The following is a 57,671-nucleotide window of genomic DNA, read 5'->3' on the forward strand; positions in this document are numbered from 1 at the left end:
AAGAGCAAAAGAGGTTAGCATTTACCAGCTGGCCTGGACCTGTCACTTGGATTTTTCCTAAAAATAAAACAACTCCCTATTTTTTAACAGGCAAATTTGATTCTATTGCAGTGCGAGTCACTAATCATCCTTTAGTTTGTCAGCTTTGTGATTTATTTGGTAAACCACTCATCTCATCAAGCGCTAATCTTTCAGGTCATAATCCCTGCCGAACAATTTTTGATGTAAAACAACAGTTTGGAGAATGTTTTCCTGTTTTAAGAGGTGAAACAGGTCATCGTTTACAACCTTCTGAAATTAGAGATATAAGAACAGGTAATATCATTCGAGAAGGATAACTTTATGCAAAATTTGTATATTGGTGTAATGTCAGGTACCAGTATGGATGGTATTGATATTGCTTTAGTAAATATAACAGATAGAAAAATTACCTCAATCGCTAGTAATTGCTACCCAATGCCAGCCAATTTAAAACAACTTCTACTTACTCTATGCGAAACCAAACAGACCACATTACAAAATTTAGGTGAAATTGATCACAGACTTGGCCAACTTTTTGCAGATAGTATAAATCAATTTTTAAAAGATAATCAGATTGAAAAACATCAAATTACAGCGATTGGATGTCACGGACAAACCATCTATCACGCACCAAATGGTGCTAATCCGTTCACCATGCAAATTGGAGATGCGAATATTATTGCGGCAAAAACAGGAATAACCACTATAGCAGATTTTCGACGTAAAGATATGGCTTATGGGGGACAAGGCGCACCACTCGTGCCAGCTTTTCATAACGCGGTATTGCAAGATCCGAATATCAATCGCGTGATACTTAATATTGGCGGAATAAGTAATATTACTGTATTAATTCCTCAATACCCTATTATAGGTTATGACACTGGTCCAGGTAATGTATTATTAGATGGATGGATTAAAGAGCAGTTAGGAAAAAACTATGATCAAGATGGACTATGGGCGAAAACAGGTAGCATTAATCCAGATTTATTAAATTATCTTTATAAGGAAAATTATTTTCAAATACCTGCTCCTAAAAGTACTGGACGAGAACTATTTAATTTATCTTGGTTACATAATAAATTAGTAGGAATGCATTTATCTGCGCAAGATATCCAAGCAACATTAGTCGAGTTTACTGTTTTATCTATTTCTGAAGAAATAAAAAAATTACCGATAAATAATAGATTATCTTGTGAGCTGTTAGTTTGTGGAGGTGGTGCAAAAAATCCTCTCATAATGGAACGATTATCAAGATTACTACCAAAATGGCAAGTTTTGATTACTGATGTGAAAGGCATAAACAGTGCTGATATGGAAGCGATTGCTTTTGCTTGGCTTGCTTATTGTAGGATGAATAATATTCCATCTAATATTCCAGAAGTAACTGGAGCAAACCAAGCAGTAAGCTTAGGGGTTATTTATCAATAATAACCTTTATTCTGACAATTTTGATTGCTTATTATAACCAATTAATTCAGATATTTTGGCGGCAGATTGGCTAATTTCACCGACAAGTTTAGCTTCATCTTCTGCTGTATTACATCTAAAGATAGAGGTTGATAAACTTAAGGCTGCAATAATATTACCTAAACGATTATAAATTGGCACTGCAAAACAACGTAAACCAAGCTCTGACTCTTCATCATCTTTGCCATAACCTAAACGTTTAACTTCATCGAGTTCAGCAAAAAATGCCTCTTTATTGGTGATTGTTTTAGGTGTGTATTGAACAAAATTAATACTATTAACTAAGCTTTTTTTACTTTCATCATCTAACCAAGCTAATAATACTTTACCTAATCCACTGGCATGCACAGTCGCTTGATTGCCTATTTTAGAAGTTAAACAAAGACTGTATTGTTCTGATGCCACTTTATTAATGTAGATAATTTGGTCACCTTCACGAACAGCTAAATGAATCGTTTCTTTAGTTTTATCCCTTAACTTTCTCATTTCCAAATCAGCAATAGCTAAAAAGTTTTGGTGATAAAGCACTCGGTTGCCTAAATCAAGTAATTTCAAATTAAGAGAATATTTATCTGAATCTTCTTCTTGATTAACATAACCTAATGATTTCATGGTTTGTAAAAAACGATAGGCTGTGCTTTTGGGCATCATTACTTTTTGCGATAATTCTGATATAGCAATGTCTTTAGATTCGGATAAAGCTTCTAAAATTCCGAAAACTTTTAAAACCGAAGCAACCGATTCTGGTGAGCTATCATTCATTATTAGCACATCTCCTTACTAAAAATTAGTCATTATTCTATTATTAAATGATCAACTAGAACAAATCAAAACTATCGAAAGTATATCATAATTAATAATGAGTCGTTACTAGCTATTTTATAAAAAATCTAATCTTTGAGGAGTAAACATATCAAGCAAAACGCCAGCTTGTTTGCAAACACAACCATGTTCAATATTGGGTTTTTTATATAATGTATCACCAGCACGAACAATCTTAGTCTCATCACCGATAGTAAATTCAAATTCACCAGACAAAACATAGGTTAGTTGTTCATGTGGATGATGATGCATCGCACCAATTGCGCCAGTTTCAAAATGAACTTCAACCGCCATCATATTACCATCATGAGCTAAAATTTTACGTTTAACCCCATTTCCTAAATCAATTAATTCAATATCTGAATTAAAACAAAACATGACATTACTCCTAAATTTATAAAAAAAACAGAGATAATAAATAACATCCTTTTATTTTATTATCTCTTAAATTATCTAATTTTTAACCTTATTTTATTAAGGTTGCTTACCAATATAAGCTAAAATACCACCATCAACATAAAGAATATGCCCGTTAACAAAATTTGAAGCTTCCGATGCTAAAAATACGGCTGCTCCAGCCAAATCATCAGGAGTCCCCCATCGCCCTGCCGGTGTTTTAGCGATAATGAACTGATCAAATGGGTGACGAGAACCATCTGCTTGTTTTTCACGTAATGGCGCAGTTTGAGGAGTGGCAATATAACCTGGACCAATACCGTTACATTGAATATTGGCATGCCCAAATTCAGAACAGATATTTTTGGTTAACATTTTTAAGCCACCTTTAGCCGATGCATAACCAACAACTGTTTCACGACCAAGCTCGCTCATCATTGAACAGATGTTGATGATTTTGCCACTTCCTTTTTTGATCATTGAAGGAAGGACAGCTTTTGCCATAATAAATTGACCAGTCAGGTCGATATCAATAATTTTTCGATAATCTGCCGCACTTGTTTCAAGCATCGATTTGCGCTGTATAATACCTGCATTATTAACTAAAATATCAATCACACCATGTTCTTTTTCAATTTGAGCAATCGATTTTTCAACAGCATCTTCATCTGTAATATCAAATAGATAGCCATGGGCATCAATACCAGCAGCGTTATAAGCTTCAAGTCCTTTTTGCAAGTTTTCTGGTACCACATCATTAAATACGATTTTCGCTCCCGCACCAGCCAATGATTTTGCTATTTCAAAACCGATGCCGTAAGAAGCACCCGTTACCAGCGCTATTTTATTATTGAGTGAAAATTTATTTAAAATCGACATAATTTTATTCTCCGTTATAGTTATGATAGACAAAATGGGTCTATCACATTTCTTCTAATATGTTAGCGGGCACTTTAGTTAAATAAAGTGCGGGTTCATCTTGCGCATCACACGAATATAAAACGTATTTATTATCAGGTGAAAACGATGGATGGGGATGAGTAACTTGACGATCACCATCTAAAACACGCCATGTACTGTTATGCTTAACCAATTTATGTGCTGTTTTTGTTCTAGGTGCCAAAATATAAAGCCATGGATCATTTTCAATTTTATAGCCATTTGTATCAATTACGTCAACAGGACTGCCTGTTCCATCACCAATATAAAGTGTACCATCAAAATTACTCATTAAGTGTGAGCAAGCTGGCATTGCCATAATCTCTTTATCTTCATTTGTCATCGGATTATAAAGACGGATATATCGTTCTTGCTGTCCTTTCATATAAGACACATAGGCAAGTCCTGATCCATCTGGTACCCAAAATTCATGAGTGCAACTCTCACCAGGTAAATTATCATGCGCTTTTCGTTCATTTTGACCATCACGATCAACCAACCAAATTCTTGCATCAACTAAATCATGAGGCCCTTCATGGCAAAATGCGATAGTTTTATCATCAAAAGGTCTAAAAATTGGGTGACCTAACCATACATTCTGATCAATAACTGTTTTGGCTACACCTGTTTTAATATCAATCTTGATTAAACGGCAGTGCGGGTTTTTATCATAAAATGCTTTAAATATTGTCCAGTCGGTAAGTGGCGTCCAATCTTTTTTATCAATTTCAATGCCTACAATTTCATTACAATCACTATTAGCAACCCATGTACCGTAACCAACCCATTCATCAGGTACTGTATAAATATTTTTTTCTTCTAACGTTTCAAGATTAACTTGTTGCAAGTTGCGTTCATTTTTCACATAGTACAAAAATTTATCGTCTGGCGATAAAAAACCACCAAAGGTATTATCACCAGGTCCTTCGGTAAGTTGTTTTGCTGTTTGGTTTTCAATATCAAGTAAATAATAGTTACGATGAGTATCAAATTCACCCGCAAAAAGTAGCTTTTGACCATCATTGGTAAAGCACTTTTGATAAAAATAATTACGATGGCATAAAATACCTTCTGGCGTTAACCGGATAATTTCATTTTTCGAATCTTCATCTGTAAATGATGAATATGACAGCCTTACGATATTCCCCTTAGCCATATAAACTCCCTGAATATGAATATACAAATGTTTAAAAGATGCTCATTTATAAAATATAGTAATATAAAAAGTGTGATGATTTTGTGACTTTCATCACATTGCAATAATTTTATTAAAACATCGTTTTATTTTACTTAAATAAATTGATATATTTTTTTGCGAGTTTATAATGAAAGTAAAAAGTACTTAGAACAAATTACGAAACTTTGTTATGTAACTGATTATTATTTCAATCAAAAATAGAGGGAAATCATGAAAATAGCATTAATGAACGAATTTAGCCAAGCAGCTAAAAATCCGATTATTTTAAATGAATTAAAAAACGCAACAGAGAAACATGGACATACAGTTTTTAATGTTGGTATGGATAGCGACAATGATAAAAAATTAACTTATGTTCATTTAGGTATTATTAGCGCTATTTTATTAAACAGCAAAGCCGTTGATTTTGTTATCACAGGATGTGGTACAGGACAAGGCGCATTAATGGCATTAAATGCATTTCCTGGTGTTAATTGTGGTTATTGTATTGAACCTACGGATGCTTATTTGTTTGCACAAGTAAATAATGGTAATGCATTATCACTCGCTTTTGCTAAAGGTTTTGGTTGGGGTGCTGAACTCAATGCTCGTTATATTTTTGAAAAAGCCTTTGATGGCGAAAAAGGATTAGGTTATCCGCCTGAACGTCGTGAATCTCAAAATGCTAATGCTGTAATTTTAAATGATATGAAAAATGCAGCAGGAAAAAGTTTAATTGAAGCATTGAAAGCAATTGATCAATCATTACTTAAAGATGCGATCAAAGGTGAACGATTCCAAAAATGTTTATTTGAAAACAGCAAAGATCCAGACATTACCGATTATATCAGAAGTTTACTAGATTAATTTAGAATTTATTATTTACTACATCCTACAATTTTGTGCCATTTCAACTTAATTGATGAAATGGCACATTTCATTATTTTTAATCGTTTATATTTAGTGAATATCTATAACGATATAATTTAAATATAAATTTTAATTTCCAATATATTTTCTTCAAAAAATAGTTAAACGCATTTAACAACATATTAGATAATAAAAATTAAAGAATGAGATGGATAATTGCAAAGATTAAAAGCGCTAAATCTTACTAGATCTAGCACTTTATTATTTTAATTATTTAGCTTTATTTTTTTCGATTAGCGTTTTTAGCTCTTTTGGTAACACTATATTACCGTTTTTATCTCGAGTGATTTTAAAGTCACTATTTCCTTTCCATAATTGATTGCTGGTTACAGATTTAAAATCTTTACTTTTAATCTGTGGTCCAAATGAATCTTTTATCGCTGATTGCCAGCTATCACGAATAGAATAATTGTGTTCAAAAATGACCACTGGTTTTAAAAATTCATAGGGATTAGCGCGTAAAATATAATTATACCTCGCACTATTGATCGAAAGATTATTCTTCATGATATAAGAACCAGTATTAAAATTATCAGTAAAGCCATCCATATTATTATTTAAGGAAATTGAATTGATAATTTTATGATTTACCGGTTGACCTTCTGCTCCTAATTTAAAGCCATTACCTATACTCCCTGTAGCAATATTGGGTTTTGAAAAAGGAAAACCGTTTGAATAAGTAACTGAACTGTCAATTAATACAGGTTCATTTGGGCCATCTTCAATCTTGTTATAAAGATCGAAACCATCATCAGTATTATTATGAGCAATACACCCTCTAAATACATTCCCTTTACCAACACCCAATTTAGCGGCAAAACCATCAGCATTTTTACCTGATTTATCCATATTATTATAAGAATCGGAGTTAAGAATTAGGTTATAAGATGGCCAATAAATTCGATTTTGATTTTTCTTTTTAGCTGAGATTGCCAAACCGGTATCACTATTATTACGTGTAATAACTTGATCAATCACATTATGACTACCCGAAATTCTTAAATAAGCTGGTTTATTGTCTTTATCATCAATATTTCCATCAAAGATAACCTGCTTAATAGCCCAATAGTTGCTATCTAAATTAAACGTAGTGTTAATAAAAATCGCTTTATGCTTATTAATGGCTTGTATGGTTTTTAATTTACCGGGTAATCCACTTAATTGAGCCGGAAGAGTCATGCCGTCATAATAACCATCCATCAAATGAATAACACCGCCCGGTTCAACGCTATTAACAGCCGTTTCGAAATCAACCGGTGATTGTTTGGTACCTTTATTATCCTTTTTACCTTCTGGCGACACAATAATATTAGATAAATTTTCAATCGATGATTTATTTAGATTAATTGTAAAAATTTGCGTATTATTTTTAGCATTATCAGTAAACTCAACAGTAAAGGTATTAGTTCCATCTTTTAGCTGAGCTGGAAACTGTAATAACTTACCAACTTCCGCATTCAACGTTTTATTAATTTCTTTAACAAATACGGTACCTGAAGTATTTGGAAAAAACTGTAGTGTATAATTTTTACTATATACATTTTGTGGTGATGATAAGATTAACGTTGGTTTAATATCAACAATTACCTCAGGTTTAGTGGGTAATTTATCATAGTCAACCATTTCATCATTAAGGGTTAATTTAGAATTTTTAAACTCAACTTTTGCGTTTCTAGAAGCAAAAAAGCCGACATAAATATTTTTGTTATCTTGTTGATTTAAGAATCCTGAATAATCATTGGTTGCCCACTGTTTCTCTTCACCAGTCGCATTATTTTTCATCGATAAGATAAATTGATCTGCCGTTCTGGTCATTGTTAAATGCATACTTTTAACGTCAACATAATTAACATGTTCAACATAACCAACTTTCTCAATTGATATGCCTTCATTACCCCATGCTTTTTTTACACCATCACGTACTAAGCCGGTTACTTTTACTAAATTATCATTTTTTTGATTTTGAGTAATTAATGCATTCATAATTACATTTGAAGCATTTGGAAACTCCTCATAACCAGCCGGCTGAGGATCACTTCTAGCAACCCCAATAGTATCACGAGCAAATAAACCAACCGCTTCTTGAGCGGCAGGCGTTTTTCCATCCACTTCAGGTCCTATTTGCTCTAAGGTAACATCACTTTCTAAAGTAAAAGTTTGATTAACGGGTAATTGAGTATAAAAAACCACCATTCCATCATGCGAGTTAGCAATTTTACCGCCTCGACTCTCTAAATAGAAATCTGACGGCAATTGATAAGGTTGATTTGGAACTAAATGATCTTTTTGACCAGCAATCCAGGCATTATTGGTTCCCACTTTTTCAGGCTTGATAAGTGAGGCAAAATTTAAGTCAGTCGATTGGCCAAATGCTATCGCTTTCCACTCTTGTGCAGAAGCTGAGCTAACATAAAGCGTAGACAGACAAAGTATTGAAGTTAATATTTTTTTCATTATGGGTCCTAACATTTTTGTTTATTTCAATAATTCTAAAGCTTTCCACTACCGACTAATCGATCAGAGTTTTTACTAAATTGCTTAATATCATCCACACTATATTGATAAGGCACAGACCAATACAAATTATCAACAAAACCGCATGACGCTAATTTCAACTTAGATTGATTAAATAAAGAATTTTTATCCCGAAGGTTATCGCCTTTAAACTGTTTAGCTACTTTGCAGTTATCTTTTAAACCATCAATCATAAAGTGATTATTTTCCGAAAGCACACTGCCTTTATAGCCTAAGCCAATAGAGTATTGATATGGGTATACAGTTTTAGATTTATTAACCGATCCTTTAAACAGGTTGTTATACATGTGGATTTTGCCGAACCTTACTCTTGGTGCGCGTTGAGTAATGTCTAAAAAAACATTATGATGAAGCGTGATATTTAACTTATTCTCATCCTGATCAGCATTTTTATCACTATGGCCAATTAACATAGTTTTATCATGATTTTCAAATAGACAATAAGAGATAGTAATAAAATTACTACCACGCTTAATATCCAATAAACCATCATGTTGTACATATTTCCAGCCATCTTTTTTCTGGTACATATTATCGGTAAATTTACCATCAGTTAGAGTAACATGATCAATCCAAACATAAGTTGAGGAAATAATGTTTATTCCATCCCATTCGGCATTCCATCCATCTCCCTCTTCAAATTTTGGTGCAACATCAATTGGTGCTTCAATTTTTAAATTTCGAATAATGACATTATTTACATTAGATAAAATAATAGAACCATTAATAAAACCCGCTTCTTTACCCACACCAATTAACGTAGTATTACTAGGAATTTTGATCAGCGAACGTGACTTTTGATCATCAAAGTCTTTGTAAGGTTTGTCTTCACTAATGTCTACAATCCCAGAGATTTGTATAATACGAGGTTCATCTTTATTTATTTTAATAGCTTCTAAAAGATCTTTCTTATTGTTAACTAAAAAGATCATTTCTTGTTTAGCTTTAGAACCTCCTGTTGTTCCAACATTTGTTACTGAATTGTATCCGCCAAAACCATTTTCAGGTGCAACATCAAGAGCCTGTTTAACTTTTATTGGCGCAGGTGATAAAGCATAACTGGTAAAACTATATGAGTTAATTGCTAATGGAATTAACACAGCTATTAGTCGTTTTTTCATTTTAATTGATACCCTAATTTTTTTGATTAATTTTATTAAGATCCACAACAGCATCTTGTTTTAATAGAGGATCGTTGTTAATAGCTGTTGCAATAATCTTAGCTATTGCTTGTGCACCTTTTTCTTGAAAATGCGTAGCATCCGGATTGTTAATCACGCCAGAAGTTTGATTTTTATAATAAGGATATTTAGGATCATTAGGATCTACAGCTAACCAGTAAGACTGCCAGTCATCCTTGTGTTGGTTGGCAAAATCAATACTGAATGACTCCAAATCAATTAAAGCTACTTGATTAACTTTAGCCGTATGTTTAATCGTATTCGAATAATCTCCCCAATATGCAAAACCAGGTTTATTGGCGGTATAATGCATATGACTAACAGGATTGGTACTTTGATTTTGATGAGCAATGTTATTATTTTTATCTTTATAACGGGTGACTGGTGTCATCAAAATTGGCGTCATATCCAACGCGTTTGCCACAGCGAGATAACCTTCTAAAGAGGATTGGAATGACATATTTTCTTGCGTTGATGGATACTGTTTTTGATTATTATCATCATTAGGATAAGTGCATAAATTAGCAACATCCACTTTACCTCGTTTCGGATTGTTGCCGTTACATTTTTCATCATTATGTCCAAAAGCGATGATCATATAATCGCCTTTTTTCATTAAAGGGATCAGTAAATCGAACCATCCTTCAGTTTTGAAACTACGGCTTGAACGGCCTGACTGTGCGCCATTGATGACAACCGTATCAGCCTTATCATCAATAAACTGATCAAAAACTTGGCCCCATCCCATTCTTGGATAAACTTTTTTATCATAGTTGGACGCAGTCGAATCACCCAAAATAAAAATACGTTGCTTAGCATTTATATTTCTTTCTTTTTGCTTAACTGCCTGATCATAATCAAAAGGTGAATCTTGGCTAATAGGTCTTAAACGCATATCAAACAATACAGTACCACTTACTTTACCAGTAGAAGAATCGTATCCACGATTAAAGTACATTACATTAAGTAGCTTGTTAATATCTGAATTTGCAGTAGTAAGTGGATCAAATAAATTAGCCATAATGCCTACTTGGCGTAATGCTTTATCAAACAGCAAATGATATTTTTTATAAGCATGGCTTAATGAAGCATCATCTATTGAAAAAGATAATTGATTATCAGTAAATTGTTCTGGGCCTAGAAGATTGATTTGTTTAGCTAGTTCACTAGTTAAAAAATCAGTTAATGGATTAATATTAACAGTATTTTTTTCATCTTTTTGTAAGGTATGAACGTATGAAACCAAACAATTACCGTTACACATTTGCCCTTCATCCGCTTTTCGGGCAAGTGAGTTTTCATTACTAAAAACAATTAGTGGTGGAGTCAGTTCAGAAACATCTTGTTGATAAAACCCATCGCTATTAGTCGCCGTTTTTAAAATTTTATTATTCACATCACGGACTATCACCGATGAAACAACTGGTTTATTAACATAAACATAACCTTGTATTACCGTACTTGCCAATACTTGATTGATTGAAGTGACAACCAATAAAAATCCGAAAAAAATTTTCTTTATCATTTTTTCACCACTAACTGTTTTTAACACTTTTATCGATTAAAATAAATAAGATAATCCTAGTGCTAACTTAGCTTCCCTTGCGTCAGAATGAACACTTTTTGCCACATCTTCTGCAGCAAAGTTAACTTGCCAAACTTTGGTTGCTTGCCAATTTATATCCAGTTCTTGTTGATAATCATGCTTTTTATCATTGTGTAATACATAGTTCCCTTTTAAGTATGAGAAGCGATAGCCAATGTTCCAATCAGGAGTTAGATTAATATCAGCACCTATATCAAAACGATTGCGCGCTCGATTATCGACATAACCTTGAACACTATCTTCGCGTTTACTTCTTGAAACTTTGCGATATTCAAATCGATATTGGCCATAAAAAGATAGATCATCACTTTGTAACCAAGTCAATTTTAAAGCGGGAGAATAACGAACACCTGGGCGTTGTGAATCACTTACATCTCCTAACTGATAATCGGGTAAGTTTTCTTTACTTTTAGCCTTATAACCACCACCTGAATAGAATCTAACTTCCATATTTGGTGTTAGTACCCAATTATCAGCCAAATAAAAATTGTAACCTCCATAAATTTGATAATGGCTAGAAACAATATCGTCAAAGAATAATCTATTTTTTAATTGGTTATAAGTATTTACACTTAGACCAACATAGCCTGTCTTATCAAAATCAGTATAAAGACCAAAACTATCGCCATGATAATGTGAAGTTAAACCATAATGATGCGTATATTTAAAATAGGATTTATAAACAAAATCGGAATTTTTGCTATTTGATTGACCAAATGCGTAATTGAAACCAATTTTAAATTTAGCTTGTCGAGTATCGGTCGTTTTATTTTTTGATACATCAGAAATGGAAAAATAAGGACGGAACAATTTTGAATAATTATAGGTAATTTTAAATTCTTGCTCATAATCAGTTTTTTTATTGTTATAAGCTTTATATTCATTTTTAGAAAAACCGTTCTTTAAGGCTTTATAAGAATTGTTAGTATAATCACCAATATAATAGTTAAAGGTATAGGCAAAGTTAAATGCTTTTATACCCGAATACATTAATGCCCAATCTAAACGATTCCTTCCTGTATTACTACTAGCAACATATTTAACTTGTTTGCCAGCTATTTTTGCTCTTTTATAACGTTCAGCATGAGATATTTTCTTCCATTCATAACGATAGCGCAAACTTGTTGACCAATCACTATTAATTTTATAACTATATTTCAATCCTGGTTGATAAAGAGTTGAATCTTTGTTGAAACCTAATTCAAATGATGGAATAATCGATCCCCAGCCATCATCAAGCGTAAGTATTTTTTGAATAACAACACTACCCGATCCACCTTGCATATCATCATATAAAACATCACGTTTGTTTCCACCACCTTCAGTAACACCAAATTTAAATTCATATTGCCAACTATCGTCGGTTTTATGAATTAATTTAATAGTATCCCCATGAATCCTATCCATAGATTTCCAATTATGTTCATATTGAAAGATTGTTTGACCAGAACCAGCGAAGCTACAGATAGGAAAGGTTGATAGAAAAATTAAAAGCGGTATTTTCTTCAATTTAAAATTATTCATTATTGTTTTCCTATTTTTTAAAATGCTGTTTTATATTTTTTAGTATTTTATTAATGTTTTCTGTTAATAAGATCACAATTTAAAAAAACAGTTCAAAAAAATAATAAAAATATGAGATTTATCCTTTTTATTTTTAATACTATTCATATTTGAACTTTTCAAATTAAATAAAGTGTTACCAATATCACATTTCTAAAAAAAATTTTGAAATAAACTTGTACAAATTAAATATTATTCTAATAATATTTTTAAAACAGTATTTCATAATTATTAAGGAAAATAGATTTATGGCTGATAATCAGAAAAAAATAACCTTACTAACCCGATTTTCTTATGGTAGTGGTAATTTAATAGGAAGTGGTGCGTTAGCAATCAGTGCGGCTTGGTTATTATACTTTTATACAACATTTTGTGGACTTTCAGCATTTCAAGCAACGTTAATTTTTTCAATAGCTACCTATTTAGATGTAATTTTAAATCCACTAATGGGGTTTATTACTGATAACTTTAACCATACAAAACTTGGGCGTCGATTCGGACGTCGTCGATTCTTTATCCTATTTGCTATTCCATGTATGATTATTTACCCATTACTTTGGGTAGATGGGATGAATTTCTGGTACTACTTAACAACCTATATTTTATTTGAATTCATCTATACCATGATTATGATTCCATACAATACTTTACCGGTAGAGATGACTAAAAACTTCGATCAAAGAACTTACCTAGCAGGCTCCAAAGCAATGTTTGGTAAAGTTGCCAACTTCTTAGCCGCTGCTATCCCTGGTGTATTTTTCTATCTATTTGATGGTAAAGACTCTCCACTACCATTCTTATTAACAGGTATTACTTATGCATCTATTATGGCGATAGCACTAATTTTACTTTATTTTAATAGCTGGGAAAAATCAGTTGATGAAATTGAAGATGAAACAACTTCTGGCCTTTGGGAAAGTATTGTTAAATTATTTTCAGATGTTTTTTCAACTTTCCGTTTAAAAACCTTTAGAAACCATTTAGGTATGTATCTATTTGGCTTTGGTGCTGAATGGTTATTTGCGGCAACATTTACTTATTTTGTGGTATTTAACTTAGGTCAACCAAAAACCTTCGTTTCACAAATGAACAGTTTAAGCAGTATTTGTCAACTCATTTCTACCGCCTTCTTCATGGCTTGGTGTGTAAAACGTGGATTCAAAAGACCATTTGTCATTGCAATACTAATTGTAATATCTTCAGTAATCGGTTATATCGGTGTTTACTACTTTAACATGCCTTATGTTACATGGATTGTTATTGGTATTACTATTTGGTTTGGTTTAGGAACAGGGGGGGTTTATTACATTCCATGGAGCGTATACACCTTCTTAGCTGACATTGATGAAGTATTAACAGGCAGACGCCGTGAAGGTATTTATGCAGGTGCCATGACCATGGCGGGTAAACTAATGCGCGCAACAATTGTCTTTATTTTAGGTATAGTATTGAAATATTCCGGTTTTGTATCAGGCGTAGATGCTGTTCAACCAGAGAGTGCGGTTACAGCAATCAACTTAGTATTAGTCTTCGGTGTGTGTGGAATGGCACTATTAGGTATCTTCTTCACATATCGTATGAAATTAGATAAATCGACTCATGCACTTATTATTCAAGAGCTTGATAGATTAAAAAACGGTGGTAAAAAACAAGATGCAACACCAGAAATAAGAAGTTTAGTTAAAGAGTTAACTGGATTTGATTATGACAACTGTTTTGGTAATAATAATGTTGGCTTTAAACAACATCATTAAAAATAAGTAAAAATAATAATATCATCAATTGAAAATCATCTGATCTAATCCATTAGATGATTTTTTAATATTTTAAATTAAGCCAAAATTATCTAGTGCTTTAGCAATACCGTCATTATCATTAGTATCTGTAACGTATTGAGCTTTGTCTTTTAGCGTCTTAACTGCATTCCCCATAGCTATTGGATGATCAACGGTTAGGAACATTTCCAAATCATTCATACCATCACCAAAGGCATATGTAGGTACGTCATTAAAACCTTTCATTTTTAATAGTTCACTGATACCTCTTCCTTTTGAACCACCATGATTAAAGACATCAACACAATAAGGAGTATTACGAATAAAAGTGAGTTCAGGAAATAGCTCACGATAAGATGATTCACCTTGCTCACAAAGCAATAACAACATTTGAATCGGTTCTTTTAAATAAATTTGATCATCAACAGAAGGAACATCTTGTTTTAAATAATGGTAAAATTTTTGTGCAGGTTGACTATTTTCACTAATTCGCATCGTCTGATAATTATAAAAAGACAACGGAATATTCGTTTTCTCCCTAGAAAATTCATATAAACGAGTAATGACATTTTTATCAATATTATTGGTAAATACGACCTCTTTTTCATAAACAACGACTTGTCCATTCATCCCTATAATCGAATTTATTCCCGTTTCTTTCATCAAATTAACTACTTCAAGTGGTGTTCTTCCTGTTGCTATTATAGGTATAATATTATTTTTTTTAAGTTTTTTTATTGCATTATAAGAACTCGGCAATAGATCTATATTACTATTAAATAAAGTACCATCTAAGTCAAAAAAAACGATAGCTTCGGGTTTTTTAATCATATTACAAATCCAAAATATTTTTAATAAAAGGAATAGTTAACTTACGTTGTTGAGCTAATGTAGCTACTTCAAATTTTTCTAATAATGAAAATAAGGTACGCATATCACGATTAACACGTTTTAATAAAAATAATCCAACTTCTGTTGATAATTCAAATCCACTTAATTGGGCTCTTAACTGTAAAGCTTTGAGTTTATCATCATCACTTAATTCTTTTAATTGATAAACTTGTCCCCAAGACAATCTAGAAACCAAATCTGGTAAGATAAAAGAAATTTGTTTAGGTGGCGCACTTGCAGTAATTAATAATTTAGAAATGTTCTTTTCCGTTAATCGATTAAATAAATCAAAAATAGCCTCTTCCCAATCTCTATGACCCGCTATCGCATCAATATCATCTAAACACACTAAATCATAATTATCTAATCCTTGTAGAATTTCAGGAACCAAATGATAGTATTGCTTTAAAGGAATATAACTGGCTAACTTATTTTGACTTGATGCATGTAATAAATGAGTACGACCAGAAACTGTTGCTGACCATATATAAAAGACATTAAAACTCTCTTTACCCAATAAGGTTTGTAAAGAATCAAACAATAATTGATTATCACCTACATAAAAACTATCAAAAGTTTCATTATTAGGTAATGAAAAAGGTAAAGGTAGCTGTGAAAGAGTAATAAAAAAACCTCACAATAAAAAAACGAATCGCATTAAGTATAAATTTGCTTTTACAAAAATCAATCACTTTTATAGAAAAGTAAATAAGATCCCATAAAGGCTTATTAAATATTTAATTTTAAAACAACAAAATACTTTGTAAACTTTTAAAGTTATAATATTAAATAATGATATATACAATTTGTATTGGTATAAAACTAACCATACTATTATTATTTATTAATAATAGAATAAATGATATCTATATAAATAAAAATATTTTGCATTATTCAAATATCATTAAACAATTTTAATCACATCAATTTTATCTTCTTATTATAAATAATTTAAGCACAAATCCTCTTTTATAGTATTATAAACGAACTTTAATATAGCATAAAATCATTGAATTAACTTAAGCGATATTTTTTGATCTAAAAGTATTTTTATTAAAAGTAAAAACGAAATATCTTTTCAAAGATCTTACCTGTTAATGTGATCCTCCACTCTTTTTCAAAAAATAGATCATATAATCAAGTATAAAATTAAATCAATAAAAGCTAAAAAATAAGCAAACAAATTTATTTTCTGTGGATAACTCTGTGCTAAAACTGGATAACAAGCTGTGATAAGCATATTAACAACCCAAAAAAATAAATTCTTTGTGGATAAGTAATCTATTTATCAACAATTTTAAACAAGAAAAGATCCGATCAATTAACAGAGTTAACTATTGTATAAGATCCTATAAAATAATTATAAATACCAGTTATCAACAGAAAAGATCCAACATAATAATAATAAAAATAAAAGATCATATAAAAGATCTTATTTAATTTAGATCGCGATCAAAATAGATCATTTGACGTAATGAAAAAGATGAGTAAAATTCCCTACGCTAAATAAATCCAAATCACATGATCAAAAAATATTTGATCGCCTATATATAAAATAACGTACGAGGCTTTTTTATGTTTTATCCAGATCTTTTTGATGTCATCATTGTAGGTGGTGGACATGCAGGAACCGAAGCCGCTATGGCATCAGCAAGAATGGGGCGAAAAACACTACTTTTAACCCATAATATCAATACATTAGGTCAAATGTCCTGTAATCCAGCTATCGGTGGTATAGGTAAAGGTCATTTGGTTAAAGAAATTGATGCTATGGGAGGATTAATGGCTCATGCTATTGATCTGGCAGGGATCCAATTTCGAATATTAAATAGTAGTAAAGGACCCGCGGTAAGAGCAACGCGCGCTCAAGCAGATCGATCTTTATATTGCAAAGTAATAAGAACAACCCTTGAAAACCAAGAAAACTTAATGTTATTTCAACAATCAGTTGAAGACGTGATCATCGAAAATGATCAGATCACAGGTGTTGTGACTCAAATGGGTGTTTCTTTCAAAGCAAAAGCAGTTGTATTAACCACAGGTACATTTTTAGATGGTAAGATCCACATAGGACTTGATAATTATAGTGGTGGACGGACAGGTGATCCTGCTGCAATTGGTTTATCTAAAGCATTACATCAATATCCATTTAGAATGGGGCGTTTAAAAACAGGTACTCCACCAAGGATTGATGCTAGAACAATTGATTTTTCACAATTAAATACCCAATATGGTGACGATCCTACACCAGTATTCTCATTTTTAGGTAAAGCCAGTGAACATCCTAGACAGATCCCATGCTATATTACCAGTACCAATGAAATAACACATGAGATCATTCGAAATAGTTTGGATCGTAGTCCTATGTATACTGGTATTATTGAAGGTGTTGGACCAAGATATTGTCCATCAATAGAAGATAAAATTATGCGTTTTGCGGATCGTAATTCGCATCAGATCTATTTAGAACCAGAAGGATTAAACTGTAATGAAATCTATCCGAATGGGATCTCAACGAGTTTACCATTTGATGTTCAACTAGCCTTTGTACGGAGTATGAAAGGATTAGAGAATGCTAATATTGTCAGACCTGGCTATGCGATCGAATATGATTATTTTGATCCTCGAGATCTCAAACCAACACTTGAAAGTAAAGTGATCAAAGGTTTATTTTTAGCTGGACAGATCAATGGTACTACAGGTTATGAAGAAGCCGCTGCTCAAGGTATGCTGGCAGGATTAAATGCAGCTCGTTTTGTTTATGATCAAGATCAATGGTATCCAACTCGTGATCAAGCTTATTTAGGAGTGTTAGTTGATGATCTTTGTACACTTGGTACCAATGAACCTTATCGCATGTTCACCTCGCGTGCTGAATATCGTTTAATGCTACGTGAAGATAATGCAGATATTCGCTTAACGGAAATTGGCCGTAAATTAGGTATGGTGGATGATTATCGTTGGCAACGTTTTAATGAAAAATTTGAAGCTATTGAGCAAGAAAGAGCGCGTTTACGTGATATTTGGGTTCATCCTCACATTGAAAAAATTGATGAAGTTAATGCGGTATTAAGCGCTAACCTTACCAAAGAAGCCAATGGCGAAGAGTTGCTTAAACGTCCTGAAATGAGTTATAAAACACTACAATCTTTGTCTCTATTTGCACCAGGGCTAAGTGATGATCAAGCAGCAGAACAAGTTGAAATACAAGTTAAATATGATGGTTATATAAAATTACAAATTGAAGAAATTGAACGCCAAAAACGTAATGAAGAAACTCTTATTCCAGAGCATATTGATTATGCGGAAATTTCAGGTTTATCAAATGAAGTTGTGGCTAAATTAAAGCAACATAAACCTGTGTCAATTGGACAAGCTTCACGTATATCGGGTATTACTCCGGCAGCGATTTCAATGCTATTAGTTTATTTAAAAAAGAAGAATTATGTTAAAAAAGAAACTCATTAATCTTATTGATCAAACGGATCTATCGATCACTGATCTACAAATTGATCAGCTGGTTGATTATGTTGAAATGCTTAATAAATGGAATAAGGCTTATAATTTAACTGCGGTGCGTGATCCAAAAGAAATGCTCATTAAACATATCATGGATAGCTTAGTTGTATCCCCTTATTTAATTGGTAAGTCCTTTATAGATGTGGGTACAGGTCCTGGGCTACCAGGTATACCACTAGCTATTATTAATCCTGATAAGCAATTTGATTTAGTTGATAGTTTAGGTAAACGTATTCGTTTTTTAAAACAGGTACAATTTGAATTAAAATTAAAAAATATCAATCCTGTACAAAATCGTATTGAAGAGTATATCGATAAAAAATTTGATGGAGTAATCAGTCGAGCCTTCGCTTCTTTGCAAGATATGCTTAGTTGGTGTAAACATCTTCCTAATCAACAAGGTGCTTTCTATGCCTTAAAAGGTAGCGATATTGATGTCATTCCTGAAGGTTTTATTCTTAAACAAAATATAAAACTGACTGTCCCAGAATTAGATGCAGAAAGAAGTTTAGTTATTATTCAATAGATTATATCTTAAACATATAGTTTACCTGAAACTTCTTAGAAAATTTATTTTTTACGTTTTTTCAGGTAATCTTTAATACCATTAACGATTGCGTTAGATATTTGGATCTGGAATGCAGCTGTATTTAATTTTTGTTCTTCATTAACATTGCTAATGAAGGCTGTTTCAACTAAAACAGAAGGTATATCAGGAGCTTTTAATACCGCAAAACCTGCTTTCTCAATTGATGGTTTACGTAATTTGTTGACGCTTTTCATGCGGTTTAAAATAGAACTGCCCAATATTACACCATTACTCAGCGTAGTTTTTTGTACTAAATCTAATATGGTATTATCTAAATATTTATCACCACTGCGACTTATACCACCAATTTGATCAGCTTCATTTTGAGTTTGTGCTAAATAGCTAGCAGCTGAACTACTTGCCCCTTTAGTTGAAAGGGCAAAAACAGATGATCCTTTTACAGATCGATCTATAAAAGCATCAGCATGAATGGAAATAAAAAGATCAGCTTGCAAAGAACGTGCTTTTGCCACTCGTACATTTAAAGGAATAAACACATCTTCATTACGAGTCATATAGACTTTTATATTAGGCTCTTTTTTAAGTAGACTGTAAGTACGACGAGCTATTTGTAAAACAATGTCTTTTTCTCGTGTTTTTTTAAAACCAATAGCGCCAGGATCTTCACCACCATGACCAGGATCAAGTACAACTACTACTGGTGGAGTTTGTGTGCTTTTCTTCTGTGAATTTTTCTTTTTATTGTTATCAATTTTGATTTCAGACTGTTTTTTACTAAGATCGCCTTCTTTATACTCTTCTAATAGAGCAAGTAAAGGATCATTATCTTCAGTTAAAGCTACTTTAGATGGATAAAGATCGATAACTAAACGATTTTTATATTTTCCAATTGGTGGAAGTGTAAAAGTATTTGGGTTAATATCCTGTTTTAATTCGATCATTATTCTTACTGTTTTGCTATTGAGCTGAATAACTTTCAACGATTTAATATAAGGATCACGACTTAATACTTTTGATGAAATTTTTTTTAAGGCTGTATCTAAATTAATATCATTGATATCAACAGCAAGCCTTTTTGGATTGTTTAGTAAAGAATGATTATATTTTAAACGTGTGTTTGTTTCTATTGTTATTCTTGTATAGGTTGATGAAGGCCAAATACGTACTGCAACCACTTTTGCTAATGTTGCGGCAAAACCAACACGCGTGACAGATAATAAACATGTCGCAATGATACCTTTAATTAATAGGCGCTTTGTTGGACTGAGTGTTTTGGGCATATCTAAACTATTTATTTACTAAGAGAATTAAGCGCGAATAATAACATAAAATATTTCTTTTTTAAAAAGAATGATTATCATCTTCGCTTGCTCTTTTTAATTGAGAATTTATCCATATTTGCTATTTTAAATAAATCTTTTTTGTAAATAGCCATTTTTTATTTATCTTATTAAATTATTCTATTTTTTATATAACTTACTCTACTTGTTAATTATCATCATGCAAGAGACGGGTTTAAATCCAATTTTGAATTAATGTTAATCTCATTTATTCTGATTATTTTCAATAACACATTATTTTAGTTATCAATATTTAATATATTGCAATAATTAAAAAGAGATTTATGTAAAATTTTATTATCAAATATAAAATAGATAATTAATCAGATATTAAGATTTATTTCGTGATTATAGAAATTTTAAATATGGTTAATTGATGATCTTCTATATGCCAGTAAAGTTTATTAGAAAATATACAATATTACATTGCATTAACGTTTTTTATTTTATTATAGACCCTACAATCACAAAGGATTACAATATGGGGCGCTAAAATCGCGGATTTAAACCCGTTTTCATTTTAACAATTAATTATAGCTGAGTTATTGATGAGCAAAAAATTACATATAAAAACATGGGGATGCCAAATGAATGAGTATGACTCAACCAAAATGGCTGATCTTCTTGAATCTACCCATGGTTTAACATTAACTGAAAATCCAGAAGAAGCAGATATTCTATTACTGAATACTTGCTCTATTCGAGAAAAAGCTCAAGAAAAAGTATTTCACCAATTAGGGCGTTGGAAAAATCTTAAACAACATAATCCTAATATTATTATAGGTGTAGGTGGTTGTGTAGCTTCTCAAGAAGGTGCGCATATTCGCAAACGTGCCCCTTTTGTTGATATCATTTTTGGACCGCAAACGTTTCACCGTCTACCTGAAATGATAGAGCAAATACGTAGTGGTAAGGGTAAACATGTGGTTGATGTCAGTTTTCCTGAAATTGAAAAATTTGACCGTTTACCAGAACCTCGTAGTGAAGGTCCAACAGCATTTGTCTCAATTATGGAAGGATGTAATAAATATTGTACTTATTGTGTGGTACCTTATACTCGTGGTGAAGAAGTAAGTCGACCTTGTGATGATGTTATTTATGAAATAGCACAACTTGCAGAACAAGGTGTACGTGAAGTGAATTTACTGGGTCAAAATGTTAATGCTTATCGCGGACCAACCTTTGATGGTGATATTTGTTCATTTGCTGAGTTATTACGTTTAGTTGCTGCTATTGATGGTATTGATCGTATTCGTTTTACTACTAGTCATCCAATCGAATTCACTGATGATATTATTGATGTATATCGTGATACCCCAGAACTGGTTAATTTCTTACATTTACCTGTACAAAGTGGGTCTGATCGAGTATTAAATTTAATGAAACGAACTCATACTGCAATTGAATATAAATCCATTATTCGCAAATTACGTAAAGTGCGTCCTGATATTCAAATTAGTTCGGATTTTATTGTAGGTTTTCCTGGAGAAACACAAGAAGATTTCGAACAAACCATGAAACTTATTGCTGATGTGAATTTTGATTTAAGTTACAGTTTTGTTTATTCCGCTCGCCCAGGTACGCCTGCTGCAGAAATGGAAGATAATGTATCAGAAGAAGAGAAAAAGCAGCGTCTGTATATTCTTCAAGAACGTATTAATCAACAAGCAATGCAATTTAGCCGTCGAATGTTAAATACGGTACAACGTATTTTAGTTGAAGGTCCGTCTAAAAAAGATTTGATGGAATTAACAGGTAGAACTGAAAACAATCGTATAGTTAATTTTGAGGGTTACCCTAATATGATTGGAAAATTTGTTGATGTTGAAATTACGGATGTTTATCCAAATTCATTACGTGGTAAAGTAATTCGAACCGAAGATGAAATGGATTTACGAGTAAGTCAATCACCAATGTCAGTGATATCTCGAACTCGTAAAGAAAATGATTTAGGGGTGGGAATTTATCATCCATAATAAAAAAGTAGATATTTAGCTGACTTATAATATTAAAATTATTATATACAATGAGATGAAAGGAAAATAATATGTTTGTCATATTGGAGACTTGTGGCGGTAAGCCAATAAACACAGTGGATAATGTCGCTATTCTCCCCTGAGGCAAAAAATTATTATTTATTAAAAAAAATAATAAGATAATTAAATAAAAGTCGCTAAAATTTTTACTTTTTTATCCCTATTTTTAGTAATAAAACGTTAGGGAAATATATAAAATATCATTACTGCGATTCTGATTATAATGAAAAAGTACTAGAATATATACTGCTAACATTTGAACAACAAACATTATGTTAAAAATAATAAAAAGCGCAATGATTTCATAAACAGTAATCTAAAAAAAGCATTTAATAATATAGTGTTATAAAATATTGTTAGCTGTAACCGTTGAAAAATGGATTTTAAAAGAGGTTGAAAAGTGCTCTTTATGTGAACAGCGTCTTAGTGATTAAATTATTATTAAGAGGGACTTAACTTTGGATATTATTACACACGAAACTGTACTTGAACCAGCAGATAATAAGAGGCTTAATAGTCTTTGTGGTCCTTATGATGACAATATTAAACAACTTGAAAGTCGATTAGGCATTGAAATTAATCATCGGGGAAATCTATTTGCTATAACAGGTAATGCTGTCTGTGTTAAAGCTGCAAAGGATATTTTACAGTCTCTTTATAAACATACCAAAAATAATAATAAAATTGTAGAAATAGAATCTGAGCATGTCCACTTGACAATAAAAGAGTCAGGTGCGCTTGAAAAAATAAGTGAACACTTACCAACATATGTTCATCATCCAGCGGGAAAGTTGGTGATGATAAAAACTAAACGTGGCGTTATAAAACCTCGAACCCCTAATCAATCACAATATATTGCGCATGTCTTGGATTATGATATCACTTTTGGTATTGGCCCTGCTGGAACCGGTAAAACTTATTTAGCCGTAGCTGCGGCTGTTGATGCATTGGAAAAACAACAAGTACGTCGAATTGTATTGACTCGTCCGGCTGTGGAAGCTGGTGAAAAACTTGGCTTTTTACCTGGCGATCTCAGTCAAAAAGTTGATCCTTACTTACGACCTCTTTATGATGCCTTGTTTGAAATGCTAGGTTTTGAAAAAGTGGAAAAACTCATTGAAAAAAGCATTATAGAAATTGCGCCACTTGCTTATATGCGTGGACGTACACTTAATGATGCTTTTATTATCCTTGATGAAAGTCAAAATACTACTATTGAGCAAATGAAGATGTTTTTAACTCGTATTGGTTTTAATTCTAAAGCGGTAATAACAGGTGATGTTACCCAAATAGATCTTCCTCGCAATCAAAAATCTGGCTTGCGTCATGCTATAGAAGTATTAAGTAAAGTTGACGAAATTAGTTTCAATTTTTTTAATAGTGATGATGTGGTTCGTCATCCTGTCGTTGCCAGAATTGTTAATGCTTATCAAAAATGGGAAGAACAGCAGCATCATGCTGTTAAAAGTATTTAGAGGAGTATTACTATCCCTATCTTAAGTAACAAAAAGAAAAGCAATATTCGTGATCACTCTGCAGAAACCAATTTATTTTTGCGACGAGCACTATTTGCTTTTATTGTCATTATTTTATTATTATTAGTTTTACTTGTTAATTTAGCTGATCTTCAGATTGCTAATTATGGTTATTACAGCACTAAATCTAATAATAATCGTATTGAAATCATTCCCATACCGCCGAGTCGTGGTATGATCTATGATCGTAATGGTACACCATTGGCCATTAACAATATCACTTATCAACTTAATATCATTCCTGATAAAATTAAAAACCTTAATGAACAATTTAATCAGTTAAAAACTATTGTTGATTTAACTGATGAAGATATCGAGAATTTTCAAAAGGAACGCCGAAATTATAAAGCTCATCGCCCTGTTCCATTAAAAGATAATTTAACCCAACAACAGATAGCCCGTTTTGTTGTTGACCAACATCGCTTTCCTTATGTTTCTATTGTTGGGATACAGCATCGTTATTACCCATATGAAGCATCATTGACTCATATTATTGGCTATATTTCAAAAATTAACGGTCAAGATAAACAACGCTTAGAAGATGAAAATAAAAGTAGCAATTATGTTGCGACGTTTAATATTGGAAAAATGGGGATTGAAAAATATTATGAAGATGTATTACATGGCATCCCTGGTTATGAAAAAGTAGAAGTTAACAGTAGAGGAAGAATCGTACGTCAACTTAATCAACATCCACCTCAAGCTGGTGAGGATATCTACTTATCTATCAATCTTAAGTTACAACGTTATATAGAACAATTGTTAGCTGGTCGTAAAGCAGCTGTAGTTGCTATTGACCCTAATAATGGTGAAATTTTAGCTTTGGTTTCAAGTCCTACCTATGATTCTAATCCATTTGTAGGGGGGATATCGAATGATAAATATAAAGCATTGCTTAATGATCCGAATAAACCTCTTTATAATCGAGCATTACTTGGTTCTTATCCACCTGCTTCAACGGTCAAACCTTATATTGCTATTGCTGCTTTAAGTGAAGGGGTTGTTACATCAAAAAGCGTCGTTAACGATCCAGGATGGTGGCAATTACCAGGAACCGAGCGACGCTATCGGGATTGGTTAAAATGGGGACATGGGCGAGTTGATGTATTAAGAGCAATAGAAGAATCTGTCGATACCTATTTTTATCAGGTTGCTTATGATATGGGCATTGATCGCTTAAAAGCATGGATGACTAAATTCGGCTTTGGTGAGAGAACAGGTATTGATATATCTTCCAATGAAGAGAGCCGTGCTGTTATGCCCAGCCGTGAATGGAAAATACAACGCCATAAAAAATCTTGGCTACAAGGAGATACGATTCCTGTTGGTATTGGACAAGGTTATTGGACGGCAACCCCAATACAAATGGCAAAAGCATTAACTATATTAATCAACAATGGTAAAACCTATACCCCACATTTTTTATTATATAAAAAGAGCGATATTTTAAATTCTAATGAGCAACAGCCAATAATTAATCCAGATAAATATTTGGAAAATAATAGTTTATCTGATGTTAATCCAAGTTATTGGGCGCTTGCTAAAGAAGGTATGTATCGTGTTATGTTTGGTTCGCGAGGAACGGCACGTAAAATTTATGCTGATGCCAAATATCAAGCAGCAGGTAAATCGGGGACGGCCCAAGTTTATGGATTAAAAGTAGATGAAGTCTACAATGCTCATAAGGTTCCTGAGCATTTACGTGATCATGCTTTGTTTGTTGCTTATGCACCTTATGATAAACCCAAAATTGCTTTAGCTATTGTTTTAGAAAATGGTGGAGGTGGAAGCTCAAACGGTGGTGCTGTAGCGCGAAAAATATTAGATTTTTACCTTCTTGGTAATAATTCAATGGAATTAAATGAATCATCACCAAATACGGGAATTGAAGATTAATTATGAATAATATAAAAAAATCTTTCTGGCAAAAGATACATATTGATCCACTATTTTTTCTATTTATTACTTTATTACTTGGTTATAGTCTTTATATTCTTTGGAGTGCAACTGGCCAAGATATCGATATGATTGAAAAACGCGTCATTCAAATTATGTTAGGTTTTATTGTGATGATTGTCTTTGCACAGTTTTCACCTAGAACATATGAAACATGGGCACCTACATTGTATATAATCTGCATTATAATATTACTATTAGTGGATATTTTTGGTTATACCAGTAAAGGTGCACAGCGTTGGCTAGATTTGGGTATTTTACGTTTTCAACCTTCTGAAATTGCCAAAATTGCAGTACCATTGATGGTAGCAAAATTTATCCATCGTGATGGCTGTCCTCCGACACTAAAAACAACGTTACAAACTTTGGCTATAATTGGTGTACCGACCTTACTTGTAGCAATGCAACCTGACTTAGGTACGGCTATTTTAATCGTTATGTCTGGCATTTTTATTATTTTTTTAGCCGGAATTGATTGGCGGTTTATTTTGATTGCTGTTGTTTTAATTGCTGCTTTTTTACCAATTATGTGGTTTTTCTTAATGCATGATTATCAGCGGCTTCGTGTTTTGATGTTATTCAATCCTGAACTCGATCCTAGTGGAGCTGGTTATCATATCATCCAATCAAAAATAGCGATTGGATCAGGTGGAATCTGGGGTAAAGGCTGGCTTAGTGGGACTCAATCACAATTAGAATTTTTACCAGAAAGGCACACCGATTTTATTTTTTCGGTTATTGCGGAAGAATTTGGTTTTGTAGGTACAATCGTTCTACTTATTCTATTTTTATGTTTAATTGTACGTGGATTAATTATTGCTTCACAAGCTCAAACAACTTTTGGCAGAATTTTATCTGGCGGGCTAATTTTAGTCTTTTTTGTGTATGTGTTTATTAATATTGGTATGGTCAGTGGAATCTTACCAGTAGTTGGTGTACCATTACCACTAATAAGTTATGGTGGCTCTTCTTTAGTCGTTTTAATGGCAAGTTTTGGCATTATGATGTCTATTCATACACATCGATACATGTTATCTAAAAACATTTAACGGAATTCAAATAAATGAAAAAGAAATTTAAATTATCTTTCGCGTTTTTAGCACTCGCGATTTGTTCAACTGCGTCAGCTGAAATGGCTTTTCCTATTCCTGCTATTCCACAATTAAATGCAGAGTCATATATTTTAATTGATGCCAAATCGGGGGAAATTTTAGCTCAATATAATGCGGAACAACAACGTGATCCGGCTAGTTTAACTAAAATGATGACTAGTTATGTTATAGGTCAAGCATTACAATCAGGCCGTATAAAAAATGATGATATGGTTGTCGTAAGTAAAGATGCTTGGGCAACTGGCAATCCTGCATTAAAAGGATCATCGCTAATGTTTTTAGAAGTGGGTAAAACAGTTTCAGTTGCTAATCTAAATAAAGGTATTATCATTCAATCTGGTAATGATGCATGTATTGCTATGGCTGAACATGTTGCTGGTAGTCAAGGTGCTTTTGTTAATTTAATGAATGAATATGCTAAAAAAATAGGTTTAGAGCATACGCATTTTGAAACTGTACACGGACTTGATGCACCAGGACAATATACAACCGCCAAAGATATGGCATTTTTAGGGCAAGCATTAATTCGTGATTTACCAAATGAATACGCAATCTATAAAGAAAAAGAATTTACTTATACCCTCTCTAAACCCCAATTAAATCGTAACGGTCTACTTTGGGATACAACATTAAATGTTGATGGGATCAAAACAGGACATACTAATGCGGCAGGTTATAATTTAGTTGCTTCTGCTGTAGATGGAAATACGCGTTTGATTTCAGTGGTGTTAGGAGGTCGAACTTTTAAAGGTCGTGAAGAAGAAAGTAAAAAATTATTAGTATGGGGATTTCGCTTTTTCGAAACGGCAAATCCTGTTAAAGCAGAGAGTTCATTAGTGAATGAAACAATTTGGTATGGAGATCAAAATAAAGTTCCATTAGGATCGATTAATGGTGCTTTCGTTTCTGTACCAAAAGGACGTTCTGCTGATGTACAAGTACAATATATTATTGATGATTATATTTATGCGCCAATTACTAAAGGTACCAGTGTTGGTAAAATACAGTTTTTATTAGATGGAAAAGTGATTAATGAACAACCATTAGTAGCACTGCAAAATGTTGAAGAAACAGGATTATTTGGATCGATATGGGATTGGATTTGTTTGAAGTTCAATCAAATGTTCAACTAAATTTTATGAAACCATTTGATAAGTAAAACTTATTGAATGGTTTTTTTATAGCATAAAAAACTAAACTCATTTACTGCGCTAAAGTAACATTCTTACAACACTTTTTTACTTTGTTTGTCACACTACGATATTTATTCTAACTTGATCTATAATTATAGCTTGTTTATTACTTATGACTTTTAAAAGAATAGATGATTAATATTTTACAATTATTTTTGCAAAAAAATTTTGGAATGTAAAAATATAACGATGTGGAACTGTATAAAAATTTACCTTATGTAAGACATTAGAATTTTCAAGTTGCGTAGAGACATTTAATTGTTCATACTTGTCACTTATTTTATATTAGGTGATAAAATCATTGAATCAGAAGACTCTCCAATATATATCTTATCTAAATTGATTTGTTCGGCAATCACCTCATTAGTTCCTGTTCTTTTAACTTTCTTTTGACATACATTTAATTTTGTTAGTGATAGTATCTCTTTATCAGTTGATATTTTAATACTATTTAGAGCAGAAGCATAATTAGAAGGTTAATTAACGATTAAAAATGTAGCATTAACAGGATCAACGTTTTTATTTCTTGATAGATAAAATACTTAGTAACTTCATAAGATTTGTTCGATTGTTATTTTTAATGTAATTTGCTTTTTTAAAGCACTACATTATTCTTTCTATTCTTTCTATTATTTTTATAAAAAATAACGCTGGCAAATTTTATCTAAATATGGTATAAAACGCGCGCTGCTTTTAACATTCATTTTTCAAAAAATCGTTGTAAGAGTAAGCACAAATTTTAATATTTAATTAACGTTATAACACACACATATCATTACTCTTTTCCGGGGTGCCTTTTGTTTTTTTCAATAAGGTCGGTTAAAGCGGATATGTGGAGGCATAACCCCAACGTCAAAATGAGGAAATCATGACTACAGTATCAATGCGCGATATGTTACAAGCGGGTGTACACTTTGGACACCAAACTCGTTATTGGAACCCAAAAATGAAACCATTTATTTTTGGTGCTCGTAACAAAGTTCACATCATCAATCTTGAAAAAACAGTTCCTTTATTTAACGAAGCATTAGCTGAATTAAACAAGATTGCCGCTCGTAAAGGTAAAATTTTATTTGTTGGTACAAAGCGTGCAGCTAGCGAAGCGATTAAACAAGCGGCTGAAAGCTGTGGGCAATACTACGTAAATCACCGTTGGTTAGGTGGTATGTTGACTAACTGGAAAACAGTACGTCAATCAATCAAACGTTTAAAAGATTTAGAAACACAAGCTAGTGATGGTACATTTGACAAATTAACCAAAAAAGAAGCATTAATGCGTGCTCGAGAAATGGCTAAATTAGAAAATAGCTTGGGTGGAATTAAAAATATGGGTGGCTTACCCGATGTGATTTTTGTTATTGGTGCAGACCACGAACATATCGCTATCAAAGAAGCTAACAATTTAGGTATTCCAGTCATTGCTGTTGTTGATACTAATTCAGATCCGGATGGTATTGATTACGTTGTTCCTGGTAATGATGATGCGATTCGTGCTATTCAACTATATGCAAATGCAGTAGCTGAAGCAGTACGTTCTGGTCGTGAGCAAAACCAATCTCCAGTATCTGAAGAAAGCTTCGTTGAAGAAGCTCCAGCAGCTGAGTAATAAACTCAAATATTTTCAAGGTCGATAATCAGTATCGACCTATTCTAATGACAATCATCACAATGGTTAACTAGAGGATTTAAAAATGGCTGAAATTACCGCTTCTATGGTAAAAGAACTGCGTGAAAGAACTGGCGCAGGTATGATGGAATGTAAAAAAGCATTAGTTGAAGCGAATGGCGATATCGATCTTGCTATCGACAACATGCGTAAATCTGGTCAAGCAAAAGCTGCTAAAAAAGCAGGTCGTGTTGCTGCTGAAGGTGTAATTATCTCTAAAATTGCTGCTGATAAAAAATCAGGTGTAATCTTAGAAATCAACTGTGAAACCGACTTTGTTGCTAAAGACGCTGGTTTCTTAGAATTTAGTGAAAAAGTTGCCACAGCCGCATTAAATGATGGTTTAACAGATCTTGCTGCTTTACAAGCAAAATTTGAAGAAGAACGTACAGCTTTAGTTGCTAAAATCGGTGAAAACATCGGTATTCGTCGTGTTCAAGAAATTACTGGTGAAGTTGTTGGTAGTTATCAACATGGTGCACGTATTGGCGTTTTAGTTGCTGCAAACAATGGCTGTGACGAAGAATTAGTGAAACATATTGCTATGCACATTGCAGCAAGTAAACCAGAATATGTCAGCCCAAGTGATGTACCTGCTGATGTGGTTGAACATGAACGTAATATCCAAATTGATATCGCTATGCAATCAGGTAAACCACGTGAAATCGCTGAAAAAATGGTTGAAGGTCGTATGCGTAAATTCACTGGTGAAGTTTCTCTTACTGGTCAACCATTTGTTATGGATCCAAGTAAAACAGTAGGTGATTTATTAGCAGAGAAAAAAGCGACAGTTGCTAAATTTATCCGCTTTGAAGTGGGTGAAGGCATCGAGAAAGTCGAAGTTGATTTTGCAGCAGAAGTTGCTGCGATGTCGAAACAATCTTAATTGTTTCATAAAAACCGCCGTCAAGGCGGTTTTGTTTATCTACAAAATATTTTTAAATTACTGTTAACAAGTATAGCTTGTCAGGTAATTAAGTAACGAAATAACGAATAGTGAGACTTCATATGGCAACCCCTTTCTATAAACGAATTTTACTTAAACTTAGTGGTGAAGCACTGCAAGGCGACGAAGGTTTTGGTATTGATCCAACCATTCTTGATCGTATGGCACAAGAAATTAAAGAACTGATTGAAATGAATGTTCAAGTTGCTGTCGTTATTGGAGGGGGAAATCTATTCCGGGGTGCTGGTCTTGCTAAAGCAGGAATGAACCGTGTTGTTGGCGATCATATGGGTATGTTGGCAACGGTAATGAATGGTCTTGCTATGCGTGATGCGTTGCATCGAATTGAAGTTAATGCTCGTTTAATGTCAGCCATTCCTTTAAATGGTGTATGTGATGATTATCGTTGGACTGAAGCGATTAGCTTGCTTCGTCATGGTAAAGTCGTTATTCTTTCTGCTGGTACAGGTAATCCATTTTTCACAACTGATTCTGCTGCATGTTTACGTGGTATTGAGATTGAAGCTGACGTAGTTTTAAAAGCAACTAAAGTTGACGGTGTTTACTCAGCTGATCCTGTTAAAGATCCAACGGCAACATTGTATAAAACATTAAATTATGGAAAAGTATTGGATGACGAATTAAAAGTGATGGACTTAGCAGCCTTCACCTTAGCGCGTGATCATAATTTACCTATTTGTGTATTTAATATGAACAAGCCAGGTGCGTTACGTCGGGTCATTTTAGGTGAACAAGAAGGAACATTAATTAATAATCAGGCAACAGTTAGCTGTTAGTCTTTTTTATTTCAATATAAGGTTTTTATTATGTTAAATGAGATTTTAAAAGAAGCGCAAACGCGCATGGAAAAAAGTATTGATGCGTTTCAAACTCATATTTCTAAAGTTAGAACAGGCCGTGCATCGCCAAGTTTATTAGATGGGATTATGGTTGAATATTATGGTAGCCCAACACCACTACGTCAGCTAGCTAACGTTGTCGCTGAAGATGCAAGAACTTTAGCCATTACGGTATTTGATAAATCATTAACACCAATGATTGAAAAGGCGATTTTAACCTCTGATTTAGGACTCAATCCTGCTTCAGCAGGGACAGTTATTCGAGTACCTCTGCCACCGTTAACTGAAGAACGTCGTCGTGATTTAACTAAAATAGTCCGTAATGAAGCAGAACAAGGTCGTGTGTCAATTCGTAATATTCGTCGTGATGCTAACGATCAAATCAAAGCTTTGTTAAAAGATAAAGAAATCTCAGAAGATGATGAACGTAAATCACAAGATTTAATTCAAAAAGCAACAGATGCAGCTATCAAAAAATTAGATGCAGTGCTTGCAGATAAAGAAAAAGAGTTAATGGAATTTTAATCTCTTGTCTAAAAAGCCTAGTTGATAAAACTAGGTTTTTTTGATTTTTACCAATCAATTATCAATCAGTTAATTACCGCTGAAAAATACAAAATATTAGTTTTATCCGTTAGCGAATAGATCAAAAATAAAAAATCACTCGATAAACAATTATCTTTCTATCTTAAGCGATAAAGTCTAACTGAGTTTATCTATAGTTACTCAATACAAATAATGCGCTTGTGCACAATTAAAGGGTAAACATTCTGTTTGTATTAGCGCATTATTTGCCACTAAAGATAATCAAGTTTCTTAAAATCATGGTTTCCAATTTGATTTAGTGAATCACGCATCATATCTTCAATTAATAGGTAATGTTAAATTGCACATTGCTTAGCTTTTTCATACCAATCACTTCAATTTGATTCAATTGTCTAAGTTTAGTAAATAGTTTAGTTTTTAATTATCAAAATTTAAGTATATAATGTTACGGAAATAACATTGTATGGCTATATATGTTATTTTTATAACATCATTTACTTAATACTAAAATCATTTACTAGACATTACTAACAAAAATTAAAGGACATCATTATGGATTATGCAAAGTATATTGATCATACTTTACTGGCGATGAATGCCACAGAAGATCAAATACGTAAACTTTGTGAAGAAGCAAAGCAGTATCATTTCTATTCTGTATGTGTTAATTCAGGCTATGTGCCTTTAGTCGCTAGCTTGCTTAAAGGTAGCGATGTAAAGGTTTGTTCAGTTGTTGGCTTTCCTTTAGGGGCTATGCTGACTTCTGCTAAAGCATTTGAGACTGAAATGGCAGTCAAAGCTGGCGCAGAAGAGATCGATATGGTTATCAATGTCGGCTGGCTAAAAAGCAATGATTTAACGGCGGTTAAAGAAGATATTCAAGCGGTATTTAATGCTTGTGGTTCAGTGCCGTTAAAAGTTATTTTAGAAACTTGCTTATTAACTAAAGAAGAAATCGTTACAGTTTGTACAATTTGTAAAGAAATTGGCGTTGCTTTTGTTAAAACTTCAACTGGTTTTAGCTTATCAGGGGCAACTGTTGAAGATGTTAAATTGATGCGCGAAACAGTCGGTGATAAAATGGGTGTCAAAGCATCAGGTGGCATTAGAGATCGTCAAACTGCTGAAAAAATGGTTCAAGCTGGTGCAACACGGTTAGGCGCTAGTGCTGGTATTGCAATTGTATCAGGCGATAACGCATCATCTAGCGGCTATTAATTCATCCTTTTATAAGCTACTGTATAGTAGCTTATTGCTATTTATGGAATGGCAATGGAAACGCAACCGCAAAAAAGAATTAATGCACTTATTGAGCAATTAAAAATTACCGATAAAATTCATTTAAAGCAAGCAGCGCAAATGCTTGCTGTTTCTGAAATGACAATTCGTCGAGATCTTAGTAATCAATCTTCATGTTTAGCTGTTTTAGGCGGTTATGTAGTTAACCAAGCACGCCATACCATATCGCAATATTTTGTTTCAGATCAAAAAGATAAACATGTAGATGAAAAGCGTTATATCGGCAAACTAGTTAGCCAATTTGTTGATGAGAACGATACTATTTTTTTTGATTGCGGTACAACCATGCAATTTATCATTGATGAAATTAGTGATGATATTGCTTTTACTGCAATCTGCTATTCACTCAATGCTTTTCTAGCGTTACAAAACAAACCAAAATGTAAAATCATTTTATGTGGTGGGCAATATCAGCTTAATAATGCAATTTTTACCGGCATTAGTTCCCATAATCCGCTCGATTTTATCTGTCCAAATAAAGCTTTTATTTCGGCAGCGGGTATTGATCTCACTCAAGGTGCAACTTGTTACCATTTTGATGAACTAAATATGAAGCATCAGGCGATGAAAAAATCGAATCAAAATATTTTAATTGCCGATCATACTAAGTTTAATCAAGTTAAACCGGCTTTTATTTGTAACCTTGATCAGTTTAATTTGGTGATGACCGATAGAGCACCGGATTTAAACTACGTCGCTTACTTTGAAGAAAATAACATTGGTTTAATTTATTAATTATGAAAAATATCGCAATTTTAGGTTCAACAGGATCGATCGGCTGTAGCACGTTAGCCGTCATTCGGCAAAATCCAACTTTATACAAAGCTTATGTGCTAGTAGGTGGCACTAATGTTGCAAAAATGACAGAGCAGTGTCAGGAGTTTAAACCAAAATATGTTGCTATGGCGAGCAAACAAGCAGCGCAGCAGCTTAAAGCAAATTTAGCTAACCTAAAATTGAATATAGAAGTACTGAGTGGTGAGCAAGCTATGTGTGATTTAGCACAGCTCCCCGAAGTTAACCAAGTTATGGCTGCAATTGTTGGTGCAGCAGGATTAAGGCCGACTCTTGCTGCAATTAAAAAAGGTAAACGCATTTTACTCGCTAATAAAGAGTCATTAGTCACTTGTGGGCATTTATTTATGCAAGCGGTGAAGCAATATGGCGCCGAGCTACTGCCGGTCGATAGTGAACATAATGCGATCTTTCAAAGTTTACCTACCGCAGTACAACATGATCTTGGATTTGCTAATCTGACTGATCATGGTATCGCCAAAATTGTGTTAACCGGATCTGGCGGACCTTTTCGGGAACTACCGTTAAATCAATTAACTTCAGTCACGCCTGCGCAAGCGACTTTACATCCTAACTGGTCAATGGGTAAAAAGATTTCAGTTGATTCGGCAACGATGATGAATAAAGGCTTAGAATACATTGAAGCACGCTGGTTGTTTAATGCTAGTTCTGAACAGATGGAGATTATAGTACATCCTCAATCGATTATTCACTCAATGGTACGTTATCTAGATGGCAGTATTATTGCAGAATTAGGCGTGCCAGATATGTGTACGCCAATTGCTTATTCAATGTCTTATCCATTACGTATTTCATCCGGTGTTTCTGCTTTAGATTTTACTCAAATCTCATCATTAACCTTCAATCAACCTGATTTTATTCGCTATCCATGCTTAAAATTAGCCATTGAGGCTTGCGGTGACGGGCAAACGGCAACAACAGCGCTTAACGCTGCCAACGAAGTGGCAGTTGAAGCATTTTTACAGCATAAAATTGGTTTTATGGATATTGCCAAACAAGTTGCAACCACGTTAGATCAACTTAATTTTCCGGAACCTGCCACTATTGATGATGTGTTCACTATTGATGCATGGGCTAGAGCACAATGTAGCAAACAGATAGTTTAAATGGCATTAAAGTGTTTTATACACTCGGCATGGTGTTCCCATGGCAACGACATTTGAAGGAATATCTCGATCTACAATACTGCCAGCTGCAATAACCGTATTATCCCCGATAGTCACATTGGGTAGTACAATTACGTTACCCCCGATCCAAACGTTATTACCGATCGTAATCGGTTTGGCAAACTCAAGCCCACTGTTGCGTATTTGGCTATCAAGTGGGTGACCTGAGGTATAAAAACCGCAATTGGGTGCAACAAGGACATTATTTCCGAATGTAATTTTGGCCGCATCAAGCATGATGCAGTTAAAATTAGCAAAAAAATTCTCTCCAATTTCAATATTGTAGCCATAATCACATTGAAAACCGGGCATAATTGTAAATTGTTGTCCTGTTTTTCCTAATAATTTTTCAAAGAGATGTTGCCGTTGATTTACGGCTAATGGTGATAATTGATTTAATTGAAAACAAAGATCTTGCGCATAAAGTCGTTCATTAGTAAGTGAGTTGATACAAGGATCATACAACAAACCTGCTAACATTTTATCTTTTTCTGTCATTTTATTACGCCATTTGTTTAGCGCATAAAGCAGGGTTATCACTAATAAATGATTGCAAAAATGCGCTATCGGGAAGTGCTGTTAATGCCCCTTTTTTGGTAGTTGCTAAGGCGCCACAGGCACTGGCAATGGTCATCATACTTTCTAACATTAATTTATCTTCAGGCATTCCTGACGAAGCGATACTACTAAGTAAGCCGGCAATAAATGCATCACCAGCTCCAGTTGTATCAATGCTATTGACATGAAATGAGTCAAAAGTAAAAGTTTTACCTTGCCATAACACAATACTACCATCTCTACCTTTGGTAACTAACTTAAGTGGTGCATTATAATGTTGTTGCAATTTATCGAGTGCTACATGCCAATCTTGGCCCTCAGTTAACCAAAACAACTCTTCATCAGAGAGTTTAAGAATGTCAGCATCATGACAGAATTGAGTGATAATTGTGCGCATTTCATTTTTATCTTGCCACATTTGTTCACGTAAATTGATATCAAAACTAATTAAACCATTTTTATCATTAAGTTTCTCAATAGCTTGTTTGAGCGTTTGTCGACAAGTTGTTCCAACTAATGCTAGAGAACAAAAATGAAGAATATCTTGATTAAAATCAGGAAGTGCTTGTTCAGACAAAAATTGATCGGCCGAAGGTGAAACCAGAAAGGTAAAACTTCGTTCACCATTTTCACCTAAATCAACAACAACAGTGCTTGTTCTATGCTCCTCATCCTTTTCAAGACTTTGGCAATCAACATGATGCTCACAAAAAGTCTTTTCCATGAAGTGACCAAATGGATCATTACCAACTCTACCAATAAAACCAGAGGGCAGTCCTAACTTAGCAATACCAATAGCAACATTAGCCGGAGCACCTCCAGCGCAAGCTTGATAATTCATATCACCAAATGGCAACAAATCAATAACAGCATCCCCAAGAGACCAAATTTTTGTACTATTCATTTTTTTACTCGATCATAGTTAGTTACTACGGTAATTTAAGCTTAGTATAGATATTGGTTATTGCCAAATTTCGTAAAATAAGCCATTTTTATATTTTGTTAGCAAAACAGTGGATGTATAGTTTATTATTATAATTAATAAAAGTCTTTTTTTAAAATTAGTCATAGACTAAATCATTTGCCAAAAAATTCATTGTTAACGTTAAAAATGTGTGACTTCCATCACATATTTTATCTATTTTTTTATCAATAGTTAACGTTAACAGTTAATTTGGAGTAGTATGTAAATTATATATGTCATACTGGATAAAAAAGGGGTTATTATGTCTACTGCTATTGATGAAGCGAATCTAGCTGTGAAAAAGCTAGAGAAAGTGATGAACAAACAATATTATCCGCATTTTCATTTAGCGCCACAGTCTGGCTGGATGAATGATCCTAATGGTTTGATCTATTTTAAAGGTCAATATCATGCTTTTTACCAGCATCATCCTTATAATGAAAATTGGGGACCAATGCATTGGGGGCATGCTGTTAGCGATGATCTGGTAACATGGAGAAGGTTACCTATTGCTATTGCACCTGGCGATGATTACGATAAAAGTGGCTGTTTTTCTGGTTCAGCAGTCAATAATAATGGCGAGCTATGCTTAATCTATACAGGCCATATTTGGTTAGCCGGTCAAGGTAATGATGAAAAAATTTCTCAATCACAATGCTTAGCAACCAGTAAAGATGGTGTCCATTTTAAAAAACACGGTACCATACTTGCGCCAGAAGATGGTATTATGCACTTTCGTGATCCTAAGGTTTGGCTTCAAGATGATACATGGTGGATGGTTGTTGGGCAACGTGATACTGATGATGTTGGGCAAATTTTACTTTATCATTCAAAAGATCTTAAACGTTGGACATTTGACCATGTTATTGTTAGTAATATCGATCCTAATGTGTATATGCTAGAATGTCCGGACTTTTTCAAACTTGGTGATAAATGGATTTTAATGTTCTCGCCACAAGGTATGAAGGCTAAAGGCTATCAGTATCGAAATCGTTTTCAATCTGGTTATATTGTTGGTGATTGGCAGCCAGGTAAAAAGTTTTCAATAATCAAATCATTTCAAGAAATGGATTTTGGCCATGATTTTTATGCGCCACAATCGTTTCTTGCTGCTGATGGACGACGAATTGTGTTTGCTTGGATGGATATGTGGGAATCGACCATGCCAAGTAAACAAGATAAATGGATGGGTTCTTTTACACTTCCTCGTGAATTGATATTGGATCACAATAATAATGTTCGCAATCGTCCAATTAAAGAGTTGGCTGCGCTCCGTGAACAGTCACAATCATTAAGTGAAATAATTCTTAATAGTGAACTGAAAAATACTCATATTAAATCCATTAGCTGTGAACTGAATGTTGAGTTTGATTTATCACAAAGTACTGCAGAGCGATTTGGTTTGCAGCTATCGGCAACCAAAAATGGTGAACAAGCAACATTGTTATATGTGGATTTACAATCAAAACGTATTGTTCTTGATCGTAGTCTTTCTGGAATTGAATTAAAAGGTTATCGTAGTGTACCGCTACCAAAAACGAAAAAACTGTCGTTACATATTTATATTGATGCATCATCGGTTGAAGTATTTGTTAATGATGATTTGTATAGTCTTTCAAGTCGTATCTATCCTAAATTACCAGCAGAACGGCAGATAAATTTATTTGCTGAAAATGGTAGTGCCAAAATTATTCAGCTCGACAGTTGGCAATTAAAATCTATTTATGCTTAAGTTATGCTTGAATTGACCGCTATCAAGCGGTCAATTCATTTACAAAGAGTTTCTTTCTAAATAGGGCGAAGCCACATAGCTTATGTTTGTTTCTGTTTGACCATTGATGATATGTAACGCTGCTTGCTTGCCTATTTCATAATGCGGTAATTGAACTGTAGTAAGCGGTGGGTAAAATAATTCGCCAGTGCCCACCATATTGTCGTAACCTAATATGGCCACATCGTTGGGTATATGAAGTCCTTGACTGAGTAAAAATTGATAGGCAACAAAAGCAATGCGATCATTACCACAAATTAATACATCAAAATCAGGAGTGTTATTACAATGTTGTTTCAATATATCAATTGTCATCATGTATTCTTGAGTAATATTGTTTTCCAATATGGACATATGATAACTAATTATTTTTCTTAAATTTTTTCCTGCATCAAGCCATGCTTGTTCGGCACCCTTACGACGTGTTTTACCTGCCAATGTTTTTTCTGATAAATAAATGCATAGCGGTTTTTTATAGCCTTTTTGTATCACTTGTTGCATCGCTTGGTATTGACCTGTGTAGTCATCGGGAATATAGCAAGCTAGCTTTTCATTGTCAGTAACACAATTTGCCAAAACAATATTTTTGCCAAGCAGCTTTTCTGGAATATCAACTTTCCTTAGTCCCATAGTAGTGTAAATAATACCGTTAGGACGATAGGATAAAAGAGTATTAATTGCATGATCAGGATCTTTATCATCAAATAAATTAACAATAAAGGTATTCCAACCATGAGTTTGGGCAGTTTTTTCTATAGCTTGTAATAATTCTACTGAAAATGGTGTTATTGCCGTTTCTAAAGCTAAAACACCAATAGCACAAGGACCTGAGTTATCGCCACGAATTTTTCTGGCTGAGAGATCTGGCACATAATTGAGTTGCTCAATGGCTTGTTTTACACGTTCATATGTCTGTTTATTTAATTTTTCAGGATTATTAATTGCACGAGAAACTGTCATCAAAGACACCGATGCCAATTTTGCAACATCCTTAAGTGAAGCCATAGTTAGATCCTTTTACTCAATATAATAAAAATTGTTATCAATCATTGCTTATATGTGATGATACCACAAAAAGTAATGATAAAAAGTGTGAGCTAAGTAGCAATTATGATAATCGGATGTATCTATTTCATACTAAATATGACAATAATGTTAACATTAACATGTTAACGTTAAACTTCAACAATATAAGAGTAATAAATATGAATATGATGCAAAATAGAAATTATTGGTTCTCGTCAGGTTATCTTATTACCTTTTATGCTGCTTGGTCTCTTTGGTGGTCTTTTTATGCCATTTGGTTAAAAAGTAAAATCGGCTTATCCGGTGAGCAACTTGGTATTGTTTATGCCGCTAACTCTGCTGCTGCTATGTTTTTTATGATTTTTTATGGCATCATTCAAGATAAATTACAGATAGGCAAAGCGGTCATTACCTTTCAAAGTATCGTTATGATACTCATTGGACCGTTTTTAATTTATGTGTATGAACCGTTATTACGAAATGATTTTCTATTAGGTGTGTGTATTGGTGCGCCAGTTTTAAGTGCTGGCTTTATTTCTGGATGCGCATTGATTGATTCTTTTATTGAGCGAATTAGTCGATTGTTTGGTTTTGAATTTGGTCCTGCACGATTCTGGGGATCGTTTGGTTATGCGGCTGCAACTTTTATAGCCGGTATTTTATTTAGTATCGATCCACATATTAATTTTTGGATGGCATCTGTTGTTTCTGCTATCTATTTTATTATTAATTTAATTTTTAATCCTAAACAAGAATTTTTTGCCAACAGTGAAACACAAGCCGTAATACAAAAACCAACCATTCCAACCATGAGTGAAATTCTTTCATTATTTGCTATGAAAAAATTTTGGTTATTTGTCTTTTTTATAATTGGAACTAACAGCTTTTATACTATTTATGATCAACAACTTTTTCCAAATTTTTATACCAGCTTTTTTGATAAACCAGAGGATGGCTATCAAGTCTATGGTTATTTAAATTCATTCCAGGTATTTTTAGAAGCAACTTGTATGATTTTAGCACCTTTCTTTATTAATAAAATAGGAGCAAAAAAATCATTGTTAGTAGCGGCATTAGTAATGATTTGCCGGATTTCATTATCAGCAACCTTAGATAATATTTATCTGATTTCGCTAGTTAAACTATTCCATGCAATTGAAACACCACTATTCATATTAGCTGTGTTTAAATATGTGGTAAGTAATTTTGATGAAAGATTATCATCTACCTTATATTTAGTAGGCTTTAATATTTCATCTAATGTTGGTGTTATTGTTTTATCATGGTTAGTAGGTAAATTATTCGATAAAACAGGCTATTCGACAACATTTTATGTATTGGCAAGTATTGTGCTATTTATTTTGATTATTGCGATATTTACTTTAAGTGATGATAAAAAAAAGAAACAGCAATAATATTAAACCATACGATTTGCTGTTTTATGTAGTATCGAACTAGTTACCGTTGCTTTCCATGTTGATTTTTAAATAGGATAAATGAATACAAAACTTGCATCCTGCATAAGATTGAGAAACAATGTGAACAATACTATTTAAATATAAGGATTTATTGTGGAAGATGCAAAAACAATTATTAAGCCCGATTTGTTATGGCAAACCATAAGGCAAGAAGCATCAGAATTGGTAGAAAGTGAACCAATGCTTGCTAGTTATTTCCATGCTACTTTACTAAATCATGAAAACTTAGGTAGTGCTTTAAGCTATATTTTAGCAAATAAACTTGCAACGCAAGTTATGCCGGCTATTGAAATTCGCGAAATTGCTCGGCAAGCCTATCATGCGGATGAAAATATTATTCAGTCAACAATAGGTGATATTATTGCTGTTTATATTCGTGATCCCGCTACCAACCATTATTCTACCCCATTATTGTATTATAAAGGTTTTTTATCATTACAAGCCTATCGAATCGCACATTGGCTTTGGCGGCAAAATCGCAAGTCATTGGCAATTTTTTTACAAAGTCAGATTGCGATAGTGTTTGGTGTTGATATTCACCCAGCGGCTAAAATTGGCTGTGGGGTAATGTTTGATCATGCAACTGGTATTGTCATAGGTGAAACCGTTATTATTGAAAATGATGTTTCTATTTTACAATCAGTGACTTTAGGGGGTACAGGTAAGGAAAATGGTGATCGCCATCCTAAAATTCGTGAAGGGGTGATGATTGGTGCTCATTCGACTATTTTAGGTAATATTGAAATTGGAAAAGGGGCTAAAATTGGCGCAGGCTCAGTCGTTTTGGAATCTGTACCAAAACATACGACTGTAGCGGGTGTTCCTGCTAAAATTGTTGGTTGCCCTGATTGCGATAAACCAGCATTAAATATGGATCAAGATATCTAGTTTTTACAAAGTGATTTGCATTCCGTTGCTGATTAACAATGGAATGCAATAATTGAAAATTATGGTTGAGAAGTAAGATTTACATCCATAGTAGGATATGGAATATTAATACCATTTTCATTTAATCCATTTTTAATATTTTCAAGTAATTCAGCCTTAACCGGTCCATAATTGGCATTTGATGTCCAAACTAAAACATTGAAATTCATTGATGAAGCATCTAACTGATCCAAACGAATAGTCGGCTCTTTATTTGTTATAATATTGCTTGTTTTATCAACAGCTTGTTTTAATACTTGATAAACTTGTTGAATATCAGAATTATATCCAACATTAACAACTAAATCTAAACGTCTTTCTGGTAATCTTGTATAGTTAATAATATTAGCACCTACTACTTGACTATTGGGTATTACCACTAATTCGTTGGTTGGCGTAACAATTGATGTTGAAAAAATTTGAATAGAATCAATAATCCCTTTTTGATTATTAATAATAACGGTTTCTCCAACTTTAAACGGGCGAAAAATAATTAAAATAACGCCAGCAGCAAAATTAGACAGTGAACCTTGTAATGCCAAGCCAACAGCTAAACCTGCTGCACCAATAATGGCAACAATTGATGCTGTTTGAACGCCAAGTTGTCCTAAAACGGCCACCAGTGTCATTACAATTATAGCGTAATAGGATAAAGAACTTACAAATTTCACTACTGTTGGATCAACATGACGATTCGTTAATATTTTTCTGAATTGACGAGCTACAAATTTAGCAATGGTTCGTCCAATGATAAAAATGAGAATGGCAAAGCAAAAATGAGCAATATAACTAAATACTATGCCATCATATTTTTCTATAATAAAAATAGAATTATTTATTAAATCTCTAAAATTCATTTAATTATCCTTATTAATCGATAATCGGCATTATATGAAAATATCTCGCTATAAGACAGATCAAACGAGCTGCCTAGCTAATAATGTCCAGCGAGTATCAAAATTAGTTGTAGGTAGATATTTAAAACCTGAACGAGAATAACGAACCATCATACCCTCACAAAAAGCAAGTAATTGGCTAGCTAAAATGCGTTCATCCGTAGTAAAAGCAATACCTTCACGAATCTTCTTTTCTCGTATAACTTGCTTTATCTGTATTTCGATTCGCTCAAAGAGTTGACTAATACGTTCTTGCAATTGTTCTTGCTCAAACATCAAAGCATGTCCTGTCATAATTCTGGTTAATCCTGGGTTTTTTTCAGAAAAACCTAAAATTAATGCTAGGATAAGTTTTAAACGAGTAAAGGTATTTTGCTCATCTTGTATAATTATATTAATGCGTGATAATAAGATATCTTCAATATAAACAATTAAACTTTCAAACATTTTTGTTTTGCTTGGAAAATGTCTATACAGCGCCGCTTCAGAAACACCAACCGTCGCAGCTAATTTGGCGGTAGTTATTCGCTGTGTACCTTCATTGGATTCAAGCATGGTTGCTAATGCTTGTAAGATATCTTCTTTGCGATTTTTGTTTTTGTTGTTCACAATCATTTTTTACCTGAATGCCCAAATCCACCTTCGCCACGAGCTGACTGAGTAAATTCATTAACAATATTAAATTCTGCTTGTACAACAGGTACAATAATTAATTGGGCAATACGATCGCCAGCTTCAATAACAAAAGGTGTTTGACTGCGGTTCCAAACAGGAACAAACAATTGGCCTTGATAATCCGAATCAATTAAACCAACTAGATTACCAAGTACAATACCATTTTTTGATCCCAAGCCTGAACGAGGTAGCACCAATGCTGCTAAGTTTGGATCGGCAATATGCATTGATAAACCCGTTGGAGTTAAAATGGTTTCACCTGGTTTAATTTCAGTAGTTTCATCAAACATGGCTCGTAAATCAATACCTGCAGATCCTTCAGTTGCATATGTTGGCAGTGGAAATTGATTACCTAAACGTTTGTCTAATACTTTAATATCAATTTTTCTTTTCATCATGACTCGCTTTATATCGTGTTATCACTACTTCAAGTAGCTGTGATGCTAATTGTTGTTTATAGCTTAATGGTAACGTTTGCTCACCATTTTGCCAATAAAGAGTTAATGCATTTTGCTCAGAATTAAACCCGATCGTTTGATCTGAAACATCATTAGCACAGATCAAATCTAGGTTTTTGGTCGTTAATTTTTTTAGTGCATAATCTTTAATATTATTGGTTTCAGCAGCAAATCCGACTACAAAAGGTCTGTGATTCTTTAATGCAGCGACACTTGCAACAATATCAGGATTTTTAACCAATTTTATGACTAATTCATTATTATCATCAGTTTTTTTGATTTTTTGGGTAGCAATTGTTTTAACATGATAGTCTGCAACAGCGGCACAAGCGATAAAAATTGTTGATTTTTGGGCATGACTTAATGCTGCTTCGTACATCTGTTTAGCACTTTTCACATCGATACGATTGACATTATTGGGTGTATCTAGATGAACAGGGCCACTAATTAAGGTCACTTTTGCTCCCATTTGAGCTGCAGCCTTGGCAATAGCAAAGCCCATTTTACCCGAGCTATAGTTGCTAATATAACGTACAGGATCAATTTCTTCAATTGTTGGACCTGCGGTAATCGTTATTGAGAAATCGGTGAGTGTTGATGTTGTGGAAAAATAATTCTTAATTTTTTCTACAATAGCTTGGGGTTCAAGCATACGTCCTGGACCTACATCACCACAAGCCTGAAAGCCGCTATCAGGTCCTAAAATTAAGATATTTCTTGATGTAAGAACTGATAAATTATGCTGTGTTGCTGATGCTTTATACATTTGCTGATTCATAGCTGGAGCAATAGCTATCGGGGAAGATGTTGCTAAACATACCGTTGATAATAAATCATCAGCAATACCGTTAGCCATTTTAGCGATAATATTTGCTGTAGCTGGAGCAATTAATACTAAATCAGCCCATTTTGCCAATTCAATATGACCCATAGAAAGTTCTGCTGATGGATCAAAAAGATCATTGGATACCCGATTTCCTGAAACCGCTTGGAGTGTCATTGGCGTGACAAAATGGCTTGCAGAATCAGTCAGTACCACATGTACTTGTGCCCCTGCTTTTTTTAAATGACGGACAAGATCAGGACATTTATAGGCAGCAATGCCACCAGTTATCCCTAATAAAATATGTTTACCAGATAGACTCATGATCTCGCTATTCTCCCATCTAAATTTAAAGGCATTATATTACCATAATTAAATTAGATAATAAGTAACTCTTTCGCATTGGCAAGGGTTGCATCGGTAATTTTATTTCCACCTAATAATCGAGCAAGCTCATTTAAACGACCATTTTTATCTAATCTTTGCATATCAGTTGTGGTTTGTTTCCCACTCGTCTGTTTACTAACAAAGTAATGCTGATTTGCTTGCCCAGCGACTTGTGGTAAATGTGTTACGGTAATAACTTGTGTTGATTCTCCAAGTTGCCTTAATAACTGCCCAACTTTAGCTGCAGTTGGTCCACTAATACCTACATCAATTTCATCAAAAATTAATGCTGGGGTATCCATTTTTTGCGCTGTTAGTACTTGAATTGCTAAGGCAATACGTGACAGTTCACCACCGGATGCAACTTTAGATAGCGGTTGTAAAACTTGACCTGCATTGGTGCTAACTAAAAAAGTAACTTGATCCGCCCCATTTTCACTTAGTCGATTTTCGTCAAAAGTGATATCTATACTTAATTGCCCATTTGGCATAGAAAGTTCATGCATAATTATCGTTACCTTCTTAGCTAATGTTTTGCTTACTGTTACTCGTTTTTGGTGTAATTTAGTGGCAAGCTCTAGCGCAATTTTATGGTATTTGTTAATGTCTGCTTTTAACAGTTCTCCTTGTTCATCTTGTTGATTAATTTTTTTAAATTCATTAAGTAAATTTTGATGTAATTCTGGTAATGTCTCTGGTGCGATATGATGTTTGCGTGCTAAAGCAATTTGTTTCGATAACCGTTGTTCAAGTTTCATGACGTGCGCTGGGTCGATCTCTAAACTCTCGCTGTAGTGACGAAGTTCATAACTGGCTTCTTTTATTTGAATTGCTGCCTCTTCAAGCATATTAAGAATATTATTTAATGTTGGATCAAGATGGGATAACAGTTGCACACTGTTTTTAACGCTGCCAAGTAAATTAGTAACATTATATTCATCAGCTTCATCTAATATCATGATTGATTGTTGGCTGAGGTTAATCAATTGTTCACTATTAGATAACCGTTTATATTCTTCATCGATTTGTTGGTATTCACCTTCAATCGGCGAAAATTCGTTTAATTCTTTTAATTGATATTGTAAAAGTTGCAGATGAGCCTCACGATCTTGTCGTGTGGTTTCATATTGCTGATAAGCTTGGCAGGCGGTTTTCCAATGCTTATGGGCTTGGTGCATTTGCGCAAGTAGAGTTGGCTCATTCATATAATCATTCAACAATAGTTGCTGGTGGTCACTGCGTAATAGCCGTTGATGTTCATGTTGTCCATGAATTTGGATTAGCATTTGTCCTATATCTTTAAGTTGAGAGATGGGTACGGCTCGACCATTGATAAATGCTTTAGAACGACCATCTTGATTAATTACACGGCGTAAGATGCATTCATTACCTTCATCAAGTTGATTTTCTATCAACCATGCATATGCACCTGGCGTATCATCAAGTATAAAACTTGCTGAAATATCTACACGATCTGCCCCATTGCGAATAGATGAGGCATCAGAACGATTTCCTAAACATAGTCCTAGAGCATCAATCGCAATGGATTTCCCTGCTCCTGTTTCCCCCGTAATTGCAGTCATTCCTGTTGCAAAATCAACTAACAATTGATCGACAATAGCAAAATTATTAATAGTAAGTTGAGTTATCATAACAATTAAATAAATACATGTAGCTGATTAAAATTAAGACGAGTATATCAATAAAAACACTGTAAATAAATACAGTTTTTCAAATAAAATATTGATTTTTTTACTGTACCAGATGGAATTGTTGTGTTATCTAGATTTTATCTATTTTCAATGCTTATTTATATTGTTGAATAAATAAGCATATAGATAATAGTGAATGATTAATTAAAGACAAAGAAATTAAACAAGCCATGTATCAGAAAAATATTAATGGCTTTGATCGATAGTTAATAAAATAATGAACTAATTATTTCATAAATTAATTGTAGATTTAAAAATACAAGAGAAATGGTTGCTATCCAACCTAACATAATGGTTATTTTACTATTGACAAATTCCTTCATGATTTTTTTATTTGAGGTGACTAAAATTAAAGGGATCATTGATATTGGTAAGGCAATACTTAAAAAGACTTGGGTATAGATTAATAAATTCTCAACAATATTTTCTTTATCTCCCCAGATATAAATACATAAAATTACAGGAGTAACCGCTAATCCCCGACTAACTATTCGTCTGGCCCAGAGAGGAATAGATAAATGAATAAATCCTTCCATGACTATTTGTCCTGTTAATGTGCCTGTGATTGTTGCATTTTGACCTGATGCAAGTAAAGCTAATGCAAATAAAGTTGCCATCATTGAGCTTGCCACAGGACCAACCATATGAGGATCTTTCAAAGCATCATAAAGTTGGGTAAATCGACCAAGATCGTCGGGATTATTGCCATAAAAAAGGGATGCTCCAAGAATTAATAACAGACAATTTATGATAAATGAAAATGACAATTGTATATTTGAATCAATCGTTGCATATTTAATCGCCTCTTTTAGGCTCACTCTGTTTTGTCTATTGTATTTTCTTGTTTGAACGATAGATGAATGCAGATACAAATTATGTGGCATAACAGTTGCACCAACAATACCAAGTGCAATAACTAAGGCTGAATCATGTCCTTTGATTGAGGCAGTAAAAATATCCCTCCTAGGGATAAATCCATTTATAATATCACTAAGTTCGGGAGAAGCTCTTAAAACTTCATAAACGAAAATGATAAAGATTGTCGCAATTAAGCAAAAGACGATGGCTTCAATTTTCCTGAAACCAAATCTCATTAAAATTAAAAGGATAGCTACATCAAAAACCGTTAATAACACTCCGATTAATAATGGAATATCAAATAAAAGATTTAAGGCTACTGCGCTGCCAATGACTTCGGCAATTTCTGTGGCAATGATAGCTAATTCAGTCGAAAACCATAAACACAAAGATACTTTTTTTCCAACCATTGATTTCGTTGCTTGAGCAAGATCCATGCCTGTCACCACGCCTATTTTCACACACATTGCCTGAAGAAGCATTGCAATTAAGCTAGAAATGAGTATTACAGATAGTAATAAATAGCTATAAAGCGCACCACCTTGAATTGACGTGATCCAGTTTCCTGGATCCATATAACCAACCGCAACTAAAGCACCCGGACCAGAAAAAGCCCACAGTTTTCGGAGAAAACCCGCATTAGGATTGGGGATATGAATGGTATTATTGATCTCTTCTAAACTTACTGTGGATATTTTTAACATAATTCAACCTCTAAACTAACATAGTGGCATTATATATGGTAATGAGAATCATTATCAATTGAAAATAATTATTTCTGTAATGTGTATTATTTAGACTTAAAATTATATATTATTTATTTTATTTGAGTTTATATTTTGGTATGGCTATACCTATTATGATTGATTAAAATAGATACTATTTCATTTTTCAAAATTATATCAAAACAGGGTCATTTGTTTTCAACAAACAAAAAATTGTACAATGTATCCTATAGGTTTTAAGTAGAACTTATTTTATCTAATTTATTATGTATTCTCATTTAAAATTCTATTAAATAACTATTAAATATAGTAAGGAATCGCTCAAATGTTTGGAAATAAAATAAATCGTCAAATTATTGTTTGGACTACTCTGATTGGTGGATTCATTAGCGCACTGGTTAAATGGGGTTCTGAAGTTAATATGCCTCCTCGTGTTCCTGGGGAAATTTCACCACCTGCGGCACACATTGATGCATGGCTCGGTTGGTTAGGCATTAATTCTCATTCACTTGATTATGTTTACCAAACGGCAATCGTTTCGGGCGCAGTAACACTTTATCACTGGTTGTTTAGTTTTGCCTTTGCCTTCGTTTATGTATTTATTGCCTACTTCTGGAATAATATTCGATTATGGTATGGTGCATTTTATGGCATTATCATTACCGTTATGATGCACGGTTTTTTAATTCCGCTATTAGGTTTTCGTCATCCCGCTTATGATCCGCAAGGCACCGTTGGTTGGTTATGGAACCTAAATGGTTATGAACTTTGGAGTGAAATTTTAGGGCATATCTATTGGGGTGTATCGATCGAAATCTGTATGATCGCTGTGCTTGCTCATTTTTCAAGACCAATCCGTGGCGAATGGCGCCAGTAGTTAGTTTATTAATTTTCATCTGTTTCAATCCTTCTGTTGAAAAACAGAGGGATTTTTTTATACCTTTTGATATAGCTAAAAACTATATCTTTTGATAAAAAACTAGAATTATTCAATAACATTTTTTTTTGCTATCTTTTTAACCACTAAAGAAAAGTGCTAAATGCTAAATAAGGAAAAGAAAATGAATACTGCAGTTATTGGATATCCTCGTGTTGGTAAACTTCGTGAGCTTAAATTTGCAACCGAAGCTTATTTTAAAGGTAACAAAACCCAAGCTGAATTATTAAATGAAGCAAAAGCCCTACGTGCTGAACATCTACAACAACAAGCATCACATAAAATTGCTTTAATCTCATCTAATGACTTTTCATTTTATGATGCAGTATTAGATACGGCCTGTTTACTGAATGTTATCCCTAAACGTTATCAAGATTTAGGCTTACCTGAACTCGATCGTTATTTTGCCATGGCGCGTGGTTATCAAGGTGAAAAAGGTGATGTGCGAGCGCTGGCAATGAAAAAATGGTTTAACACTAATTACCACTACTTAGTGCCAGAAATTGAAGATTCACTACAAATAAAACTAGCCAGTACCAAACCTTTTGACGAATATCAAGAAGCCAAAGCATTAGGTATTCAAACCAAACCGGTTGTGATTGGCGCATTAACCTTTTTCAAATTAGCACAGTATTTAGGTAATAAACAGCTAGTTGATTTTAAAGCCGATATTATTAAAGCCTATCAAGAAATTATTCAGAAATTTACTGCACTTGGTGCGCAGTGGATACAAATTGATGAGCCAATTTTAGTGACGGATTTAACTCATGAAGATATCGCTTTATTCAATGAGCTTTATCAGTCAATTTTATCCGTTAAAGGTACAACCAAAGTGGTTTTACAAACTTACTTTGGCGATGTGCGTGATTGTTACCAACAATTAGTGGCGTTACCATTTGACGGTATCGGACTTGATTTTGTTGAAGGTAAACAATCCTTAGCATTACTTGAAAGTCATGGTTTCCCGGCTGATAAAGTGTTATTTGCTGGTGTGGTAAATGGTAAAAATATTTGGAAAAATAATTATAAAAAAACATTGGAATTAGTCGCAAAAATTAAGCAAAAAGCGGCAAACATTGTGATTAATACTTCCTGTTCGTTACTGCATGTACCTTATACATTACAAAACGAAACTAAATTAACGATTCAACAACGAGCTTATTTTGCTTTTGCCCAAGAAAAACTACAAGAGTTAGCTGAACTTGGTGAATTAGTCAAAGACTCGAATTTTGAAAATAGTCCGGCTTACAAAGCAAATCAAACCCTATTTACGCGTGAGCGTGAAGGAGCAAATCAAACGGTACGTCAAAAAGTTTCGGCTTTAAAAGCGTCTGATTTTACCCGTCTACCAGAATTTTCAGTACGTGAAGCAGCACAGAAAAAAGCCTTTAATTTGCCATTATTACCTACAACAACGATTGGTTCATTTCCGCAAACACCTGATGTACGTTTAAACCGTGCAAAATTCAAGAAAGGTGAAATTTGTTTAAATGAATATACCGAGTTTAACAAACAAAAAATTGCAGAATGCATCAAGCTTCAAGAACAGATTGGTATTGATGTGTTAGTTCACGGCGAATTTGAACGTAATGACATGGTTGAGTATTTTGGTGAAAGCTTAAATGGTTTTGTCTTTACTGAAAAAGCATGGGTGCAATCATATGGTACTCGTTGTGTTAAGCCACCAATTGTATGGGGTGATATTTCACGCTCTAAACCAATTACCGTTGAATATTCACAATATGCACAAAGCCTAACTGACAAACCCGTTAAAGGCATGTTAACTGGCCCTGTGACGATCCTTAACTGGTCGTTCCCTCGTGAAGATATTTCACAAAAAGAGTCAGTATTCCAAATTGGTTTAGCAATCAGTGATGAAGTGTTAGATCTTGAAGCGGCCGGCATTAAAGTCATCCAAATTGATGAAGCAGCGTTAAAAGAGAAATTACCATTACGTAAAGCTGATTGGAATAGTGAATATCTGGATTGGGCTATTCCGGCATTTAGACTAGTGCACAGCAAAGTACAAGCTGATACACAAATTCATACACATATGTGTTATAGCGAATTTGCTGACATTATTAAAGATATCGATGCCATGGATGCTGATGTGATTTCATTTGAAGCATCACGTTCTAATCTACAATTGATTGATGTGCTTAAAGCCAATAATTTTAAAACGGAAGTTGGACCGGGTGTTTATGATATCCATTCACCACGTGTACCACCGGTTGCTGAAATCAAAGCAACAATTGAGAAGTTACTGGCAAAAATTGACAAGCAAAAACTTTGGATTAATCCGGATTGTGGTTTAAAAACTCGTGGTGAGAAAGAAGTTGTTGCAAGTTTAGAACATTTAGTTCAAGCAACATTAGAAGTTCGAAAAACACTTAATTAACAGCGTTAATTAATTTGCTTTACCTTAATTTCCGCCGCCGATTTTGGCGGCGGAAATGTCAGTAAGGATAATAGTAATCACACCAATGGATGATACAGATGAAAACAAATTTACTCTTTAATAAAAAAACCGTGTTCTCTTTTGAAGTTTTTCCCCCTAAAAAAACGTCACCTTTAGAGACAATCTATAGCACATTGCGTGAACTTGGTTACTTCAAACCTGATTTTATCAGTGTTACTTATGGCGCAGGTGGTAGTTTGAATGGTCAAACGACAATTGATATCGCCCACGCTGTCAAACATACTTATGGCATTGAAAGTGTTGCTCATTTGCCGGGAATTAATTTTGATAAAGCAGAAATGCAGAAAATTCTTCATGATCTTAAATGTGCCGGTATCGATAATGTGCTTGCTTTGCGTGGTGATATTAGCCCGACAGTTACACCTAAAGATGATTTTCGCTATGCCAGCGAGCTGGTTTCATTTATTAAAGAAAATGGTGATTTTAATGTGATTGGGGCCTGTTATCCTGAAGGACATCTTGAAGCATCAACGCTAAAACAAGATTTAATACATTTAAAAGAAAAGGTGAGTGCAGGAACAGATCAACTCATATCACAGCTATTTTTTGATAATGACTATTTTTATACTTTCTTAGACAAAGCCCGTGATATGGGAATTAATGTACCAATTGAAGCAGGGATTATGCCGGTAACGAACAAAAACCAAATTGAACGTATGGTATCGATGTGTGGCGTAAATCTACCGAAGAAATTCAAACAGATGATGGAGAAATACGAGCATCACCCTGATGCGTTCCGTGACGCCGGTATTGCTTATGCTATCGATCAGATTGTTGATTTAGTTTCACAAAATGTTGACGGTATCCATTTGTACACCATGAATAATAGCTATATCGCTAGAAGAATTAGTGAAGCGGTATCAACGCTACTTGCAGTACCAAAGTCAGAATAGTTTTATTAAGAATAATTTAAAATAGATTTTAGAAGAATTGGTTGCGGGGGCTGGATTTGAACCAACGACCTTCGGGTTATGAGCCCGACGAGCTACCAAGCTGCTCCACCCCGCGTCAAAGAGGTGGCTATATTATAGTAATAAAATAATAAAGCAATACCCTTCTAGCCTAAACGGCCTATTTTTACACATTCCTTAACAAATAAGGATGATTTTTGTACGAAACGGTATACACTCCTCAATATTTTTTACATTAATTATCGTTGATTATGCTCAAACTCTCCTAATTAGATAAAATAGTTCAAAAGAAAAAGAAATATTTTTTCAGGTGAATAAGAGATCTTATTTGTACGACACCGTAAACCAGATTAGTGAAAAGAGACGAGCTTTACTCGTCTCTATTGATAAAGTGCCTGTAATGGTTTCACGCTATGAGCTGGATCATAATCAAGCGCCGACGTTGTGGCATAAGCCGCATTCATCGTGGTATCGTAATGAACTTTATATTGAATAGCACTACGGCGTAGGATTTTCGATGCCTCAATAGCAGCCCGTCCAGATGTGGTATTGAGAATATAGCTATATTCGCCATTTTTAATATGGTCATGAATATTGGGGCGCCCTTCGTTCTCTTTTTTTACCATTTGGCAGGGTATGCCTGCTTGTTGTAATGCCTTAGCGGTGCCAAAAGTAGCATCAATACTAAAGCCATGCGCAATTAATCGTTTAGCGATCGCTAACAAGCGAGTTTTGTCTTGATCACGAACAGATAGCAAAGCTTTTCCCGATTTTTTCATACTTGATAAGCTACCAAGTTGTGCTTTGGCAAAGGCTTCGGCAAAGGTATTACCAATTCCCATCACTTCACCGGTTGAACGCATTTCAGGCCCCAAAATTGGGTCAACGCCACTAAATTTATTAAACGGTAATACCACCTCTTTTACTGAGTAATAAGGCGGTATGACTTCTTTGGTGATATTTTGTTTAGCCAGTGATTGCCCGGTCATAACTCGTGCAGCGATTTTCGCTAATGGCAAACCGGTAGCTTTCGACACAAATGGCACGGTGCGAGCGGCTCGAGGGTTGATTTCAATCAAATAAATTTGGTTATCTTTGACGGCAAATTGCCCATTCATAAGCCCTTTTACATTAAGTTCTAACGCTAACTGTTTAGCTTGCTTGCGCAGTTGATCTAAAATTTCCGGGCTTAAAGTATATGTTGGTAATGAACAAGCTGAGTCACCCGAGTGAATACCCGCTTGTTCAATATGCTCCATAATGCCGCCAATTACGATTTGCTCGCCGTCGGCAATCACATCAATATCAACTTCAATAGCATCATCTAAAAAGTGATCAAGTAGTACGGGAGCATTATTCGATTCACTGACTGCGGTTTTAAAATAACGTCTTAAATCTTGCTCGTTATACACAATTTCCATTGCTCGACCACCAAGCACATAAGACGGTCTGACCACTAATGGATAGCCAATTTGTTCTGCTTTAATCACCGCATCTTCAATATCGGTAACCGTTGCATTAACTGGCTGTTTTAACTTTAACTTATCGACAATCGACTGAAAACGTTTGCGATCTTCAGCTTGATCTATCGCATCTGGCGAGGTACCAATAATCGGTAGCCCAGCGACTTCAAGCGCTCTGGCTAATTTTAATGGTGTTTGCCCGCCGTATTGTACGATTACGCCATTTGGTTTTTCCACATGAGCAATTTCAAGCACATCTTCCAGTGTGACTGGCTCAAAGTAGAGTCGATCTGAGGTATCATAATCGGTAGATACCGTTTCCGGATTACAGTTAACCATAATTGTTTCATAACCGTCTTCACGGAGCGCCAGCGCTGCATGTACACAACAGTAATCAAACTCAATACCTTGCCCAATCCGATTCGGTCCACCGCCTAATATCATAATCTTCGGGCGAATGAATTGTGGTTTAGCTTCGCACTCTTGTTCATAGGTTGAGTAAAGATAAGCTGTATCGGTCGAGAACTCTGCTGCGCAGGTATCAACTCGTTTATATACAGGATGGATATCGTATTGGTTTCGTCGATCACGAACGTCTTGTTCTTTAACATTAAGCAGTTTAGCAATACGTAAATCTGAAAAACCTTTACGCTTAAGTTGCCATAATGATTCTGAATTTAGGCTAGCGAATGATTGCGATTTTAGTTGGTTTTCAAGGCTGATAAGTTCTTCAATCTGCACTAAAAACCAGCGATCGATATTCGTTAATGTAAAAATTTCATCTAAACTAAAGCCGGCTCGAAAAGCGTCAGCAATATACCAAATTCGTTCAGCGCCCGCTTCTTGCAGTTCATAACGTATTTTGCTGAGATTTTTTTCATCATCATAATTGTCAATTTTCGGATCAAAACCACAAGCACCGACTTCAAGCCCTCGTAGCGCTTTTTGTAATGATTCTTGAAAAGTCCGCCCAATAGCCATCACTTCACCCACTGATTTCATTTGAGTTGTTAGACGATCATTACACCCGGCAAACTTTTCGAAATTAAAGCGGGGTATTTTTGTCACTACATAGTCGATCGAAGGCTCAAATGACGCTGGCGTTTTACCTCCGGTAATATCATTAGATAGCTCATCAAGGGTATAGCCAACCGCAAGTTTGGCCGCAATTTTTGCGATTGGAAAACCGGTTGCTTTAGATGCTAATGCTGATGAGCGTGATACCCTTGGATTCATTTCAATCACAATTAAGCGTCCGGTTTTAGGATCAACCGAAAATTGTACATTCGAACCACCTGTTTCAACGCCAATTTCACGAAGTACCGCTATCGATGCGTTACGCATGATTTGATACTCTTTATCCGTTAGTGTTTGAGCTGGCGCAACGGTAATTGAATCCCCGGTATGAATGCCCATAGGGTCAACATTTTCAATCGAACAGACGATGATGCAGTTATCATTTTTATCTCGTACCACTTCCATTTCATACTCTTTCCAACCAATTAATGACTCATCAATGAGGAGTTCATTGGTGGGTGACAGATCAAGTCCTCGGGTACAAATTTCATCAAATTCTTGAGTGTTATAAGCAATCCCGCCACCGGTTCCTCCCATAGTAAAAGAAGGGCGGATAATGCAAGGAAAGCCAACTTGTTCAAGTACGGCATAAGCCTCTTTTAATGAGTGAGCAATGCCGGAACGGGCAGTATCAAGACCAATTTTTTTCATGGCTTGATCAAAACGTTTGCGATCTTCAGCTTTATCAATTGCATCAGCTGTGGCGCCGATCATCTCGACATTAAATTGTTTTAAAATGCCTCTTTTATCCAGTTCTAACGCACAATTGAGCGCTGTTTGTCCGCCCATGGTGGGCAAAATGGCATCGGGTCTTTCTTGTTCAATAATTTTACTCACCGTTGTCCAATCAATCGGCTCAATATAGGTGGCATCCGCCATTTCTGGATCGGTCATAATGGTGGCAGGGTTAGAATTGACTAAAATAACCCGATAACCTTCTTCACGCAGAGCCTTACAAGCTTGAGCGCCGGAATAATCAAATTCACAGGCTTGACCAATAACAATTGGGCCGGCGCCAATAATGAGAATGCTATGAATATCTGTTCGCTTAGGCATGTTATTGCTCCTGCTTATAAATTTTAATTAATTCGATAAAGTGATCAAATAGTGGGGCGGCATCGTGAGGCCCGGGACTCGCTTCGGGGTGGCCTTGAAAGCTAAAAGCCGGTTTTTGATTATGATGAATGCCTTGTAGCGAACCGTCGAACAGTGATTTATGCGTCACACGTAAGTGAGTCGGTAAACTCATTTCATCAACGGCAAAACCATGATTTTGGGCGGTAATCATAACTCGATTATTTTCAAGATCTTTAACCGGATGATTGCCGCCATGATGTCCAAACTTCATTTTTATGGTTTTTGCACCACAAGCCAACGCTAACAGTTGATGCCCTAAACAGATGCCAAATACTGGAATATCTGTCGTTAAAAACTGTTTTATAGCATCAATGGCATAAGTACAAGGTGCCGGATCACCTGGACCATTTGATAGGAATATACCGTCAGGATTTAATGCTAATACCTCCTGCGCAGGGGTTTTGGCCGGAACAATGGTCAATTTACAACCCCGTTCAACTAACATCCGTAAGATATTACGTTTTATGCCAAAATCATAAGCCACAACATGATAAGGCAAGGCGTTTTTTGCTGCTGGCTGTTCTTGCTCTCTTGTCCATACACCTTGTGTCCACAAATAGCTTTTT

46 protein-coding genes and 1 tRNA gene (2 of these 47 running past the window's edge) are annotated in these 57,671 nt (G+C 34.2%); 24 read left to right on the forward strand and 23 right to left on the reverse strand.

Going from position 1 to position 57,671, the window contains the following annotated elements; all coding sequences use genetic code 11:
* A protein-coding gene (locus J4T76_RS04955; protein ID WP_267341028.1) for a Sua5/YciO/YrdC/YwlC family protein crosses the window boundary here: on the forward strand, nt 1–338 show its 3' portion. 226 nt of this gene lie to the left of the window's left edge; only the last 338 of its 564 coding nucleotides appear in the window; its start codon lies beyond the left edge, outside the window; its stop codon occupies nt 336–338.
* Nucleotides 339–342: 4 nt separating this feature from the next.
* Entirely contained in the window at nt 343–1,449 is a 1,107-nt protein-coding gene (locus tag J4T76_RS04960; RefSeq protein WP_267355928.1) for an anhydro-N-acetylmuramic acid kinase, read from the forward strand.
* Between the two features lie 6 nt (nt 1,450–1,455).
* On the opposite strand, the gene kdgR is transcribed toward J4T76_RS04960, so the two are convergent.
* The 4 genes from kdgR to J4T76_RS04980 all read right to left on the reverse strand — a co-directional run bounded on the left by kdgR (nt 1,456) and on the right by J4T76_RS04980 (nt 4,801).
* Nucleotides 1,456–2,250 carry a DNA-binding transcriptional regulator KdgR gene (kdgR, locus tag J4T76_RS04965; RefSeq protein WP_267341031.1) on the reverse strand — a complete coding sequence of 265 codons (795 nt, stop codon included), beginning with the start codon at nt 2,248–2,250 and terminating at the stop codon, nt 1,456–1,458.
* Nucleotides 2,251–2,367: 117 nt separating this feature from the next.
* On the reverse strand, nt 2,368–2,688 hold the full coding sequence (locus tag J4T76_RS04970; protein WP_065561895.1) for a cupin domain-containing protein: 321 nt from the start codon (nt 2,686–2,688) through the stop codon (nt 2,368–2,370).
* 96 nt (nt 2,689–2,784) lie between these two features.
* Nucleotides 2,785–3,585 carry a gluconate 5-dehydrogenase gene (locus J4T76_RS04975; RefSeq protein WP_267341032.1) on the reverse strand — a complete coding sequence of 267 codons (801 nt, stop codon included), beginning with the start codon at nt 3,583–3,585 and terminating at the stop codon, nt 2,785–2,787.
* A 43-nt stretch (nt 3,586–3,628) separates the two neighbouring features.
* Entirely contained in the window at nt 3,629–4,801 is a 1,173-nt protein-coding gene (locus tag J4T76_RS04980) for an oligogalacturonate lyase family protein (RefSeq protein ID WP_267341033.1), read from the reverse strand.
* Nucleotides 4,802–5,053: 252 nt separating this feature from the next.
* Between J4T76_RS04980 and J4T76_RS04985 the strand changes: the two genes are divergently transcribed.
* Nucleotides 5,054–5,689 (forward strand): RpiB/LacA/LacB family sugar-phosphate isomerase, encoded by a 636-nt coding sequence (locus J4T76_RS04985; RefSeq protein ID WP_267355930.1) that lies wholly within the window; start codon nt 5,054–5,056, stop codon nt 5,687–5,689.
* Nucleotides 5,690–5,962: 273 nt separating this feature from the next.
* On the opposite strand, the gene J4T76_RS04990 is transcribed toward J4T76_RS04985, so the two are convergent.
* Genes J4T76_RS04990 through J4T76_RS05005 form a run of 4 tightly spaced genes read right to left on the reverse strand, consistent with a single transcriptional unit; the run spans nt 5,963 to nt 12,598 of the window.
* Nucleotides 5,963–8,206, reverse strand: a complete 2,244-nt coding sequence (locus tag J4T76_RS04990; RefSeq protein ID WP_267355931.1) for a right-handed parallel beta-helix repeat-containing protein — start codon at nt 8,204–8,206, stop codon at nt 5,963–5,965.
* A 35-nt stretch (nt 8,207–8,241) separates the two neighbouring features.
* Entirely contained in the window at nt 8,242–9,408 is a 1,167-nt protein-coding gene (locus J4T76_RS04995; protein ID WP_267341038.1) for a pectate lyase family protein, read from the reverse strand.
* Nucleotides 9,409–9,421: 13 nt separating this feature from the next.
* On the reverse strand, nt 9,422–10,993 hold the full coding sequence (locus J4T76_RS05000) for an SGNH/GDSL hydrolase family protein (RefSeq protein WP_267355933.1): 1,572 nt from the start codon (nt 10,991–10,993) through the stop codon (nt 9,422–9,424).
* Nucleotides 10,994–11,029: 36 nt separating this feature from the next.
* A complete protein-coding gene (locus tag J4T76_RS05005) occupies nt 11,030–12,598 on the reverse strand; it encodes an oligogalacturonate-specific porin KdgM family protein (RefSeq protein ID WP_267355935.1) in 1,569 nt (522 codons plus the stop codon).
* Between the two features lie 287 nt (nt 12,599–12,885).
* Between J4T76_RS05005 and J4T76_RS05010 the strand changes: the two genes are divergently transcribed.
* Nucleotides 12,886–14,391, forward strand: coding sequence for an MFS transporter (locus J4T76_RS05010; protein WP_267341041.1), 1,506 nt, complete (start codon nt 12,886–12,888; stop codon nt 14,389–14,391).
* Between the two features lie 72 nt (nt 14,392–14,463).
* Here J4T76_RS05010 and J4T76_RS05015 read toward each other — a convergent pair whose 3' ends face one another.
* Nucleotides 14,464–15,243 (reverse strand): Cof-type HAD-IIB family hydrolase, encoded by a 780-nt coding sequence (locus J4T76_RS05015; protein WP_267354800.1) that lies wholly within the window; start codon nt 15,241–15,243, stop codon nt 14,464–14,466.
* A gap of 1 nt (nt 15,244) precedes the next feature.
* Complete coding sequence (hda, locus tag J4T76_RS05020) at nt 15,245–15,928, reverse strand: DnaA inactivator Hda (RefSeq protein ID WP_267341172.1); 684 nt, start codon at nt 15,926–15,928, stop codon at nt 15,245–15,247.
* A 950-nt stretch (nt 15,929–16,878) separates the two neighbouring features.
* Between hda and mnmG the strand changes: the two genes are divergently transcribed.
* Together mnmG and rsmG are read left to right on the forward strand one after the other, a co-directional pair.
* Complete coding sequence (gene mnmG, locus J4T76_RS05025) at nt 16,879–18,771, forward strand: tRNA uridine-5-carboxymethylaminomethyl(34) synthesis enzyme MnmG (protein WP_267354798.1); 1,893 nt, start codon at nt 16,879–16,881, stop codon at nt 18,769–18,771.
* Nucleotides 18,749–19,348 (forward strand): 16S rRNA (guanine(527)-N(7))-methyltransferase RsmG, encoded by a 600-nt coding sequence (gene rsmG, locus J4T76_RS05030; RefSeq protein WP_267341045.1) that lies wholly within the window; start codon nt 18,749–18,751, stop codon nt 19,346–19,348. Before mnmG ends, rsmG begins: the two co-directional genes overlap by 23 nt.
* Nucleotides 19,349–19,392: 44 nt before the next feature.
* Here rsmG and J4T76_RS05035 read toward each other — a convergent pair whose 3' ends face one another.
* Nucleotides 19,393–20,652 carry an N-acetylmuramoyl-L-alanine amidase gene (locus J4T76_RS05035; protein ID WP_267341046.1) on the reverse strand — a complete coding sequence of 420 codons (1,260 nt, stop codon included), beginning with the start codon at nt 20,650–20,652 and terminating at the stop codon, nt 19,393–19,395.
* 608 nt (nt 20,653–21,260) lie between these two features.
* Between J4T76_RS05035 and miaB the strand changes: the two genes are divergently transcribed.
* The 12 genes from miaB (at nt 21,261) to ispC (ending at nt 35,783) form a co-directional block, all read left to right on the forward strand.
* The gene (gene miaB / locus J4T76_RS05040) at nt 21,261–22,688 is read left to right on the forward strand and encodes a tRNA (N6-isopentenyl adenosine(37)-C2)-methylthiotransferase MiaB (protein WP_267341048.1); all 1,428 of its coding nucleotides are present in this window, start codon (nt 21,261–21,263) and stop codon (nt 22,686–22,688) included.
* Nucleotides 22,689–23,206: 518 nt separating this feature from the next.
* Complete coding sequence (locus J4T76_RS05045; protein ID WP_267341049.1) at nt 23,207–24,223, forward strand: PhoH family protein; 1,017 nt, start codon at nt 23,207–23,209, stop codon at nt 24,221–24,223.
* 18 nt (nt 24,224–24,241) lie between these two features.
* On the forward strand, nt 24,242–26,179 hold the full coding sequence (mrdA, locus tag J4T76_RS05050; protein WP_416380287.1) for a penicillin-binding protein 2: 1,938 nt from the start codon (nt 24,242–24,244) through the stop codon (nt 26,177–26,179).
* A gap of 2 nt (nt 26,180–26,181) precedes the next feature.
* The gene (gene mrdB, locus J4T76_RS05055) at nt 26,182–27,288 is read left to right on the forward strand and encodes a peptidoglycan glycosyltransferase MrdB (RefSeq protein ID WP_267341051.1); all 1,107 of its coding nucleotides are present in this window, start codon (nt 26,182–26,184) and stop codon (nt 27,286–27,288) included.
* Nucleotides 27,289–27,302: 14 nt separating this feature from the next.
* Nucleotides 27,303–28,484, forward strand: a complete 1,182-nt coding sequence (locus J4T76_RS05060; RefSeq protein ID WP_267354796.1) for a serine hydrolase — start codon at nt 27,303–27,305, stop codon at nt 28,482–28,484.
* A 928-nt stretch (nt 28,485–29,412) separates the two neighbouring features.
* Nucleotides 29,413–30,150 carry a 30S ribosomal protein S2 gene (gene rpsB / locus J4T76_RS05065; protein WP_267341054.1) on the forward strand — a complete coding sequence of 246 codons (738 nt, stop codon included), beginning with the start codon at nt 29,413–29,415 and terminating at the stop codon, nt 30,148–30,150.
* 85 nt (nt 30,151–30,235) lie between these two features.
* Nucleotides 30,236–31,096: a translation elongation factor Ts gene (gene tsf / locus J4T76_RS05070; RefSeq protein WP_267341055.1), complete on the forward strand. Its 861-nt coding sequence runs from the start codon at nt 30,236–30,238 to the stop codon at nt 31,094–31,096.
* Between the two features lie 122 nt (nt 31,097–31,218).
* On the forward strand, nt 31,219–31,953 hold the full coding sequence (pyrH, locus tag J4T76_RS05075; RefSeq protein WP_267341057.1) for a UMP kinase: 735 nt from the start codon (nt 31,219–31,221) through the stop codon (nt 31,951–31,953).
* Between the two features lie 30 nt (nt 31,954–31,983).
* Nucleotides 31,984–32,541, forward strand: a complete 558-nt coding sequence (gene frr, locus J4T76_RS05080) for a ribosome recycling factor (protein ID WP_324123795.1) — start codon at nt 31,984–31,986, stop codon at nt 32,539–32,541.
* 573 nt (nt 32,542–33,114) lie between these two features.
* Entirely contained in the window at nt 33,115–33,780 is a 666-nt protein-coding gene (gene deoC, locus J4T76_RS05085) for a deoxyribose-phosphate aldolase (RefSeq protein WP_267341059.1), read from the forward strand.
* A gap of 54 nt (nt 33,781–33,834) precedes the next feature.
* Nucleotides 33,835–34,596, forward strand: coding sequence for a DNA-binding transcriptional repressor DeoR (gene deoR, locus J4T76_RS05090; RefSeq protein WP_267341060.1), 762 nt, complete (start codon nt 33,835–33,837; stop codon nt 34,594–34,596).
* Between the two features lie 2 nt (nt 34,597–34,598).
* Complete coding sequence (gene ispC / locus J4T76_RS05095; RefSeq protein ID WP_267341061.1) at nt 34,599–35,783, forward strand: 1-deoxy-D-xylulose-5-phosphate reductoisomerase; 1,185 nt, start codon at nt 34,599–34,601, stop codon at nt 35,781–35,783.
* A 6-nt stretch (nt 35,784–35,789) separates the two neighbouring features.
* On the opposite strand, the gene J4T76_RS05100 is transcribed toward ispC, so the two are convergent.
* Together J4T76_RS05100 and J4T76_RS05105 are read right to left on the reverse strand one after the other, a co-directional pair.
* Nucleotides 35,790–36,341 carry a sugar O-acetyltransferase gene (locus tag J4T76_RS05100; protein WP_267345814.1) on the reverse strand — a complete coding sequence of 184 codons (552 nt, stop codon included), beginning with the start codon at nt 36,339–36,341 and terminating at the stop codon, nt 35,790–35,792.
* A 4-nt stretch (nt 36,342–36,345) separates the two neighbouring features.
* Nucleotides 36,346–37,305 (reverse strand): aminoimidazole riboside kinase, encoded by a 960-nt coding sequence (locus J4T76_RS05105; RefSeq protein ID WP_267355937.1) that lies wholly within the window; start codon nt 37,303–37,305, stop codon nt 36,346–36,348.
* Nucleotides 37,306–37,627: 322 nt separating this feature from the next.
* Here J4T76_RS05105 and J4T76_RS05110 point away from each other — a divergent pair, with 322 nt between their 5' ends.
* The gene (locus J4T76_RS05110; RefSeq protein WP_267341064.1) at nt 37,628–39,097 is read left to right on the forward strand and encodes a glycoside hydrolase family 32 protein; all 1,470 of its coding nucleotides are present in this window, start codon (nt 37,628–37,630) and stop codon (nt 39,095–39,097) included.
* Between the two features lie 39 nt (nt 39,098–39,136).
* Here J4T76_RS05110 and J4T76_RS05115 read toward each other — a convergent pair whose 3' ends face one another.
* The gene (locus J4T76_RS05115; protein ID WP_267341065.1) at nt 39,137–40,141 is read right to left on the reverse strand and encodes a LacI family DNA-binding transcriptional regulator; all 1,005 of its coding nucleotides are present in this window, start codon (nt 40,139–40,141) and stop codon (nt 39,137–39,139) included.
* 200 nt (nt 40,142–40,341) lie between these two features.
* Here J4T76_RS05115 and J4T76_RS05120 point away from each other — a divergent pair, with 200 nt between their 5' ends.
* Both J4T76_RS05120 and cysE read left to right on the forward strand, forming a co-directional pair.
* Nucleotides 40,342–41,577 carry an oligosaccharide MFS transporter gene (locus J4T76_RS05120; RefSeq protein WP_267341066.1) on the forward strand — a complete coding sequence of 412 codons (1,236 nt, stop codon included), beginning with the start codon at nt 40,342–40,344 and terminating at the stop codon, nt 41,575–41,577.
* Between the two features lie 174 nt (nt 41,578–41,751).
* Complete coding sequence (cysE, locus tag J4T76_RS05125; RefSeq protein WP_416380286.1) at nt 41,752–42,528, forward strand: serine O-acetyltransferase; 777 nt, start codon at nt 41,752–41,754, stop codon at nt 42,526–42,528.
* Nucleotides 42,529–42,587: 59 nt separating this feature from the next.
* Here cysE and J4T76_RS05130 read toward each other — a convergent pair whose 3' ends face one another.
* The 6 genes from J4T76_RS05130 to J4T76_RS05155 form a co-directional block, all read right to left on the reverse strand.
* Complete coding sequence (locus J4T76_RS05130; protein ID WP_267341068.1) at nt 42,588–43,424, reverse strand: mechanosensitive ion channel domain-containing protein; 837 nt, start codon at nt 43,422–43,424, stop codon at nt 42,588–42,590.
* A gap of 60 nt (nt 43,425–43,484) precedes the next feature.
* Nucleotides 43,485–44,018 (reverse strand): nucleoid occlusion factor SlmA, encoded by a 534-nt coding sequence (slmA, locus tag J4T76_RS05135; protein ID WP_443135239.1) that lies wholly within the window; start codon nt 44,016–44,018, stop codon nt 43,485–43,487.
* 56 nt (nt 44,019–44,074) lie between these two features.
* Nucleotides 44,075–44,533: a dUTP diphosphatase gene (gene dut / locus J4T76_RS05140; RefSeq protein ID WP_267341174.1), complete on the reverse strand. Its 459-nt coding sequence runs from the start codon at nt 44,531–44,533 to the stop codon at nt 44,075–44,077.
* A complete protein-coding gene (gene coaBC, locus J4T76_RS05145) occupies nt 44,517–45,743 on the reverse strand; it encodes a bifunctional phosphopantothenoylcysteine decarboxylase/phosphopantothenate--cysteine ligase CoaBC (protein ID WP_267355938.1) in 1,227 nt (408 codons plus the stop codon). Before coaBC ends, dut begins: the two co-directional genes overlap by 17 nt.
* Nucleotides 45,744–45,796: 53 nt before the next feature.
* Complete coding sequence (recN, locus tag J4T76_RS05150) at nt 45,797–47,458, reverse strand: DNA repair protein RecN (RefSeq protein ID WP_267341072.1); 1,662 nt, start codon at nt 47,456–47,458, stop codon at nt 45,797–45,799.
* A gap of 266 nt (nt 47,459–47,724) precedes the next feature.
* Nucleotides 47,725–49,080, reverse strand: coding sequence for an Nramp family divalent metal transporter (locus J4T76_RS05155; RefSeq protein ID WP_267341073.1), 1,356 nt, complete (start codon nt 49,078–49,080; stop codon nt 47,725–47,727).
* A 346-nt stretch (nt 49,081–49,426) separates the two neighbouring features.
* Here J4T76_RS05155 and J4T76_RS05160 point away from each other — a divergent pair, with 346 nt between their 5' ends.
* The 3 genes from J4T76_RS05160 (at nt 49,427) to metF (ending at nt 53,410) form a co-directional block, all read left to right on the forward strand.
* Nucleotides 49,427–49,978, forward strand: coding sequence for a YagU family protein (locus J4T76_RS05160; RefSeq protein WP_065562709.1), 552 nt, complete (start codon nt 49,427–49,429; stop codon nt 49,976–49,978).
* A gap of 184 nt (nt 49,979–50,162) precedes the next feature.
* A complete protein-coding gene (gene metE, locus J4T76_RS05165) occupies nt 50,163–52,436 on the forward strand; it encodes a 5-methyltetrahydropteroyltriglutamate--homocysteine S-methyltransferase (RefSeq protein WP_267353802.1) in 2,274 nt (757 codons plus the stop codon).
* 98 nt (nt 52,437–52,534) lie between these two features.
* The gene (metF, locus tag J4T76_RS05170) at nt 52,535–53,410 is read left to right on the forward strand and encodes a methylenetetrahydrofolate reductase [NAD(P)H] (RefSeq protein WP_065562711.1); all 876 of its coding nucleotides are present in this window, start codon (nt 52,535–52,537) and stop codon (nt 53,408–53,410) included.
* Nucleotides 53,411–53,448: 38 nt separating this feature from the next.
* On the opposite strand, the gene J4T76_RS05175 is transcribed toward metF, so the two are convergent.
* The 3 genes from J4T76_RS05175 to carA all read right to left on the reverse strand — a co-directional run.
* Nucleotides 53,449–53,525: transfer RNA gene (locus tag J4T76_RS05175), tRNA-Met, on the reverse strand.
* 283 nt (nt 53,526–53,808) lie between these two features.
* On the reverse strand, nt 53,809–57,024 hold the full coding sequence (gene carB, locus J4T76_RS05180; protein ID WP_267355939.1) for a carbamoyl-phosphate synthase large subunit: 3,216 nt from the start codon (nt 57,022–57,024) through the stop codon (nt 53,809–53,811).
* Between the two features lies 1 nt (nt 57,025).
* Nucleotides 57,026–57,671, reverse strand: partial view of a glutamine-hydrolyzing carbamoyl-phosphate synthase small subunit gene (gene carA / locus J4T76_RS05185; protein ID WP_267355941.1) — the 3' portion only. Its footprint extends 509 nt past the window's final position; the window shows 646 of its 1,155 coding nt (coding positions 510–1,155); its start codon lies off the right edge, out of view; it ends in the stop codon at nt 57,026–57,028.

The organism is Gilliamella sp. B3022, assembly GCF_028751545.1.
Taxonomy (GTDB): domain Bacteria; phylum Pseudomonadota; class Gammaproteobacteria; order Enterobacterales; family Orbaceae; genus Gilliamella.

Bases quoted from the DNA above. Each gene is read 5' to 3' on its own strand.
- J4T76_RS04960 (WP_267355928.1), top strand. From the start codon at position 343: ATGCAAAATTTGTATATTGGTGTAATGTCAGGTACCAGTATGGATGGT.
- kdgR (WP_267341031.1), bottom strand. From the start codon at position 2,250: ATGAATGATAGCTCACCAGAATCGGTTGCTTCGGTTTTAAAAGTTTTC.
- J4T76_RS04970 (WP_065561895.1), bottom strand. From the start codon at position 2,688: ATGTTTTGTTTTAATTCAGATATTGAATTAATTGATTTAGGAAATGGG.
- J4T76_RS04975 (WP_267341032.1), bottom strand. From the start codon at position 3,585: ATGTCGATTTTAAATAAATTTTCACTCAATAATAAAATAGCGCTGGTA.
- J4T76_RS04980 (WP_267341033.1), bottom strand. From the start codon at position 4,801: ATGGCTAAGGGGAATATCGTAAGGCTGTCATATTCATCATTTACAGAT.
- J4T76_RS04985 (WP_267355930.1), top strand. From the start codon at position 5,054: ATGAAAATAGCATTAATGAACGAATTTAGCCAAGCAGCTAAAAATCCG.
- J4T76_RS04990 (WP_267355931.1), bottom strand. From the start codon at position 8,206: ATGAAAAAAATATTAACTTCAATACTTTGTCTGTCTACGCTTTATGTT.
- J4T76_RS04995 (WP_267341038.1), bottom strand. From the start codon at position 9,408: ATGAAAAAACGACTAATAGCTGTGTTAATTCCATTAGCAATTAACTCA.
- J4T76_RS05000 (WP_267355933.1), bottom strand. From the start codon at position 10,993: ATGATAAAGAAAATTTTTTTCGGATTTTTATTGGTTGTCACTTCAATC.
- J4T76_RS05005 (WP_267355935.1), bottom strand. From the start codon at position 12,598: ATGAATAATTTTAAATTGAAGAAAATACCGCTTTTAATTTTTCTATCA.
- J4T76_RS05010 (WP_267341041.1), top strand. From the start codon at position 12,886: ATGGCTGATAATCAGAAAAAAATAACCTTACTAACCCGATTTTCTTAT.
- J4T76_RS05015 (WP_267354800.1), bottom strand. From the start codon at position 15,243: ATGATTAAAAAACCCGAAGCTATCGTTTTTTTTGACTTAGATGGTACT.
- mnmG (WP_267354798.1), top strand. From the start codon at position 16,879: ATGTTTTATCCAGATCTTTTTGATGTCATCATTGTAGGTGGTGGACAT.
- rsmG (WP_267341045.1), top strand. From the start codon at position 18,749: ATGTTAAAAAAGAAACTCATTAATCTTATTGATCAAACGGATCTATCG.
- J4T76_RS05035 (WP_267341046.1), bottom strand. From the start codon at position 20,652: ATGCCCAAAACACTCAGTCCAACAAAGCGCCTATTAATTAAAGGTATC.
- miaB (WP_267341048.1), top strand. From the start codon at position 21,261: ATGAGCAAAAAATTACATATAAAAACATGGGGATGCCAAATGAATGAG.
- mrdB (WP_267341051.1), top strand. From the start codon at position 26,182: ATGAATAATATAAAAAAATCTTTCTGGCAAAAGATACATATTGATCCA.
- J4T76_RS05060 (WP_267354796.1), top strand. From the start codon at position 27,303: ATGAAAAAGAAATTTAAATTATCTTTCGCGTTTTTAGCACTCGCGATT.
- rpsB (WP_267341054.1), top strand. From the start codon at position 29,413: ATGACTACAGTATCAATGCGCGATATGTTACAAGCGGGTGTACACTTT.
- tsf (WP_267341055.1), top strand. From the start codon at position 30,236: ATGGCTGAAATTACCGCTTCTATGGTAAAAGAACTGCGTGAAAGAACT.
- pyrH (WP_267341057.1), top strand. From the start codon at position 31,219: ATGGCAACCCCTTTCTATAAACGAATTTTACTTAAACTTAGTGGTGAA.
- frr (WP_324123795.1), top strand. From the start codon at position 31,984: ATGTTAAATGAGATTTTAAAAGAAGCGCAAACGCGCATGGAAAAAAGT.
- deoC (WP_267341059.1), top strand. From the start codon at position 33,115: ATGGATTATGCAAAGTATATTGATCATACTTTACTGGCGATGAATGCC.
- deoR (WP_267341060.1), top strand. From the start codon at position 33,835: ATGGAAACGCAACCGCAAAAAAGAATTAATGCACTTATTGAGCAATTA.
- ispC (WP_267341061.1), top strand. From the start codon at position 34,599: ATGAAAAATATCGCAATTTTAGGTTCAACAGGATCGATCGGCTGTAGC.
- J4T76_RS05100 (WP_267345814.1), bottom strand. From the start codon at position 36,341: ATGACAGAAAAAGATAAAATGTTAGCAGGTTTGTTGTATGATCCTTGT.
- J4T76_RS05105 (WP_267355937.1), bottom strand. From the start codon at position 37,305: ATGAATAGTACAAAAATTTGGTCTCTTGGGGATGCTGTTATTGATTTG.
- J4T76_RS05110 (WP_267341064.1), top strand. From the start codon at position 37,628: ATGTCTACTGCTATTGATGAAGCGAATCTAGCTGTGAAAAAGCTAGAG.
- J4T76_RS05115 (WP_267341065.1), bottom strand. From the start codon at position 40,141: ATGGCTTCACTTAAGGATGTTGCAAAATTGGCATCGGTGTCTTTGATG.
- J4T76_RS05120 (WP_267341066.1), top strand. From the start codon at position 40,342: ATGAATATGATGCAAAATAGAAATTATTGGTTCTCGTCAGGTTATCTT.
- J4T76_RS05130 (WP_267341068.1), bottom strand. From the start codon at position 43,424: ATGAATTTTAGAGATTTAATAAATAATTCTATTTTTATTATAGAAAAA.
- slmA (WP_443135239.1), bottom strand. From the start codon at position 44,018: ATGCTTGAATCCAATGAAGGTACACAGCGAATAACTACCGCCAAATTA.
- dut (WP_267341174.1), bottom strand. From the start codon at position 44,533: ATGAAAAGAAAAATTGATATTAAAGTATTAGACAAACGTTTAGGTAAT.
- coaBC (WP_267355938.1), bottom strand. From the start codon at position 45,743: ATGAGTCTATCTGGTAAACATATTTTATTAGGGATAACTGGTGGCATT.
- recN (WP_267341072.1), bottom strand. From the start codon at position 47,458: ATGATAACTCAACTTACTATTAATAATTTTGCTATTGTCGATCAATTG.
- J4T76_RS05155 (WP_267341073.1), bottom strand. From the start codon at position 49,080: ATGTTAAAAATATCCACAGTAAGTTTAGAAGAGATCAATAATACCATT.
- J4T76_RS05160 (WP_065562709.1), top strand. From the start codon at position 49,427: ATGTTTGGAAATAAAATAAATCGTCAAATTATTGTTTGGACTACTCTG.
- metE (WP_267353802.1), top strand. From the start codon at position 50,163: ATGAATACTGCAGTTATTGGATATCCTCGTGTTGGTAAACTTCGTGAG.
- metF (WP_065562711.1), top strand. From the start codon at position 52,535: ATGAAAACAAATTTACTCTTTAATAAAAAAACCGTGTTCTCTTTTGAA.
- carB (WP_267355939.1), bottom strand. From the start codon at position 57,024: ATGCCTAAGCGAACAGATATTCATAGCATTCTCATTATTGGCGCCGGC.